The organism is Erwinia sp. 9145 (genome assembly GCF_000745075.1).
Taxonomy (GTDB): domain Bacteria; phylum Pseudomonadota; class Gammaproteobacteria; order Enterobacterales; family Enterobacteriaceae; genus Erwinia; species Erwinia oleae.
Genome location: NZ_JQNE01000001.1, coordinates 3,965,260 through 4,022,930 on the forward strand (window position 1 = coordinate 3,965,260; position 57,671 = coordinate 4,022,930).

The 57,671-nt window shown below is 54.8% G+C and carries 44 protein-coding genes, 1 tRNA gene and 3 rRNA genes (2 of these 48 only partly in view); 22 read left to right on the forward strand and 26 right to left on the reverse strand.

The window, feature by feature from the left end:
* The 17 genes from FA91_RS18660 to ravA all read right to left on the reverse strand — a co-directional run.
* On the reverse strand, positions 1–418 hold the 5' portion of the coding sequence (locus FA91_RS18660; protein WP_034918211.1) for a F0F1 ATP synthase subunit epsilon. The gene continues 2 nt to the left of window position 1, outside the view; the window shows 418 of its 420 coding nt (coding positions 1–418); it begins with the start codon at positions 416–418; only part of the stop codon is in view: it crosses the left edge, with 1 base visible at position 1.
* A 24-nt stretch (positions 419–442) separates the two neighbouring features.
* On the reverse strand, positions 443–1,825 hold the full coding sequence (gene atpD, locus FA91_RS18665; protein WP_034918214.1) for a F0F1 ATP synthase subunit beta: 1,383 nt from the start codon (positions 1,823–1,825) through the stop codon (positions 443–445).
* Positions 1,826–1,899: 74 nt separating this feature from the next.
* A complete protein-coding gene (gene atpG, locus FA91_RS18670) occupies positions 1,900–2,766 on the reverse strand; it encodes a F0F1 ATP synthase subunit gamma (RefSeq protein WP_034918215.1) in 867 nt (288 codons plus the stop codon).
* A gap of 52 nt (positions 2,767–2,818) precedes the next feature.
* Entirely contained in the window at positions 2,819–4,360 is a 1,542-nt protein-coding gene (gene atpA, locus FA91_RS18675; RefSeq protein WP_034918217.1) for a F0F1 ATP synthase subunit alpha, read from the reverse strand.
* A gap of 14 nt (positions 4,361–4,374) precedes the next feature.
* Positions 4,375–4,908: a F0F1 ATP synthase subunit delta gene (gene atpH, locus FA91_RS18680; RefSeq protein ID WP_034918219.1), complete on the reverse strand. Its 534-nt coding sequence runs from the start codon at positions 4,906–4,908 to the stop codon at positions 4,375–4,377.
* A gap of 14 nt (positions 4,909–4,922) precedes the next feature.
* A complete protein-coding gene (atpF, locus tag FA91_RS18685) occupies positions 4,923–5,393 on the reverse strand; it encodes a F0F1 ATP synthase subunit B (RefSeq protein WP_034918222.1) in 471 nt (156 codons plus the stop codon).
* A gap of 96 nt (positions 5,394–5,489) precedes the next feature.
* On the reverse strand, positions 5,490–5,729 hold the full coding sequence (gene atpE / locus FA91_RS18690; protein WP_003849523.1) for a F0F1 ATP synthase subunit C: 240 nt from the start codon (positions 5,727–5,729) through the stop codon (positions 5,490–5,492).
* 51 nt (positions 5,730–5,780) lie between these two features.
* Positions 5,781–6,599, reverse strand: coding sequence for a F0F1 ATP synthase subunit A (atpB, locus tag FA91_RS18695; protein ID WP_034918225.1), 819 nt, complete (start codon positions 6,597–6,599; stop codon positions 5,781–5,783).
* A gap of 8 nt (positions 6,600–6,607) precedes the next feature.
* Entirely contained in the window at positions 6,608–6,988 is a 381-nt protein-coding gene (gene atpI / locus FA91_RS18700; RefSeq protein WP_034918228.1) for a F0F1 ATP synthase subunit I, read from the reverse strand.
* Positions 6,989–7,646: 658 nt separating this feature from the next.
* Positions 7,647–8,285, reverse strand: a complete 639-nt coding sequence (gene rsmG / locus FA91_RS18705) for a 16S rRNA (guanine(527)-N(7))-methyltransferase RsmG (protein WP_034918230.1) — start codon at positions 8,283–8,285, stop codon at positions 7,647–7,649.
* Between the two features lie 56 nt (positions 8,286–8,341).
* Entirely contained in the window at positions 8,342–10,231 is a 1,890-nt protein-coding gene (gene mnmG / locus FA91_RS18710; RefSeq protein WP_034918231.1) for a tRNA uridine-5-carboxymethylaminomethyl(34) synthesis enzyme MnmG, read from the reverse strand.
* A 434-nt stretch (positions 10,232–10,665) separates the two neighbouring features.
* A complete protein-coding gene (mioC, locus tag FA91_RS18715; RefSeq protein ID WP_034918233.1) occupies positions 10,666–11,109 on the reverse strand; it encodes an FMN-binding protein MioC in 444 nt (147 codons plus the stop codon).
* A gap of 168 nt (positions 11,110–11,277) precedes the next feature.
* Positions 11,278–11,739: a transcriptional regulator AsnC gene (gene asnC / locus FA91_RS18720; RefSeq protein ID WP_034918236.1), complete on the reverse strand. Its 462-nt coding sequence runs from the start codon at positions 11,737–11,739 to the stop codon at positions 11,278–11,280.
* Positions 11,740–11,838: 99 nt separating this feature from the next.
* On the reverse strand, positions 11,839–13,962 hold the full coding sequence (ovoA, locus tag FA91_RS18725) for a 5-histidylcysteine sulfoxide synthase (RefSeq protein ID WP_034918238.1): 2,124 nt from the start codon (positions 13,960–13,962) through the stop codon (positions 11,839–11,841).
* Between the two features lie 74 nt (positions 13,963–14,036).
* Complete coding sequence (locus FA91_RS18730; protein ID WP_034918241.1) at positions 14,037–17,336, reverse strand: autotransporter outer membrane beta-barrel domain-containing protein; 3,300 nt, start codon at positions 17,334–17,336, stop codon at positions 14,037–14,039.
* 207 nt (positions 17,337–17,543) lie between these two features.
* Entirely contained in the window at positions 17,544–19,007 is a 1,464-nt protein-coding gene (gene viaA / locus FA91_RS18735; protein WP_034918243.1) for an ATPase RavA stimulator ViaA, read from the reverse strand.
* Positions 19,004–20,494: an ATPase RavA gene (ravA, locus tag FA91_RS18740; RefSeq protein ID WP_034918246.1), complete on the reverse strand. Its 1,491-nt coding sequence runs from the start codon at positions 20,492–20,494 to the stop codon at positions 19,004–19,006. The genes viaA and ravA overlap by 4 nt, the downstream gene beginning before the upstream one ends.
* Before the next feature lie 253 nt (positions 20,495–20,747).
* Here ravA and kup point away from each other — a divergent pair, with 253 nt between their 5' ends.
* Positions 20,748–22,616 (forward strand): low affinity potassium transporter Kup, encoded by a 1,869-nt coding sequence (gene kup / locus FA91_RS18745; RefSeq protein ID WP_034918248.1) that lies wholly within the window; start codon positions 20,748–20,750, stop codon positions 22,614–22,616.
* Positions 22,617–22,633: 17 nt separating this feature from the next.
* Here the strand turns inward: kup and qseC are convergent, their stop codons facing one another.
* Both qseC and qseB read right to left on the reverse strand, forming a co-directional pair.
* Positions 22,634–23,971 carry a quorum sensing histidine kinase QseC gene (gene qseC, locus FA91_RS18750; RefSeq protein ID WP_034918251.1) on the reverse strand — a complete coding sequence of 446 codons (1,338 nt, stop codon included), beginning with the start codon at positions 23,969–23,971 and terminating at the stop codon, positions 22,634–22,636.
* Positions 23,968–24,630 carry a quorum sensing response regulator transcription factor QseB gene (gene qseB / locus FA91_RS18755; RefSeq protein ID WP_034918254.1) on the reverse strand — a complete coding sequence of 221 codons (663 nt, stop codon included), beginning with the start codon at positions 24,628–24,630 and terminating at the stop codon, positions 23,968–23,970. The genes qseC and qseB overlap by 4 nt, the downstream gene beginning before the upstream one ends.
* 182 nt (positions 24,631–24,812) lie before the next feature.
* Between qseB and FA91_RS18760 the strand changes: the two genes are divergently transcribed.
* Entirely contained in the window at positions 24,813–25,211 is a 399-nt protein-coding gene (locus tag FA91_RS18760; RefSeq protein ID WP_034918257.1) for a YgiW/YdeI family stress tolerance OB fold protein, read from the forward strand.
* Between the two features lie 17 nt (positions 25,212–25,228).
* Here FA91_RS18760 and FA91_RS18765 read toward each other — a convergent pair whose 3' ends face one another.
* On the reverse strand, positions 25,229–26,122 hold the full coding sequence (locus tag FA91_RS18765; RefSeq protein ID WP_034918260.1) for a LysR family transcriptional regulator: 894 nt from the start codon (positions 26,120–26,122) through the stop codon (positions 25,229–25,231).
* A gap of 103 nt (positions 26,123–26,225) precedes the next feature.
* Here FA91_RS18765 and budA point away from each other — a divergent pair, with 103 nt between their 5' ends.
* The 9 genes from budA to rbsR all read left to right on the forward strand — a co-directional run bounded on the left by budA (position 26,226) and on the right by rbsR (position 35,487).
* The gene (budA, locus tag FA91_RS18770; RefSeq protein ID WP_034918262.1) at positions 26,226–27,008 is read left to right on the forward strand and encodes an acetolactate decarboxylase; all 783 of its coding nucleotides are present in this window, start codon (positions 26,226–26,228) and stop codon (positions 27,006–27,008) included.
* A 17-nt stretch (positions 27,009–27,025) separates the two neighbouring features.
* A complete protein-coding gene (alsS, locus tag FA91_RS18775; protein ID WP_034918265.1) occupies positions 27,026–28,705 on the forward strand; it encodes an acetolactate synthase AlsS in 1,680 nt (559 codons plus the stop codon).
* A gap of 19 nt (positions 28,706–28,724) precedes the next feature.
* Positions 28,725–29,498: a (S)-acetoin forming diacetyl reductase gene (locus FA91_RS18780; protein WP_034918267.1), complete on the forward strand. Its 774-nt coding sequence runs from the start codon at positions 28,725–28,727 to the stop codon at positions 29,496–29,498.
* A 193-nt stretch (positions 29,499–29,691) separates the two neighbouring features.
* Positions 29,692–30,111 carry a D-ribose pyranase gene (gene rbsD, locus FA91_RS18785; RefSeq protein WP_034918270.1) on the forward strand — a complete coding sequence of 140 codons (420 nt, stop codon included), beginning with the start codon at positions 29,692–29,694 and terminating at the stop codon, positions 30,109–30,111.
* Positions 30,112–30,118: 7 nt separating this feature from the next.
* Entirely contained in the window at positions 30,119–31,627 is a 1,509-nt protein-coding gene (rbsA, locus tag FA91_RS18790; protein WP_034918273.1) for a ribose ABC transporter ATP-binding protein RbsA, read from the forward strand.
* Positions 31,627–32,595: a ribose ABC transporter permease gene (gene rbsC, locus FA91_RS18795; protein ID WP_034918276.1), complete on the forward strand. Its 969-nt coding sequence runs from the start codon at positions 31,627–31,629 to the stop codon at positions 32,593–32,595. The genes rbsA and rbsC overlap by 1 nt, the downstream gene beginning before the upstream one ends.
* Before the next feature lie 27 nt (positions 32,596–32,622).
* The gene (rbsB, locus tag FA91_RS18800) at positions 32,623–33,498 is read left to right on the forward strand and encodes a ribose ABC transporter substrate-binding protein RbsB (protein ID WP_034919575.1); all 876 of its coding nucleotides are present in this window, start codon (positions 32,623–32,625) and stop codon (positions 33,496–33,498) included.
* A gap of 54 nt (positions 33,499–33,552) precedes the next feature.
* Positions 33,553–34,482 carry a ribokinase gene (rbsK, locus tag FA91_RS18805; protein ID WP_034918278.1) on the forward strand — a complete coding sequence of 310 codons (930 nt, stop codon included), beginning with the start codon at positions 33,553–33,555 and terminating at the stop codon, positions 34,480–34,482.
* 3 nt (positions 34,483–34,485) lie between these two features.
* A complete protein-coding gene (rbsR, locus tag FA91_RS18810) occupies positions 34,486–35,487 on the forward strand; it encodes a ribose operon transcriptional repressor RbsR (RefSeq protein WP_034918281.1) in 1,002 nt (333 codons plus the stop codon).
* Here the strand turns inward: rbsR and mdtD are convergent.
* Positions 35,484–36,890 carry a multidrug transporter subunit MdtD gene (gene mdtD, locus FA91_RS18815; RefSeq protein ID WP_034918283.1) on the reverse strand — a complete coding sequence of 469 codons (1,407 nt, stop codon included), beginning with the start codon at positions 36,888–36,890 and terminating at the stop codon, positions 35,484–35,486. The two genes, rbsR and mdtD, sit on opposite strands and share 4 nt — an antisense overlap.
* Before the next feature lie 511 nt (positions 36,891–37,401).
* Here mdtD and FA91_RS18820 point away from each other — a divergent pair.
* The 4 genes from FA91_RS18820 (at position 37,402) to rrf (ending at position 42,424) form a co-directional block, all read left to right on the forward strand.
* A 16S ribosomal RNA gene (locus FA91_RS18820) occupies positions 37,402–38,943 on the forward strand.
* An 88-nt stretch (positions 38,944–39,031) separates the two neighbouring features.
* Positions 39,032–39,106, forward strand: a tRNA-Glu gene (locus tag FA91_RS18825).
* Positions 39,107–39,325: 219 nt separating this feature from the next.
* A 23S ribosomal RNA gene (locus tag FA91_RS18830) occupies positions 39,326–42,232 on the forward strand.
* Positions 42,233–42,308: 76 nt separating this feature from the next.
* Positions 42,309–42,424, forward strand: a 5S ribosomal RNA gene (rrf, locus tag FA91_RS18835).
* The 16S, 23S and 5S rRNA genes sit together here with 1 tRNA gene alongside, the layout of an rRNA operon.
* A gap of 144 nt (positions 42,425–42,568) precedes the next feature.
* Here the strand turns inward: rrf and mobA are convergent.
* A complete protein-coding gene (gene mobA / locus FA91_RS18840; RefSeq protein WP_034918286.1) occupies positions 42,569–43,147 on the reverse strand; it encodes a molybdenum cofactor guanylyltransferase MobA in 579 nt (192 codons plus the stop codon).
* Between the two features lie 74 nt (positions 43,148–43,221).
* Between mobA and FA91_RS18845 the strand changes: the two genes are divergently transcribed.
* The 4 genes from FA91_RS18845 to polA all read left to right on the forward strand — a co-directional run bounded on the left by FA91_RS18845 (position 43,222) and on the right by polA (position 48,441).
* Complete coding sequence (locus FA91_RS18845) at positions 43,222–43,491, forward strand: YihD family protein (RefSeq protein ID WP_034918288.1); 270 nt, start codon at positions 43,222–43,224, stop codon at positions 43,489–43,491.
* A 69-nt stretch (positions 43,492–43,560) separates the two neighbouring features.
* Positions 43,561–44,553: a serine/threonine protein kinase gene (locus FA91_RS18850; RefSeq protein WP_034918289.1), complete on the forward strand. Its 993-nt coding sequence runs from the start codon at positions 43,561–43,563 to the stop codon at positions 44,551–44,553.
* Positions 44,554–44,600: 47 nt separating this feature from the next.
* A complete protein-coding gene (gene dsbA, locus FA91_RS18855) occupies positions 44,601–45,230 on the forward strand; it encodes a thiol:disulfide interchange protein DsbA (protein ID WP_034918290.1) in 630 nt (209 codons plus the stop codon).
* A 418-nt stretch (positions 45,231–45,648) separates the two neighbouring features.
* Positions 45,649–48,441, forward strand: a complete 2,793-nt coding sequence (polA, locus tag FA91_RS18860; protein WP_034918291.1) for a DNA polymerase I — start codon at positions 45,649–45,651, stop codon at positions 48,439–48,441.
* A 385-nt stretch (positions 48,442–48,826) separates the two neighbouring features.
* On the opposite strand, the gene yihA is transcribed toward polA, so the two are convergent.
* Positions 48,827–49,462: a ribosome biogenesis GTP-binding protein YihA/YsxC gene (gene yihA / locus FA91_RS18865; protein WP_034918292.1), complete on the reverse strand. Its 636-nt coding sequence runs from the start codon at positions 49,460–49,462 to the stop codon at positions 48,827–48,829.
* Positions 49,463–50,018: 556 nt separating this feature from the next.
* Between yihA and yihI the strand changes: the two genes are divergently transcribed.
* Both yihI and hemN read left to right on the forward strand, forming a co-directional pair.
* Positions 50,019–50,552 (forward strand): Der GTPase-activating protein YihI, encoded by a 534-nt coding sequence (yihI, locus tag FA91_RS18870; protein WP_034918293.1) that lies wholly within the window; start codon positions 50,019–50,021, stop codon positions 50,550–50,552.
* Between the two features lie 200 nt (positions 50,553–50,752).
* Positions 50,753–52,120 (forward strand): oxygen-independent coproporphyrinogen III oxidase, encoded by a 1,368-nt coding sequence (hemN, locus tag FA91_RS18875; protein ID WP_034918295.1) that lies wholly within the window; start codon positions 50,753–50,755, stop codon positions 52,118–52,120.
* A gap of 28 nt (positions 52,121–52,148) precedes the next feature.
* On the opposite strand, the gene glnG is transcribed toward hemN, so the two are convergent.
* From glnG to glnA, 3 genes are all read right to left on the reverse strand, one after another.
* Entirely contained in the window at positions 52,149–53,558 is a 1,410-nt protein-coding gene (gene glnG / locus FA91_RS18880; protein WP_034918298.1) for a nitrogen regulation protein NR(I), read from the reverse strand.
* 8 nt (positions 53,559–53,566) lie between these two features.
* A complete protein-coding gene (gene glnL, locus FA91_RS18885; RefSeq protein WP_034918299.1) occupies positions 53,567–54,616 on the reverse strand; it encodes a nitrogen regulation protein NR(II) in 1,050 nt (349 codons plus the stop codon).
* 153 nt (positions 54,617–54,769) lie between these two features.
* The gene (glnA, locus tag FA91_RS18890) at positions 54,770–56,179 is read right to left on the reverse strand and encodes a glutamate--ammonia ligase (RefSeq protein WP_034918301.1); all 1,410 of its coding nucleotides are present in this window, start codon (positions 56,177–56,179) and stop codon (positions 54,770–54,772) included.
* Between the two features lie 401 nt (positions 56,180–56,580).
* Between glnA and typA the strand changes: the two genes are divergently transcribed.
* Positions 56,581–57,671 carry the 5' portion of a ribosome-dependent GTPase TypA gene (gene typA, locus FA91_RS18895; RefSeq protein ID WP_034918304.1) on the forward strand. 733 nt of this gene lie beyond the right edge of the window, so 1,091 of the gene's 1,824 nt are visible here — the first part of the coding sequence; its start codon is at positions 56,581–56,583; the stop codon falls past the right edge of the window.

Consider the following 57,671-nt stretch of genomic DNA (forward strand, 5'->3'; position numbering starts at 1 on the left):
ACATCGCTTTTTTGGTTAACTCGATTACGCGCAGTTTGGCAATCGCTTTAGCCAGTTCAGCCGACGCGGTGACGAAGTCCACATCGCCATGCGAGCTGTTCATATGCTCTTCGGCTTTGCGTTTCGCTTCCAGCGCGCGCGCTTCGTCAAGGTCAGCACCGCGGATCGCCGTATCAGCCAACACGGTAACCGAACCCGGCTGTACTTCGAGCAGGCCGCCGGAGAGATAAATGTACTCTTCCTCGCCTTTCTCTTTAACGATGCGAACCATACCCGGTTTAATGGCGGTCAGCAGCGGGGCATGGCCGGGGAAAATACCCAGTTCACCTTCGCTACCTGACACCTGAATTTTCTGCACCGCGCCGGTGAACATCTGCTGTTCTGCGCTGACAACGTCCAGGTGATATGTCGTGGCCATAATTAACCTCCCGTGAAACCGTAATTACAGCTTCTTCGCTCTTTCCACGGCTTCGTCGATAGAACCCACCATGTAGAAAGCCTGCTCTGGCAGATGGTCGAATTCACCTTCCATGATGCCTTTGAAGCCGCGGATGGTGTCTTTCAGCGTCACGTACTTGCCCGGAGAACCGGTGAAGACTTCTGCCACGAAGAAAGGCTGTGACAGGAAGCGCTGAATTTTACGTGCGCGGGCCACCAGCAGTTTGTCTTCTTCAGAAAGCTCATCCATACCCAGAATGGCGATGATGTCCTTCAGCTCCTGGTAACGTTGCAGAATAGACTGCACGCCACGTGCGGTATCGTAGTGCTCCTGGCCCACAACCAGCGGATCCAGCTGACGGCTGGTTGAGTCCAGCGGATCAACGGCCGGGTAGATACCCAGTGAGGCAATCTGACGGCTCAGGGTAACGGTGGAGTCAAGGTGGGCGAAGGTGGTCGCCGGAGACGGATCGGTAAGGTCATCCGCAGGAACGTAAACGGCCTGTACGGAAGTGATCGAACCGGTTTTGGTGGAGGTAATACGCTCCTGCAACACACCCATCTCCTCTGCCAGCGTTGGCTGGTAGCCTACCGCTGAAGGCATACGACCGAGCAGCGCGGAGACTTCCGTACCGGCCAGGGTATAACGATAGATGTTGTCGATGAACAGCAGAACGTCACGGCCTTCATCACGGAATTTTTCCGCCATGGTCAGACCGGTCAGCGCCACGCGCAGGCGGTTTCCTGGCGGCTCGTTCATCTGGCCATACACCAGGGAAACTTTATCGATAACGTTCGAGTCGGTCATTTCGTGGTAGAAGTCGTTACCCTCACGAGTACGCTCACCCACGCCGGCGAAAACGGAGAAACCTGAGTGCTCGGCCGCGATGTTACGGATAAGCTCCATCATGTTTACGGTTTTACCCACGCCCGCACCACCGAACAGACCCACTTTACCGCCCTTAGCGAACGGACAGATCAGGTCGATAACTTTGATGCCGGTTTCCAGCAGTTCCTGGGAGTTAGACTGATCTTCGTATGAAGGTGCTTCGCGGTGGATCGCCCAGCGCTCTTCTTCGCCGATGTCGCCTTTCATGTCGATCGGCTCGCCCAGCACGTTCATGATGCGGCCAAGGGTTGCCGTTCCAACAGGAACTTCAATCGGGTGCTCAAGGTCAACCGTATCCAGACCGCGTTTCAGGCCGTCGGAAGAACCCATGGCGATGGTACGAACCACGCCGCCACCCAGCTGCTGCTGAACTTCCAGCACCAGACGTTCATCACCATTTTTCACCTCAAGCGCGCTGTATACCTGCGGTACCGCATCCTGAGGGAATTCGACGTCTACTACGGCGCCGATAATCTGGACAATCTTTCCAGTTGCCATCTTGAATCCTCTACCTAATTCGTTTATATCCAGCGCCGCGCCGATGCTGCTCACCGCTGCCGGATATACCTGGTTTAAACCGCGGAGGCCCCCGAGACGATCTCGGTAAGTTCCTGGGTGATGCTGGCCTGACGAGCTTTGTTGTATACCAACTGAAGCTCTTTGATCAGGTTGCCGCCGTTGTCGGTTGCGGCTTTCATCGCCACCATACGCGCGGCCTGCTCGCTGGCCAGGTTTTCCACAACACCCTGATAAACCTGAGACTCGACGTAGCGGCGCAGTAAGGTATCCAGCAACGCTTTCGGATCGGGTTCATACAGATAATCCCAGGTTTTTCTCTCCAGCTCTTCTTCGCCTTCTGCTGGCGGTAACGGCAGCAGCTGGGTGATAGTTGGAGTCTGAGACATGGTGTTATTAAATTTGTTGCTGACGATATACAGCTTGTCGAGGCGACCTTCGTCGTAAGCCTGCAACATCACTTTCACCGGACCAATCAAATCAGACAGGGAAGGTTTATCTCCCATGCCGGTAGACTGAGCCACGATGTTGCCGCCCACGGAACCGAAGAAGGCCAGACCTTTCGAGCCGATGATCGCCAAATCGCTTTCAACGCCTTTATCGGACCAGGCTTTCATATCCGCCAGCAGTTTTTTGAACAGGTTAATGTTCAAACCACCACAAAGCCCGCGGTCAGTCGAAACGACCAGGTAGCCGACGCGCTTGACGTCGCGCTCCTCAAGGTAAGGGTGCTTGTATTCCAGATTACCCAACGCAATGTGACCAATCACTTTGCGCATGGTATCGGCATACGGACGGCTGGCCGCCATGCGTTCCTGCGTTTTACGCATTTTGGAGGCGGCGACCATTTCCATCGCTTTGGTGATCTTCTGCGTATTTTTAACGCTGCCGATCTTGTTACGTATCTCTTTTGCGCCGGCCATCAGCTTCTCCTCAAAGCCTTGCGGCCTGCCTTTTCAGACAGGCCGCCAGACATTACCAGGACTGGGTTTTCTTAAACGCGTCGAGGAGAGCTTTCAGCTTCTCTTCGATATCGTTGTTGTAGTTACCAGACTGGTTGATATCAGCCATCAGCTCAGCGTGATCGCGGTCGGCGTAGGCCAACAGCGCTGCTTCAAAGCTGCCGATTTTTGCCAGCTCAACGTCGGTCAGATAACCACGCTCGGCTGCAAACAGCACCAGACCCTGCTGCGCAACGGACATCGGCGCATACTGTTTCTGTTTCAGAAGTTCGGTCACTTTCTGACCGTGGCTCAGCTGTTTACGGGTGGCTTCGTCCAGATCGGATGCAAACTGCGAGAACGCCGCCAGTTCACGATACTGCGCCAGCGCGGTACGAATGCCGCCGGACAGTTTCTTGATGATCTTAGTCTGAGCTGCACCGCCTACGCGGGAAACCGAAATACCAGGGTTAACTGCCGGACGAATACCGGAGTTGAACAGGTTGGTTTCCAGGAAGATCTGACCGTCAGTGATCGAAATCACGTTGGTTGGAACGAACGCGGAAACGTCGCCAGCCTGCGTTTCGATAATCGGCAGCGCGGTCAGCGACCCCGTTTTACCGGTTACGGCGCCGTTGGTGAAGCGCTCAACGTAGTCTGCGCTCACGCGAGATGCGCGTTCCAGCAGGCGAGAGTGGAGATAGAACACGTCGCCAGGGAACGCTTCACGTCCTGGTGGACGACGCAGCAGCAGAGAAACCTGACGGTAAGCAACGGCCTGTTTAGACAGGTCATCGTAAACGATCAGTGCATCTTCGCCGCGATCGCGGAAGTATTCGCCCATGGCGCAACCGGCATATGGCGCCAGGTATTGCAGCGCCGCAGATTCGGAAGCGGTCGCCACCACCACGATGGTGTTAGCCAGCGCGTTGTGCTCTTCCAGTTTGCGTACCACGTTAGCGATGGTTGACGCTTTCTGGCCGATGGCCACGTACACGCACTTGATGCCGGAATCGCGCTGGTTGATGATGGCATCGATAGCCATGGCGCTCTTACCGGTCTGACGGTCACCGATGATCAGCTCACGCTGACCACGGCCGATTGGGATCATCGCATCGACGGACTTGTAGCCCGTCTGTACAGGCTGGTCAACGGACTGCCTGTCGATAACGCCAGGCGCGATGACTTCGATTGGCGAGAAGCCATCGTTTTCGATAGCGCCTTTACCGTCGATAGGTGCGCCCAGCGTGTTGACCACGCGGCCCAGCAGGCCACGGCCAACCGGCACTTCGAGGATACGACCGGTACACTTAACCTTCATGCCTTCGGCAAGGTCAGCGTATGGGCCCATCACCACGGCGCCTACGGAGTCGCGTTCCAGGTTCAATGCGATAGCAAAACGGTTGCCCGGCAGTGAGATCATCTCACCCTGCATAACATCGGCCAGGCCGTTTACGCGGATGATGCCGTCACTGACGGAAACGATAGTACCTTCATTGTGAGCTTCGCTCACGACATTGAACTGAGCAATGCGCTGCTTGATCAGTTCGCTGATTTCGGTGGAATTCAGTTGCATATGCTCCAGTCCCCTTAAGACTGCAAGACGTCTGCAAGACGCTCAAGACGGCCGCGTACGCTGCCGTCAATGACCATATCACCCGCTCGGATGATTACGCCTGCCATTACAGACTTATCAATTTTGCAATTCAGCTTAACTTTGCGTGACAGACGTTTTTCCATAGCGGCGCTGATTTTCGTCAGCTGTTCGTCACTCAGTGCAGAAGAAGAGATTACCTCAACGTCGGTGGTCGCATCATAAGCGGCACGCAGTTGAATAAACTGTTCAAATACACCTGGAAGTGCTGGTAAACGTTTGTTTTCAGCCATGACCTTAATCAGGTTCTGACCGGCTTCGTCCAGTTCTGAGCCGCAGATAGCAATAAACCGCTCAGACAACGCTTCCGGCGCAAGCGCGCCGGAGAGAAGTTCTGCAACCTGTTCATTGCTGGCTACCTGGGCAGCGAACGCCAGCATCTGCTGCCAACGATCGATACGTTGATGCTCAACAGCAAAGTCAAACGCTGCTTTGGCGTAGGGGCGAGCTACAGTAGTAAATTCAGACATCAGCCCCTCCCTCCTTACAGTTCAGCGACCAGTTTATCAACGATGTCGCTGTTAGCAGCTTCATCCACGGAACGTTCAATGATTTTCTCGGCGCCGGCAACCGCCAGCATTGCCACCTGCTTACGCAACTCTTCACGTGCACGTTTGCGTTCGGCGTCGATTTCTGCCTGCGCCTGGGTGACGATCTTGTTACGTTCCTGCTCAGCTTCAGCTTTCGCTTCGTCCAGGATCTGGGAACGGCGTTTGTTAGCCTGTTCGATGATTACCTGAGCTTCTTCTTTCGCTTTTTTCAGCTGATCGGTCGCATTAGCCTGTGCGAGATCCAAATCTTTTTTGGCACGTTCGGCGGAAGCAAGGCCTTCGGCAACTTCTTTCTGGCGCTTTTCGATGGCAGCCATCAGCGGCGGCCATACGTACTTCATGCAGAACAGGACAAACAGGATAAACGCGATGGCCTGGCCGAGGATTGTTGCATTAATGTTCACAGCACAATGCCTCTTGTTAAGTTAACTTTTTTCTGCGGTCGTAATGACGAACAGAAGCCGTTCATCGTCAGGCGAACCTGACGATGAACATTCGGTTTACGCGACGGCGAACATCACGTACAGGCCCAGACCAACGGCAATCATTGGGATTGCATCCACCAGCCCCATGACAACAAAGAACTGCGTACGCAGCAGAGGGATCAGATCCGGTTGACGCGCGGCGCCTTCCAGGAATTTACCTCCGAGGATGCCGATACCGATCGCAGCACCGATTGCCGCTAAGCCCATCATCACAGCGGCAGCCATGTACAGCAGATCCATATTCAGGTTTTCCATGACAGTCTCCAGTTTGTTTCAGTTAAAACGCAGTTTGTGTTGAGATAAAAATCAATGTTCTTCAGACGCCATCGACAGATAGACAATCGTTAAGACCATGAAAATGAATGCCTGTAGCGAAATGATCAGGATGTGGAAAATGGCCCATGGCACATTCAGAATCCACTGTGACCACCACGGCAGCAGGCCGGCAATCAGGATAAAAATCAATTCACCCGCGTACATGTTGCCGAACAGTCGCAGACCAAGAGAAACCGGTTTGGACAGCAGGCTGACGCCTTCAAGGATCAGGTTGATCGGAATGAAGATGGGGTGATTGAAAGGTTGCAGAGTCAGCTCTTTCGTAAAGCCGCCAATGCCTTTCATCTTGATGCTGTAGAACAGAATCAAAATAAATACGCCCAGCGCCATTGAGAGCGTAATGTTTACGTCGGCGGAGGGAACAACGCGCAGTGCTGGCAGGCCCAGAACATGCTCACCGATGAACGGCAGCAGATCGATAGGCAGCAGATCCATAAAGTTCATCAGGAAAACCCAGACGAAAATGGTCAGCGCCAGCGGAGCGATAACTTTGCTTTTTCCGTGGTACATATCGCGCACGTTGTCGTCAACAAAGCCGACGACGAGTTCAATGGCAGCCTGAAGCTTGCCCGGTACGCCGCTGGTGGCGGATTTTGCCACTTTACGGAACAGCACCAAGAATATCACTCCCAGCAACACAGAGAAGAACATGGAGTCGATATTCAGTAACCAGAACGTCGCCGGAGCGTCGTGCGGATTCACCAGCTCGAAGGTACGCAGGTCAATCTGAAGGTTGTTCAGATGGTGCCCTATGTATTCCTGCGGCGTAGAGATTTCTCCTGCTGCCATGATGCCTCTTACCCTTTATTGTTAATTACAGTCGGCGCGACGATTTGCACAATCACCACCGATAACCAGGCCAGTCCGAGCGGTTTAAATACCGCCCCGAACACCGCCAGCGCCACGATAAGCAGAAGGATGGTGGTCAGCACTTTAAGCACTTCTCCCAGTGCAAAGCTCCAGGCCATGCGCCCCTTAACGGGTTCTCCTGCCTGATGGCGCCAGGCAAAATTCATAAATACTATGTTCGGCAGCCAGGCTGCCAGTCCGCCAGCTAACGCAGACAAGCCCCAGGTCAGATCATAAAGTGCGAACAGCGCGCCGATTACGACAAACGTCACCAGCTGAATCAGCAGCACGGTTCGGGCAAATTTGACTCTGTACAATGACACTGACATGACGCTCTCCCGCCCCACAAGGGGTATGTCGCGTGTCGTATAAAACTGCCTTTACTCTTTTGAGTCAAGCAGCAAAAAACGAGCAAATTATACGGTGCGCCCCTGCAATTTCAATGCATAAGTAGCGAAAAGGTGAACAATTATTTAAATTTCTTTCTATCGCCCTGTTTTTTGAAATTTTGACCAACCGCGATTCGGATATGATTAATCTTAAAAGCAGGGCTTGTGCGCTTATAAAGCGTGCTAAGGATCACACTTCAAAAAATTAATGGTTAAAAATTCATCGCACACCCGAATGCTGAATGGGAAAAAAATAATTAAAAACCATTTAAAAACAATAATTTGAATTTAGTAACTTTAAAAACAGAGAACAAACCACAAAAAATCCACTTATTGACATCTTCAACAATTATTCATTGTCAATGAGCCGTTGCCTTTAACGATTTATACAACAGATATATTTTCAATCGTGACTATCAGGCGTCGGATTATATCGCCGACTCGTGACGATACTGATAAATCCATGTAAATAATTAGTTAAATATGACAAAGCGTATCCGATAATTTCAGCGTGCTTTTTTAACGATTGTGAAACGTACTTTCTGGAAAGCAGATTTGAAAAAAAGTGCACAACTGATGTTTTTGCAAACAATTCTCGCTATGACGCGCGATCGGTAACCACCCTGTCATTGATAATAATCAGATGGCGCTCGCCTTCCAGTTCCGGTACTGACAGTTTCACGACCCGATCGCAGAAAAATCCCGCCGGTAACGCAGCCAGTTCCTGTTCAGGAACTACTCCTTTCAGAGCATAAAACTGACCCCGTTCGCCGGGTAAATGATGACACCAGTTGAGCATATCCGTCAGGGAGGCAAATGCGCGGCTGATAACACCATCAAACGGCGGCTCTGCCGGAAAATCCTCTACGCGGCTCTGTACAGGATGAATATTATCAAGTTGGAGTTCATGCTGAACCTGCTTCATAAAGCGGACGCGCTTACCCAGGCTGTCCAGCAGCGTAAACTGCGAGGCCGGTCGCACAATCGCCAGCGGAATGCCCGGCAGGCCCGGTCCGGTTCCCACATCGATAAAGCGTTCTCCGCGCAGGTAAGGTTCGACGACGATGCTGTCCATAATATGCCGCACCAGCATCTGCTGCGGATCGCGCACCGAGGTGAGGTTATATGCTTTATTCCATTTGTGCAGCATGTCTACATAGCCGACCAGCTGCTGTTTTTGCCGATCGGTCAGGGAAATATCAGCCGCTTTCAGCAGTGAAGAAAGTTTGTTAATCACAAAGAGATCCAGAAAAAGGGGCGAGAAACCCGCCCTGATTTAACGCGGCAATACGGTCATGCGCTTTTACGCAGCAGCCCCTGTTTTTTCAGCCAGATGAGCAGAATTGATATCGCAGCAGGTGTAATCCCGGAGATGCGCGACGCCTGACCAATCGAAACCGGTTTATGATCGTTCAGCTTAGCGATGACTTCATTGGAAAGCCCGCTCACCTGGCGATAGTCAAGTTCAACTGGCAGCAGCGTGTTTTCATTGCGCAGATGGCGGTCGATCTCCTCCTGCTGACGCGCGATATAGCCTTCGTACTTCACCTGAATTTCAACCTGCTCAGCGGCCTGGGCATCCTCCAGCGCGGGTGCGTACTGGCTGACGGTCATCAGTTTCGCGTAGTCCATTTCAGGACGGCGCAACAGATCTTCACCGTTGGCCTCTTTGGTCAGCGGTGCGCTGAGCACGCCGTTGACCTCTGCCACGTGCTCTGACTTTGGATGCACCCAGATATCACGCAGACGCTGGCGCTCCTGCTCGATGCGCTCCAGCTTCTCGCAGAAGCGGGCCCAGCGTGCATCATCCACCAGTCCCAGTTCGCGTCCGGCTTCCGTGAGGCGCAGATCGGCATTGTCTTCACGCAGCAGCAGGCGGTATTCCGCGCGCGAGGTGAACATGCGGTAGGGTTCTTTGGTGCCCAGGGTGCAGAGATCGTCCACCAGCACCCCCAGATACGCCTGATCGCGACGTGGTGCCCAGCTCTCTTTATCAGCAGAAAGACGTCCGGCATTGAGACCGGCAAGCAGTCCCTGGGCCGCTGCTTCTTCATAACCGGTGGTGCCGTTGATCTGTCCGGCAAAGAACAGGCCCTGAATATATTTGCTCTCCAGCGTCGGTTTCAGATCGCGCGGGTCGAAAAAGTCGTATTCGATAGCGTAACCGGGACGCACGATCTTCGCGTTTTCCATCCCCGGCATTGAACGCACGATCTGCATCTGTACGTCAAACGGCAGGCTGGTGGAGATGCCGTTCGGGTAGATTTCATTGCTGGTCAGGCCTTCCGGCTCCAGGAAGATCTGATGGCTGTTGCGATCGGCAAAGCGCATCACTTTGTCTTCGATCGACGGACAGTAGCGCGGCCCGATCCCTTCGATCACGCCCGCGTACATTGGACTGCGATCGAGGTTTTTGCGGATCACATCATGCGTGCGATCGTTGGTGCTGGTTATCCAGCACGGAACCTGCTGTGGATGTTGATCCACATGGCCCATGAATGAGAAAACCGGCAGCGGCGTGTCGCCATGCTGCGGCGTCAGCACGCTGAAGTCGATAGTGCGTGCATCGATACGTGGCGGCGTGCCGGTTTTCAGGCGGTTAACGCGAAGCGGAAGCTCACGAAGCCGACGCGCCAGCGGAATGGAAGGCGGATCGCCAGCGCGGCCGCCGCTGTAATTATCCATCCCGATATTAATTTTGCCGTCGAGGAAGGTGCCAACGGTCAGCACCACCGTTTTCGCCCGGAACTTCAGTCCCATCTGGGTGACCGCGCCGGTTACGCGATCGTTCTCAACGATAAGATCCTCAACCGCCTGCTGGAAGATCATCAGGTTAGGTTGATTTTCCAGCGCGGTACGAACGGCCTGCCGATAAAGCACGCGATCCGCCTGAGCGCGGGTTGCCCGAACGGCAGGGCCTTTGCTGGCGTTTAATATCCTGAACTGAATACCGGCCTGGTCAATCGCGTGGGCCATCAGCCCGCCAAGTGCATCCACTTCTTTAACCAGGTGTCCTTTCCCAATGCCACCGATCGCCGGATTGCAGGACATTTGTCCAAGCGTATCAATGTTGTGGGTCAATAACAGGGTTTGCTGACCCATTCGGGCAGCGGCCATCGCGGCTTCTGTGCCCGCATGACCACCACCAATTACGATGACGTCAAAAGGATCCGGATAGAACATGGTACTGCACCTCACGGTTGAGCGAATCAGGGATTGCTGGTCGGGGCGTGGATTCTACTCAACTTTAGACGATGGTGAAAGCGCAGGCCCGAAGCGTAATTAAAAAGAAGATCTTTTTTATTTAAAGATCTCTTTGTTAGATCTTCTATTAGGATCGACGATCCCTGTGGATAAGCGTAATTAGCCAAGAAGGATCAAGGCATTATGCGGGATCGTTTGCTGTGAAAGATCGGTGATCCTGTTCCGTATAAGCTGGGATCAAAAAGCAGAGTTATACACAGGGCCAGTTCGGTATGCGCGTTGTCCTTTGGATAACAACCGGTTATTACCCGGTAATAAGCCTACTTATCCACAAATGAACGCTGTTTTTATCAGCAAAAAAGGGCATTCTTTACAAAACCCGCTTCAGAAAAGCACTTTTTGAACGACGATCTTTACCCCAGGTGCGTCTTCCACTCTTCCAGCCAGACGCCGGCGGGATCTTCGGGGATCTCATGTTCCAGCACGTCAATTTCCAGACGATCGCCCAGCCGTTTTGCACCACAGGCGGTGAGCGCGCTATCCATTTTTACAATCGCACCGCAGAAAAGGTCATACTCTTTATTACCAATGCCAATGGCGCCATAGCGAACCTGACTTAAATCCGGCTTGTTCTCTTCAAGCTCATCAAACAGTGGCTGAAGGTTATCCGGTATGTCTCCGGCGCCGTGCGTTGATGTGACCACCAGCCAGATGCCGTGCTGGCTTAACTCATCCAGGCCGGGGCCATGAAGCACTTCTGTAGAAAAGCCGGCTTCATCTAACTTCTCGGCCAGATCCTCAGCGACATATTCTGCGCTGCCCAGGGTGCTGCCAGTGATAAAGGTTACGTCGGCCATAAAGGGATCTCTGTCTCTCAAAGGCCGCTATTGTACGCTGTGATCAATCTGGGATCTACCTGTGGGTAAGTAAGGTTAATCAGGAAGGTGCGCGGCACTGGCTGCCTGTTAATACAGGCAGTCCGCGTAAAAAGCGGGGATCGCGGTGTGGATAATTGTGTGCACCGATCAGGGCTTAATGCCGCGCATGATCGGGTTCTGAAGGGAGATCAGCGTTTCGGTGGACTGAATTTCATCAATGGTCTGGATCTTGTTGATCAGCACCTGCTGGAGCGCATCAATCGATCGGCACATCACCTTAATAAAGATGCTGTAGTGCCCGGTGGTGTAATACGCTTCGACCACCTCATCAAGGCTCTCAAGGCGGGCCAGCGCGGAAGGATAATCTTTTGCGCTTTTCAGAATGATGCCGATAAAACAGCAGACATCATAACCAAGGTGTTTGGGATCGATCTCCACGCGCGTGCCTTTGATAATGCCGGCCTGTTTCATCTTCTCCACGCGCACGTGGATGGTGCCGGGGCTGACGTTAAACTGTTTGGCAAGTTCAGCGTAGGCGGTGCGGGCGTTCGCCATCAGGGCGTTGAGGATGCCGCGATCCAGGTTATCGATTTGCAGCGATTCAGACACGTTAACTCCGCTATTCACATTTACGCGGCTTACTGTGCAGCAAAGTGTGGAAAGTGGCAATCACCGGCATCGCGGGTGCCTGCCACACCCGCGACACGTTCAGCGCTTACGCCATACTGTAACCTGCGCCACGCTGTGCTGATATTTGCGTGCCGTTTCGCGTATCACGAAAGGGACATCCTGCGGGACGGCAAGCTCTTCAAAATCCGCCGCCAGCAGTCGCTGAAGCGCCTGATAAGTGGTCAGCGCCTCGCCATTTTCGCGAATGCCGCCCAGCCAGTTCTCTTTTGGCGTGTATGCTTCCAGCCAGGTGTAAGGGGAAGAGAGCAGCAGGATGCCGTCAGAGCGGAGCATGTGCGTCACATCGTTTAAAAAGCGCGTCGGCTCTCGCAGGCGATCGATCAGGTTAGACGCCAGCACCAGATCGAAAAGATTGGCCTGCGGCTTCAGGTTACAGGCGTCGCCCTGAACAAAGCGGATACGGCGGGCCTGCGCTTCGCCCAAGCCGAAATCCTTCAGCCGAACCTGACGATAGTCCACCAGATCGCCCTCTTGCTGAACCACATAGCGGAAGTCTTCGCCATGCGTTAACTGAAGCGCCACGTCAATAAAGCGCGCCGAGTAGTCCATCCCTGTGACCTGATCAAAATGGCGAGCCAGTTCGAAGCTGGCGCGGCCGGTCGCGCAGCCAATATCAAGCGCCGCGCCGCGTTTTTCGGTCAACCCGCAGGCAATCTCAACCAGCGCGCTGGCGTAGTTCCGCGTGCCGAAATAGTCGGGGCCGTACTGGAAATCAAGATATTGCGACACCATTTCGTCTGTTTCATAGGGATTGAGTGACATCTTTTCCTGATGCGCAGAGACAACATAGCGAAAACCGGCGTGCTGGAAAAAGTGCCGACGGAAAGCGTAGCGGGCAGATTTCAGCGCCTCGTTGCCGGTTGAGATCCAACTGCCGCCCTTGATCAGCGCATGCTTGCCGTCGAACGTCGGCGTGGAGAAATCATCATAGAGCGGATGCACCCTGAAGCCTTCCAGGCCGTTGGTTGGCGTGGTGGTCCACTGCCAGACGTTGCCGATCAGATCGAAAAATTCGCCCTGCCTGAAGCGATCGACCGGGCAGGATGACGCCCACCAGTCGAGATTGATATTGCCCGGCGCCTGCTGCCAGTCAGGCTGATCGCCCTCTACCTGTTCCCGCAGCAGCAGCCATTCGGCCTCGGAGGGCAACTGGACGGATTGGCCTGTCTGGCTGGCTTTCCAGCGGCAGAAGGCGGCGGCTTCCAGCTGATTAACCTCAACCGGCCAGTCCCACGGCATCGGCACCTCCTGCGCCATCAGACGCAGGCGCGGCGCATCGGGCGAACCCACCCAGAACGTTGGCATCGTCGCCTGCGCGAAGCTGCGCCAGCCCAGCCCCTCTTCATCCCACCAGCGGTCGTCCTGATAGCCGCCAGCGGAGATAAATTCAAAGAATTCTGCGTTGCTGGTCAGCATCTGGCTGGCTTTAAACGGTTTGACTTCGGTGGTCAGCGTGCCGTATTCGTTATCCCAGCCGTAGGTATCATCGGTTTTCCCCTGCGTGACCGTGCCGCCCGCCACCGGCAGCAGCGCGTTCGACGGCACGCTGGCGCGATCGTGTCGCGCGTCAGGGCAAACCGGCCAGTGCGGCTGCGGTTTTACCCACGCCAGCGGTAGCTGGCGGATCAGCACGCTGGAGGTTTCCAGATGGATGCGTTCGTGCTCAATGCCCATCAGGATCACCCAGGCGGGGCTTTGCCAGTCGATGGGTAAGGTCAGCGGCATCCGTTGGATAACGGCTTCAACCTGCGCGCGTACGCGGCCGCGGTAGTCACGCAGCTCTGCCACGCCCGGCCAGGCATAATGGCTGTTGTCGAGGTCATCCCAGCTCATCTCGTCCACGCCTATCGCCATCATCGCTTCAATATGTGGATCGACGCGGCTGTCAATCAGACCGCCCGCGATCAGCTTATTAATATAAAAGGTGGCGGTATGGCCGAAATAGAAAATCAGCGGATGCCGTAGCGAAATCGCTTTGGTGTAATACGCCTGCTCGTCGGCCAGGCAGTCAAACAAGCTTTCGTACAGCGTCCAGGTTTCTCTGAAATAGCCGAGCAGTTCCTGACGTTTCAGTTCTGCGTCGCCGCCGCTCAGCAGCGGCGTACGGGTGGAGGCGGGAAGTCCCGCTTGCGGTAATGACACGTTTGCTCCCGGTATGAATAGCGTTGTTTTTTACTAAAACTATAGCAGGCGCTCTGCCGGGAGCGAGGTACCGCTTAAAAACGCCAGGTTGCCGAGAGGTTGCCGGAGACGGAATCGTAACCGGAGCGGAAAAGATCGCTGGCGATAGCCGCGCCCAGTTCGACCTCTTTGCCCATCAGATAATACAACCCTGCCTGCGCACCCAGCGAATCACGCCCGACGACGCGGTTTTTGCTGTTGAAACGGCTGTTGTTGTAATCAACAAAGCGGGCGTTTTGTACCAGTTCGGTATCAAGCAGCTCGTGATCCCAGGTCAGTTGCAGATTGGCTTTCAACGCATCAGCCGATGAAAGCGACTGATCCCAGTCGCCGCTTACGCCAACGCGTGAGCGCAATGCGTCAAACGTGGTTGAATCAAGCGTTAGCCGGCTGCCGTTGTCGCCGCTTTCGTTGAGCCCACGACGAGAAAGCGCAGTGTAGTTCAGTGCTGCCAGCGGCCCGGCGCTCAGGTTATCACTGAGTGCCCAGCGATAGCCGCCGCCCGCCGTTACCGCGCCGCTGAAGCCGGTCCAGGTAGCGTTAGTGCGTGCCCGATAATCATCGACATTGATAGTACGATCCATCTCGCCGTCTTCGATACCTGCGCGGCCGCTGCCAAAGAGGTAAGCGCCCGCCAGCGGATCGGGGGCATAGCGTGCCTGCACACCCAGATCGAAAGCCGTGGTTTTGCCCTCTCCCGTCTCCGGTGAGTTCACCTTGACCGACTGGCCGCTTACCGCGCCGTGAAAGCCCAGCGTCAGGTTATCTGTACGCTGTTTTTCCGCACCAAACACGACGCCGTAGCTGGAGGCGTCATAACCCACGCTGCCGTGCTGGCGGTCTTGCCAGAAGCCACCGCCGAAAGGTATGGCGAAACTGCGCCACTCGTCGGTGGTGACTTGCGGATCAAGCGCGCGGTCTGCGCTGATGATGTCGTCGATCTGATGCTCGCGGTTAAGCGAACTGGCGAACATGGCGCTGTAGCCAGCAGGTGAAAGCTGGTTTAACGCGCGGGCGACGGTGCTGCCGTCCACGGCCGAGAAATCCAGCGTGCGAAACAGCGGCTGCATGTCTTCACGCGCGTTGGTTACAATGCGGTCCAGCGCCTGGCCTGCCTGCCGGGCGTTCCGCTCCTGTCCGTACTGGCTGTAGGCGTTTTCGGCGCGCAGCAAACTGAACTGATACCCGTTTTCTCCCTGCGGCGTCACCTGCACTTGCAGCGTCGGCGAGCTTAACTGACCATTAACCTCGTTGAAAACGCCGCTGAGGGTATCGGCCTGTATCAGGCTGGCCGAATTGATTTGCCAACCGCTGGCGTACCAGTCGCGTAGCGGAACAACGGTCAGCTGGCCCGCCAGCGCGGCGTTGCCGTTGACGATAAAGGTATCGTGTCCGCCGCTGCCGTCCACTTCCAGCCGCAGTTGTCCGCTCGTACCCTGTTGATAGTCGCCGTTCACGGTTATCTGCCCCAGAGAGTTGCCCGGCGAAACGGTGCCGTTATTCACAAAAAGCTGGTCGGCATTCAGCGTGTATTCGCTGTTGCCGCCCAGCGTGGCGCCGGGCGCGATGGTCATACTGTAAATCTGGTGGGTGCCGTTCAGGGACGTGATGCCGCCCAGCGCGGTCAGCGCAAGGTTGATGCCCGTGATATTCCCCTCGTAGCGTAGCCGGAAATCGGGATCGGTTTGAGCGGTCGCACGACCCTGCGCATCGGCCAGACGACCAAAGGTGAGCTGCGTCAGACGCTGTTCACCGTCGGGCGTCTTCTGATCGTAAAAGGAGTAGATATCACCCTGCAATTGGGCGCCGTTGAGCACGTTAATGGTATTGACCAACGCGTTTTCAGAAATGGAAATGGCGGCGTAAGTCCCGGCCAGTCGCCCGCTGATATCGACATTGTCTGCCAGCGCGCCTTCCAGTTCCGAGCGGTAAGGCAGGAAGTATTCATAGTTGTCATAAATCCACGAACCGCGATATTCCGTCTCGTCGCCCAGCAGGTTATGGCCAAAATTAAAATCGACGGCAATACCGCTGTCGCCCAGCGCCTGAATATCGCCTCGCTGGATGAAGTTGTGATCCTTGCCATAGGCAAACAGCACGCCGCGCCCGTTGAGGCCGTCGGCGTAAATCCGCGTGCCCGGATTGACGATTAAGGTGTTGCCCTGGCCGTCAATACGCACCCCTGCGCCGCCGTCGCCGCGCGTCAGCAGATCCGCCTGCTGGAAAATAGTGTTATTGCTGCCGTAAACGTGCAGCCCCAGACCGAGCGTGGCGGTGTTGTAGGTGCCGGGAAGATAGGCCGTGCCCGCCGCGTTGCGCTGAAAGTAGCCGTGCTGGTTAACCAGCGTCTGGCCGTTGCCATACACTGAAAAACCGAAGAAATTGCGCCGGTCGATCTGATAACCCATATCCTGCATCAGCGCCAGTTCTGCTTCCATAAAGGTGGTGTAGTTGCGATAGTTCTGATGGCTCATCATGCTGTTTTTGAGCTCGCTGTGGCTCATAAAATCGGTATCGATTGAGCCATCAACGCCCAGAATTTTAACCGGCACGCCGCGCATTGCCCCCGCCAGCACCTCGGTGACGTGCTCGCCGGTGAAATAACCTTGATCGCGGCGTACGTCGAACGCCGCAGGATCGTAAGCATTGTCGCAGCCTTGACAGAGAATGGCCTGTTCATACTGCGCCGGGTTGCCGTTGTCGTCGCGCAGATGCTCCGTCCAGGTGCCGAACGTGTCCTCGTAAAACGGGCTGATGGTGGTGCCCGCCTCGTTGGTGAAATAGCCAACGCTGTTAGTGATCCCCAGCCCGTGCGCCAGTTCGTGCCTGACGGTCGCCACCAGATCGAAATCTGTGGCGCGGGGCTGCTGCGAGGGCACATAGGTAATTTTATCGAAATTGAGCCTGCCGAGCACAAACTGACCGTGAGAGCCGTAGGTCAACGCGCCGGGATTATTGCCCGTCATAACGGCCTGAAGTTTGGTCAGACTGAAGCTGTCATCAGAGACGTTATCGCTGAAGCCGGCAGCATTTTCGTCATTGAAGGTACCGACGTTGATAATGGCAGGAAGATATCCCTGCGGTGGCCTGATGATTTCCGCCCAGTATTGCGCCGCCGCCAGAATTTTCGCTTTGTGCTCCGCAGAGATATTTCGCGTTGATTCATAACCTGTGTCGTCATCATTGGGCATAAAGGGCCCATCACCAACGTCAAAAAAGCGCACCTGGAAAACAGCGTTGCCCTGAGGGTTATAAACAAGGTGATTTTCGATAGCAGCTGTTGGAAAAGCGAACGCCACAGACAGTAGCGAAAGCGCTGGCAGGCATTTCATCATTTTAACGTCCTTACGCGAATAAAAAATTCAGGCACAGAAGCACCGTACTGATTACCCGGCGTTTTTTAATTAAAAATGAGGAAATACCGCTAATGACCAACCACTCTCTGTTTTATGGTTTGAAATTATAGGTCATATATTGCAATAACTAATAACGAAAAAATAACGTTTTCCTGACGCGATTTCGGAGTCGGGGGAGAAAAGGAGTCAGGCTTTCTGCCAGCGCCGCAGCAAACGGCTTTTCAGGCCGGTGTCAAAGCGCCAGATATGGTCAAAGATACGCATGATGGCTGGTTTTCCATGATCGGACAGCGCAACCGCGTGGAAGCGCTGCTGCTGCTGGCGCTGATGCTGCTTGATTCGCTGCACCAGCGCATCGGGCAGGCGCTGAGCGATAAAATCAGAGAGGATCACCGCGTCGGCGTCGCGCCAGTCGGGTGAACCCAGCCGCTGGAGAACCGCATCCAGGCAGGCCGCCAGATCGGTGCCGCCGCGAAAACGCTGGCTGAGAAAGCGAATCGCCTGGCTGATGCCGTCAGCGGCGGTCAGCTCATAAGCCACTACGTCATGGGCAAACAGCATGATGTAGCAGCGTCGGTTGTCGGCCAGCGCGACCTTTAACAGCGCCAGGCAAAAAGCTTTGGCGCAACGCTCATTAAAGCCGCCCATTGAGCCGGACGTGTCCACGCAGACGATGAACGGGCCGCGCGGCTGCTCATCGTGCTGCTGATGGGTAACGGGGCGCCGGACGACTTTATCGTGCCAGGCGTCGCCCTGAAGCCGGTAAGTAAGCAGCCGCTTCTCTACCAGGCGGCGATAAAATTCCAGCTCAAGCTCGCCGATGCCCAGCGTCGCCAGTTCCGGCGGCAGCAGCCGCAGAATGTCATCGCTCTGATGCAGACCGCTCACCTCTTCGGGCACGTTATCCGGTTCGCGAACCCACTGATGAAATGCCGCCAGCGGCGCGTCCTGCGACGGGACGGCTTTCGCTTCACGGCTCCGACCCAGCTGCTCTGCGATTTTTTTTAAGGCAGGCTGGTCGGCAAGAAAATCGCCGTAATCAACGATGAGCTGATAGTCATCGTGCTGAAGCGCGCCGCGTGAAAGATCCCACAGCCGGCCCGCCGCCGCCTCGTCGTCATCTGAGAGCACCGGTGAGAGCTGGCCGCTCATCGCCATGCGCTGCTGAAGTTCTTCCAGCAGCTTTTCCCGCTCCCGATCGAGCAATTGCTGATTCAGCGCCAGCGTTTGCAGCGTCAGGCTCAGCCGCCAGCGCTGAAGAAACAGGGTTTGCTGCGGGGGACTGAGATCGCATGACCCGGCGGCATCCACCAGCGCGCAGGCTTTTTCAGCGAAAGGCGACGCGTGTTGGGTAAGATGCGCAACCAGCGCAGGAAGCTGGCGGCAAAAATCCCTGTGGCTCAGGAGCTGAAAATGGCGGAAGCGGCTGAACTCATCGGCCAGCGCCTCCGGCACGGCGCTCACCTTTAGCTGTTCGTGGACCGCCGCCTTCCAGCGCGGCAGATCCTTCAACAGCGCTTTTTTCAACGCGGGGAATTTTTCGAAAAACAGCACCAGCTGCGGGCTGGCGAGAAGGGCGAGCACCACGTCCTCGATCAGCTCATTTTCACTGACGGCGAGGAACAGGCTCAGCGTTTCTAATGAGATCAATGACGCGCCTGCTTAAGCGCGTCCGCCACCTGTTGCAGGCTCTCCTCAATACGCGCCAGCCAGTCGTCGCTGATAAACAGGCAACGGTGCTGCTGGCTGAACCGCGTGCGCTGGGCGTGAAGCCGCGCTTCCACTTCGTCCAGAGCCTGCACGATCTCTTCCGGCAGCGTGCTGCTCTGTGCGCTGCCCGGCAGCGTCAGGCGCGAGGCTTGCAGGCTGACGTCGCGCAACGTCAGGCAGCCGCTGCTGTCGACGTGCAGATCCAGCGACTGCGCGAAGCCGATGCCGTTCAGCTTGCCGCGCGCCTCGCCGCCTTTTTGCAGCCAGTGATCCAGCGCCTCACGGGCCAGGGTGATGTGCGTCACCTGCATATCGTGCAGCTTCAGTGGTTTTTGCAGCATCAGCGTCAGCGTTTCCGCCGCCAGCGCGTCAGGCAGATCGTAATGTGGCCTGCGGCTGAACATACCGCTGTGTTTTTCCAGCCGGATTGCCCTCTGCTCGCTCTTTTCCTGCTCCAGCGCGAGGCGGCGCGAAGCGATCTGCTGCAACGTCATCAGCATTGCCTGCTGCTGCCAGCCCTGCTGGGTGATCAGCGCATCGATTTCACTGTCGAGCAGCTTCATTGACGTCACGTCGTGCCACAGACAGTCTTTCAACAGGATCAAATCGACCGGCGCAATGCTCTGCCGTCCGCTGTAAAACGCGCTGGCCTGAAGCAGATGAATCGCTTTTTTCCAGCGGCGATCGGAGATGTAAGGGGCGTCGGGTTGGTTTTCCAACTGCTGGCGCAGCGTAAAGATCAGTTCAAATACCTCATCAGGCAGCGTGACCTGCGCAATCCCTTTCAGCCACTGGCTATACTCTTCATCAGTGATGCAAAGCGATTCCGCCACCGGATTGTCGTTTTCGTCCTGATGGTGCGTCAGCATACTGCGAAAGTTCTGCTTCTCATGCACGTTGTCCAGCCACAGACGAATGAGCATGCGGTCGTAGAGCGCTTCCAGCCCGCTGTCGGCTTCGGGCAGCTCGTTGGACGCGGTGACCAGCAGACGCATCGGAATGGTTTCTTCACCATCGCCATTGCGGAAACGGCGTTCGTTAATGGCGGTCAGCAAGGTATTGAGAATGGCCGGGCCGGCTTTCCAGATCTCATCAAGGAAGACGATTTCTGCTTCCGGGAGATAGCCTTTGGTCAGCCGCTGATAGCGGCCTTCGTCCTTCAGCGCCTGAATAGAGAGCGGGCCGAAAACCTCTTCCGGCGTGGAGAAACGCGTCATCAGGTATTCAAACGCGCGGGCATGGCGGAACGCGTATTTCAGGCGTCGGGCAATCAGGCTTTTGGCAATGCCGGGCGGGCCGAGCAAAAAGACGCTCTCGCCGCACAGCGCAGCCAGCAGGCAAAGGCGGATCGCATGATGGCGCTCGTAAAGACCTTTTTCCAGCGCGTTGCTCAGGCGTGAGATTCTTTCTGCGATCGGGTAAGGCATAATTAAGCAATCATCCTTCTCTGGCTAACCAGCGTCTTACTGGCAAGCGTAAACACTACTGGTTATGATGCTTGAAAGCGTTGATACGAGTCAGCTTTTTTCTTTACAAAGGGTGACACAGACCATTGAAATTCTTTTCTTCATGAAATCCGGGGTGGGTATTAATAATGAATCGTGCATACTGTGCGCTTTTTGATGGCCTTAAACGGCGTGCGCAATCCCGCGTCTGCCGACTCCCATACAAGATTAGTCTATGAGTAGTGAAAAGAAACAGTCCCTTAGCGCCGTGACGCTGGCGGCAATCGGCGTTGTCTATGGCGATATTGGTACCAGTCCCCTCTATACACTCCGCGAATGCCTGTCCGGCCAGTTTGGTTTCGGCGTTGAACATGACGCGGTGTTCGGCTTTCTCTCACTGATTTTCTGGCTGCTGGTGCTGGTGGTTTCGCTGAAATATCTCAGCTACGTAATGCGCGCCGACAACGCAGGCGAGGGCGGCATTTTAACGCTGATGTCGCTTGCAGGCCGCAATACAGGCGCAAAAGCCACCGCGGCGCTGGTGATCATGGGACTGATCGGCGGCAGCTTTTTCTATGGCGAGGTGGTCATAACGCCGGCGGTATCGGTGCTGTCGGCAATGGAAGGGCTGGAAATTATCGCCCCCAACCTCGATAGCTGGATCGTGCCGCTGGCTATTGGCGTGCTGACGCTGCTTTTTGTGATTCAGAAACACGGCACCGGCATGGTCGGCAAGCTCTTCGCGCCGGTGATGCTGCTGTGGTTCCTGGTGCTGGCCGTGCTCGGCGCGCGCGGCATTATGGCTAACCCCGACGTGCTGCACGCGCTGAATCCGTACTGGGCGATGCACTTCTTTGTTGAATACAAAGAGGTTTCATTCTTCGCGCTGGGCGCGGTGGTGCTGGCGATAACCGGCGTGGAGGCGCTCTATGCCGACATGGGCCACTTCGGGAAGCTGCCGATTCGTCTGGCCTGGTTTACGGTGGTGCTGCCGTCGCTGGTGCTGAACTACTTCGGCCAGGGCGCGCTGCTGCTGAAAAATCCGCAGGCGATCAAAAACCCGTTCTTCCTGCTGGCGCCGGACTGGGCGCTGATCCCGATGCTGATCCTGGCGACGCTGGCGACCGTTATCGCCTCGCAGGCGGTGATTTCCGGCGTGTTCTCGCTGACCCGCCAGGCGGTGCGGCTTGGCTATTTGCCGCCGATGCGCATCGTGCACACCTCGGAAGAAGAGTCCGGGCAGATCTACATTCCGGTGATTAACTGGATACTCTTTTTTGCCGTAGTGATTGTGATCGTTGCTTTCGAGCACTCCAGCAATCTGGCGGCGGCCTATGGCATTGCGGTCACCGGCACGATGGTGCTCACCGCCATTCTCTGCTCCACCGTGGCAATCAAAAACTGGCACTGGAACCGCTATCTGGTGCTGGCGATGCTGGTCGCGATGCTCTGTATCGACCTGTCGCTGTTCTCCGCCAACCTGGTCAAAGTGTTCTCCGGCGGCTGGCTGCCGCTCTGTCTGGCTATCGTGATGTTTATTATCATGACCACGTGGAAGAGCGAGCGTTTCCGCCTGTTGCGCCGCATGCACGAGCACGGCAATTCGCTTGAGGCGATGATTGCTTCGTTAGAGAAATCGCCGCCGGTGCGCGTGTCCGGCACCGCCGTGTATATGTCGCGCGCGCTCAACGTCATTCCGTTCGCGATGCTGCATAATCTCAAGCACAACAAGGTGTTGCACGAGCGCGTGGTGCTGTTGACGCTGCGCACGGAAGATGCGCCTTATGTGCATAACATCCGACGCGTGGCGATTGAGCAGCTTTCACCCACCTTCTGGCGCGTGGTGGCCAGCTACGGCTGGCGCGAAACGCCCAATATGGAAGAGATTTTCCACCGCTGCGGGCTGGAAGGCCTGAACTGTCGGATGATGGAGACGTCGTTTTTTATGTCGCACGAGTCGCTGATTATTGGCAAGCGTCCGTGGTATCTGCGCCTGCGCGGCAAGCTGTTCCTGATGCTACAGAAAAACGCTCTGCGCGCGCCGGATCAGTTCAAAATCCCTCCAAACCGGGTGATCGAACTGGGCACGCAGGTGGAAATTTAAAGGGCCGAAAGGCCTTTTTACCCGCTGAGCGTGACAACAAAGCCGCCCGTCGGCGCATTGTCAAAGCTGACGCGCATGCCGTGCAGCTGCGCGATGCGGCCGACAATCGACAGCCCCAGGCCGCTGCCGGAAAGTTCCTGACCGGGCGGACGATAAAACCGCTCGCCGATGCGGGCCATCGCCTCATCACTGACGCCTGCGCCATTATCACGCACCTCAATGGCGTTCTGTTTCAGCGTCACGCTGACCAGACTGCCCGGTGGACTGTAGCGAATGGCGTTATTCAGCAGGTTTCGTATCATTAACGTCAGCAACAGCGGTTCGCCCTGGCGCAAAACCGCTGTTGGCGGCGCGTGCAGCGAAATCTCCACGTTTTTTTCCTGTGCCTGCGCGTAGTGATCGACAATCGACTGCTGTAGCAATGCAGTAAGATCAACGCGTTGCGTGTCCAGCTCGCTTTCGCTCTCCAGCCGTGAGAGCGTTAACAGCTGATCCACCAGCCGGGTGGCGCGATCGATCCCGACGTCCAGATTGCTCAGCGCATGGCGGCGCATCGCGTCATCATTTTCCGCCAGCTGCGCCACTTCGGCCTGCACCTTCAGCGCGGCCAGCGGGCTTCTCAGTTCATGCGCGGCATCCGAGGTGAAGCGCCGTTCGCGGTTGAGCATGTCGCCGGTGCGGGCAAACAGCGCGTTCAGCTCTGCCAGCAGCGGACGCACCTCCTGCGGAATACGCTGTTCGATCAGCGGTGAAGCATCATCAGCGGCGCGTGTGCGAAGTTGGCGGGCGATGCGTTTCAGCGGGGCCAGCTCGCGGGTGACCAGCCACAGCAGCAGCAGCAGCATCAGCGGCAGGGCGATCAGCCACGGCAGCAGGTTAGTTTGCACGATGTCGCGGGTCATATCATCGCGATACTCCCACTCCTGGCCCACCACCACTACGTAGCGATCGTCCGGCGTGGTCAGCCAGACCATGCGCCATAAATCGTTGTCGCCTTTGAGTTTGCCGTCAATAAAGCCGTTGCGGCTGTAATGAAAAAGAAAGTCTTTGCCGTTATCGCCGTCGTTCATCACCATTTCACCCGCTTTGGTGAAGACCGCGAACGCCAGCGCGTCATCTTCCTGATCGCCGCGATGATGGCGAAGCAGTTTTTTCGTTTTCGGCAACGTAAGCGGATCGTGGCTTAGCTGCTCCGGATTGATAGTCGCCAGCCGTTTCGCAAACAGCATCTGCTGCGTATCGAACAGCTCATTGATTTTATCGCGCGTCTGCCACCAGGCGCCGACGCCGGCCGCGCCCCAGCAGATCAGCGTCAGCACGATAAAACCGGCCATCAGGCGCAGGCGCAGGCTCATCCGACGTCTCCCAGCGTATAACCCACGCCATGAATGGTGCGAATAAAGGTGCTGCCAAGCTTTTTACGCAGATGATGAATATGCACCTCAACCGCATTGCTGGAGACGTCATCGTCCCAGCCGTAAAGTTTCTCTTCAAGCTGCGCACGCGTCAGCACGCGGCCCGCGCTCATCAGAAACAGCTCCAGCAGCGCCAGTTCGCGTGCCTTCAGCGTCAGCGGTTCGCCGTCGAGCGTCACCGTGTGCGAGCGGGTTTCCATTGTTACCGGGCCGTGAGTGAGGGTTGGCTGAAGCTGACCGTGGCGGCGGCGGATCAGCGCCTGAAGCCGCGCGGCCACTTCGCTGAGCGCAAACGGTTTGCACAGGTAGTCGTCCGCGCCCGTATCCAGGCCCGCGATTCTCTGCGCCAGCGCGTCTCTGGCCGTGAGGATCAGCACCGGCACGTCTTCCTTTTGCTGCCGCCATGCGCGCAGGATAGCCAGGCCGTCAACGCCCGGCAGCGTGAGATCTAACACCACGGCGTCATAAGGCGCGCTGCTCAATGCCGCCTGGCCGGTTTTGCCGTCGGTGAACCAGTCCACGCTGAAGCCCATTTTCCCCAGACCAGCGCGAATGCCGTCGCCAATCAATCGATCGTCTTCAATGACCAAGATACGCATTGCCCTGTCCTCATCTCATTTCCTCGGGCTGTTTTACCCTGTGAAGGCTGACATTTCACGGCTTTTCGCCACGTTTCGCGAAATAGTTTTGCCTTAAGATCCTGTTAAGAACCCTGTGGTGTAATCAGCATCGAACGCAACGAAAATGCGGTAAATGCCGCCGAACGCATTGAGGTAAAACGATGAAAAAACATGCTGCTTTATTGGCTATCGCTGCCCTGGTTTCCACACCGGTTCTTGCCGCACAGAGCGGCGGATTTGTCGATCCGAACGCGCCCGCCGCTGCTGTACAAAAGGGGGGCTTCAGCGGCCCGAATGGCACGCAGGCAACGATCAAACAGGCGCAGGATCTGAAAGACGACGACTGGGTGACGATGCGTGGCAATCTTGAAAAGCGCGTGGGCGATGAGGAATATCTTTTCCGTGACGCCACCGGCACGATGACGGTGGAGATCGACGATAAGCGCTGGGAAGGACAAACCGTTTCGCCCGGCGATAAAGTCGAACTACAGGGCAAGCTGGACAAGGATTTCAACTCGCTTGAGCTGGATGTGAAACACATTAAGAAGATTCAGGGCTAATCGGCACAGGCAGGGGATCATGTCTCCTGCCTGTCGTCGTCCAGCAAGGCAACCAGATGCAATACCGCCGGTGAGCGATCTAACCTGCGCCATGCCAGCGCGATATCACTGTGTAACGTGACGTCATTAATGCGATGAAACGTCACGCCAGGATGGCGGATACAGTTCAGCGATTCCGGCACAATGGTAAAACCAAACCCATTCGCCACCATGCCAATAGCTGGCGCGATCTGTGGCGCCTGCTGCCCGGCATGCGGCTGAAACCCTGCTCGCAGGCAGGCGCTGACGATCAGTTCATACAGGCTGGGCGACACCTCCTGAGGAAAGAGAATTAGCGTCTCGTTCCTCAATTGCTCCAGCGATACGCTTGATTTCCCGGCCAGCGCATGTCCCGGCGGCAGCACAGCCACCATTTTCTCACTGGCAATCACCTTGAGATTACAGGCATTGCTGCTCTCACAGGGCAAGCGAATAAACGCCGCATCCAGCACCCCTTCATGCAGATCATGCATCAGCGCAGCCATATTTTGTTCACGGGTATCCATCGCCATCTGCGGATACCTGGCCTGAAAATCCCGCAGCAAGCGATATACCGACGCATGAAACGTCACCGAACTGGCAAAGCCCAACGAGAGTTTGCCGATAACGCCCCGCGCGATGCCCTTCGCCTTCTCTAACGCGTGGCCGCTCAGTTCCAGGATCTGGCAGGCATCCTGATAAAAGGCTTCACCTGCCTGCGTCAGTTCAACGCTGCGGGTAAGCCTTTTCAATAACGGTAAGCCGATCTCCCGTTCGAGACGCAGGATTTGCTGGCTCAGCGGAGGCTGAGAGATCCCAAGCATTTCAGCGGCTCGGGTGAAGTTGTGGGTCTCAGCGACGGCCACAAAATAGCGCAGGTGTCGAAGCTCCATATTAAAAACGTCTCAAGGTTGTGCCTTTTCTATATTGGTATCAGCGGCTGAATCGAGTCAACATTCTATTAATTATTCTTACCTTTTCAATAGCGAGGTTGACATGAAACATTCTGTAACTGATTGTTTATGTGAGCAACAACTGGCGACAACCCTGAGTGGGCTTCAGCAGAAACATCCAGAAAACGTAATTTATCAGACATCGTTAATGAGCGCGCTGTTGAGCGGCGTTTACGAAGGCAGCACCACGGTTGCTGACCTGTTGAAAAAAGGCGACTTTGGCCTGGGCACCTTCAATCAGCTGGATGGCGAGCTGATTGCGTTTGATAACGGCGTCTATCAATTACGTGCCGACGGCAGCGCCCGTGAGGCCGGAAAAGATCAAAAAACGCCGTTCGCGGTGATGACTTTTTTCCGGCCGCAGTACCGTCACTCTTTCAGCCAGCCCGCCAGTCGACAGGCCATTCATGATGTTATCGACAGCCAGGTCACATCAGATAACCAGTTCTGCGCGTTGCGCATTGACGGCCATTTTTCATCAGCGCAGACACGCACAGTTCCCTGCCAGCACCGCCCTTATCGCTCGATGCCGGAAGTGCTGGATCAGCAACCCGTCTTTCACTTTAACCAGCGCAACGGCGTGCTGATTGGTTTTCGCACGCCGCAATACATGCAGGGCATTAACGTTGCAGGCTATCACGAACACTTTATTACCGATGATCGGCAGGGCGGCGGACACCTGCTTGACTATCAGCTGGAGCAGGGCGTCCTGACCTTTGGCGAAATCAGCAAACTGATCGTCGACCTGCCGCAAGACAGCGATTTTTTGCGGGCAAATTTGAATCCTGACGATCTGGATGCTGCCATCCGTTCCGTTGAAAGCTAACGTCTTAAGGAGTCGTAATGAAAAACCCAACTGATGTTCAGATCTGGCAGCATGGCGCTGATTTAGTGGTGGCGCAGCTGGAAGCGCAGGGCGTGAAGCAGGTTTTTGGCATTCCTGGCGCGAAAATCGATAAGGTATTCGATTCGCTGGTGGACTCCTCTATCCAGACCATTCCGGTACGTCATGAAGCCAATGCCGCGTTTATGGCGGCGGCGGTGGGACGACTGACCGGAAACGCGGGCGTGGCGCTGGTCACCTCAGGCCCAGGCTGTTCAAACCTGATTACCGGTATGGCAACCGCCACCAGCGAGGGCGATCCGGTGGTGGCGCTGGGCGGGGCGGTGAAGCGCGCCGACAGCGCAAAACAGGTGCATCAGAGTATGGACACGGTTGCCATGTTTCGTCCGGTCACCAAATATGCGGTGGAAGTCACGGATGCTAACGCGCTCTCTGAAATCCTTTCCAATGCCTTTCGTCATGCGGAATATGGTCGCGGTGGCGGCGCCTTTGTCAGCCTGCCACAGGATATTGTTGACCAACCGGCGCGGGGCAACATGCTTGTCAGCAAAGGGCATATGCTGGCTGGCCCGGCGCCGGATGTGGCGATTGAGGCGGTGGCCGCACAAATCGCTCAGGCGAAAAATCCCGTTTTATTGCTCGGCCTGATGGCCAGCCAGCCGGAAAACAGCGAAGCGCTCCATCGCCTGTTAGAACGCAGCCATATTCCGGTTACCAGTACCTATCAGGCTGCCGGTGCCGTACGGCAGGAGCATTTCTCGCGGTTTGCCGGTCGGGTTGGCCTGTTTAATAACCAGGCGGGGGATCGTCTTCTTCGCCAGGCCGATCTGATTGTTACCATCGGCTACAGTCCGGTCGAGTATGAGCCCACCCTGTGGAATAGCGGAACCGCGACCCTGGTTCATATTGATGTGCTGCCGGCGGATGTGGATAACAACTATATGCCGGATGCCGAACTGATAGGAAATATCGCCGCCACGCTGGAGAAACTGGCAGCGCGTATCCCTTCACCTTTGCAACTCAGCGCGCAGGCTGCCTCAATTTTGCAGGATCGCCAGCAACAGCGGAAATTGCTGTCGCTTCAGGGGCAGAGCCTTAATCAGTTTGCTCTGCACCCGTTGCGTATCGTGCGGGCGATGCAGGACATCATCAATAGCGACGTCACCCTGACGGTAGACATGGGCAGTTTCCATATCTGGATCGCCCGATACCTTTACAGCTTCCGCGCCCGCCAGATCATGATCTCTAACGGTCAACAAACGATGGGTGTCGCGCTGCCGTGGGCAATTGGCGCCTGGCTGGTGGATCCCAGCCGTAAAGTGGTCTCCGTTTCGGGTGATGGCGGCTTCCTTCAGTCGAGCATGGAACTGGAGACGGCGGTCAGGCTGAAAGCCAACGTGCTGCACATCATCTGGGTGGACGAGGAATACAACATGGTGGCGATGCAGGAGCAGAAAAAATATCAGCGCGTATCCGGGGTGAAATTCGGGCCGGTAGATTTTAAAGCCTATGCCGAAGCATTTGGCGCCGCGGGTTTTGCCGTGGAAAGCGCCAGCGCGCTGGAGCCTGTGTTGCGTAAGGCAATGGATGTACCGGGCCCCGCCGTAGTGGCGATACCGGTGGATTATAGCGATAACCCGATGCTTATGGGTCAGTTGCATCTGAGTCAGATTCTTTAAATACGGTTAAGGAGCAGACATGAAAAACAAAGTAGCATTCGTCACCGGCAGCGGTCAGGGAATTGGCAAAGCCATTGCGTTACGACTGGCGAAAGACGGCTTTTCCGTGGCGGTGGCGGACTTTAACAGTCAGACCGCCCGCCAGGTTGCCGATGAAATCATCCAGGCAGGCGGCAAAGCCGTGGCGGTGACGGTGGACGTTTCAAAACGCGATCGGGTGTTTGCCGCCGTTGAAGAGGCGCGCAACGCGCTGGGCGGCTTTGATGTCATTGTTAACAACGCGGGCGTGGCGCCGACCACGCCCATTGAGGAGATCAGCGCTGAAATTGTGGATAAAGTCTACGATATCAACGTTAAAGGCGTGATCTGGGGAATTCAGGCGGCCGTGGCGGCTTTCAAAGCGGAAGGCCACGGCGGCAAGATCATCAATGCCTGTTCCCAGGCCGGGCATGTGGGCAACCCTGAACTGGCTGTTTACAGCTCCAGTAAATTTGCCGTTCGCGGCCTGACACAAACCGCAGCGCGCGATCTGGCCCCGGCGGGCATTACCGTTAATGGCTACTGTCCGGGCATAGTTAAAACGCCTATGTGGGACGAGATCGATCGTCAGGTATCCCGCCAGGCGGGACAGCCCGCTGGCTACGGCACGGCCGAATTTGCTAAACGTATTACGCTTGGCCGTCTTTCTGAACCCGAAGACGTTGCCGCCTGCGTCTCCTTCCTGGCGGGCCCCGATTCAAATTATATGACTGGCCAGTCATTACTGATTGATGGCGGCATGGTCTTCAATTAAGTCTCTCAGCGCATGGCCGGTTTACGCCGGCTATTTTCGCGCGGCATGAACTCAAAGACCCTCCCTGACAACGTTTTTAACCTGGTCAGCGAAACGTTTCGATAGCGATCACATTTCCATAACTTTCCCGTTGAATTCTTAAACGCCTCTTTTACACTCATCGGCAGCGAAACGTTTCGCTCTGGAGTGAATGATGAAAAAAGGCGCCTTACTACATTCTGAAATCTCTTATCTTGTCTCCCGTCTGGGCCACACCGACAGCCTGACGATCGGCGATGCGGGCCTGCCCATTCCGACCGGCCCGCAGCGCATTGACCTGGCGGTAACGCAGGGCGTGCCCACTTTTATGCAGGTGGTGGAAGCGGTAACGCAGGAGATGCAGGTCGAGAGCGCTGTCATCGCGGAAGAGATCCACTCGCATAATCCACAGCTCCATAGCGAACTGCTCGCCCTGCTCGATTTGCTGCAAAAGCACCAGGGAAACCGCATTAATATTCAGTACGTCAGCCACCAGCAGTTTAAACAGCAAACGCAGCGCAGCAGGGCGGTCATTCGCAGCGGAGAGTGTTCTCCCTATGCGAATATCATCCTCTGCGCCGGCGTCACTTTCTGAGGTCGCGATGCAACCTTTATTGCAACTCAAGGGTATTGATAAATCGTTTCCCGGCGTGAAGGCGCTCTCCGGCGCCGCACTGAATGTATGGCCGGGCCGCGTGATGGCGCTGGTCGGTGAAAACGGCGCGGGCAAATCCACCATGATGAAGGTGATGACCGGTATTTATCCACGCGACGCCGGATCGGTGTTGTGGCTGGGTAACGAAACCACGTTCAATGGGCCGAAAGCCTCGCAGGAAGCAGGTATTGGCATTATTCATCAGGAGCTGAACCTGATCCCGCAGCTCAGCATTGCGGAAAATATCTTTCTTGGCCGCGAGTTCGTTAACGGCTTTGGCTGCATCAACTGGAAAAAGATGCACGCCGAGGCGGATGTGCTGCTGAAGCGGTTGAACCTGCGCTTTAACAGTCACCGGCTGGTGGGCGAGCTGTCGATTGGCGATCAGCAGATGGTCGAAATCGCTAAAGTACTGAGCTACGAGTCAAAAGTCATCGTGATGGACGAGCCGACGGATGCGCTGACCGATACGGAAACCGTGTCGCTGTTTCGCGTTATTCGTGAGCTGAAGGCGCAGGGTTGCGGCATTGTTTATATCTCGCACCGCATGAAAGAGATTTTTGAAATTTGCGACGACGTGACTATTTTCCGCGACGGTCAGTTTATCGCTGAGCGCCCGGTTAACGGCCTCGATGAAGCCTCGCTGATTGAGATGATGGTCGGGCGCAAGCTGGAAGAGCAGTATCCACGGCTGGATAAAGCGCCGGGTGACGTTCGCCTGCGGGTGGAAAACCTGAGCGGGCCCGGCGTCGATAACGTCAGCTTTTCGCTGCGTAAAGGCGAAATTCTTGGCGTGGCCGGGCTGATGGGCGCGGGCCGCACCGAACTGATGAAAGTACTGTATGGCGCTTTTCCGCGCACCAGCGGCAGCGTGACGCTTGACGGTAAAAAGGTCATCACGCAGACGCCGGAAGACGGACTGCGCCACGGCATCGTTTATATCTCTGAGGATCGCAAGCGCGACGGGCTGGTGCTGGGCATGTCGGTAAAAGAGAACATGTCGCTCACCGCACTGGACTATTTCAGCCATCGCGGCGGACGCCTGAAGCACGCGGAAGAGCAGATGGCGGTCGGCGATTTCATCGAACTGTTTAATGTGAAAACGCCGTCAATGGAGCAGCCTGTTGGCCTGCTTTCCGGCGGCAATCAGCAGAAAATTGCCATTGCGCGCGGGCTGATGACGCGGCCAAAAGTGCTGATCCTTGATGAACCCACGCGCGGCGTTGATGTGGGCGCGAAGAAAGAAATTTACCAGTTAATCAATCAGTTCAAAGACGAGGGGCTGAGTATCATCCTGATCTCCTCGGAAATGCCGGAGGTGCTTGGCATGAGCGATCGCGTACTGGTGATGCATGAAGGCCGCCTGAGCGGCGATTTCCCCATTGAACAGGCCACGCAGGAAGTGCTGATGGCGGCGGCAGTAGGTAAGCAAAATAGCGCGGAGCTGGCAATATAATGAACACCCAAACTCTTCAGGCCAATCGTATTTTCAGTAAAGCCTGGCTGCTGGAGCAGAAATCGCTGATCGCGCTGCTTGTGCTGATTGCGATTGTTTCCAGCATGAGCCCGAACTTTTTCACCGTGAACAACATGTTCAACATCCTGCAACAGACCTCGGTCAACGCCATTATGGCCGTCGGGATGACGCTGGTGATCCTGACATCAGGTATCGATCTCTCGGTCGGTTCGCTACTGGCGCTGACCGGCGCGGTAGGCGCGTCGCTGGTCGGCATGGAGGTGAACGCGCTGGTGGCCGTTGCGGCTTCGCTGGCGCTCGGCACCGTTATTGGTGCGGTAACCGGCAGCATTATCGCGAAAGGCAAGGTGCAGGCGTTTATCGCCACGCTGGTAATGATGCTGCTGTTGCGCGGCGTTACCATGGTTTATACCGACGGCAGCCCGATCAATACCGGCTTTAACGACAACGCCGACCTGCTCGGCTGGTTTGGCATCGGTCGTCCGCTGGGCATCCCGACGCCGATATGGCTGATGGCGATTGTCTTCCTGCTGGCGTGGTACATGCTGCATCACACCCGTCTGGGACGCTACATCTATGCGCTGGGCGGCAACGAGGCGGCAACCCGTCTCTCCGGCATCAGCGTCAGCCGCATCAAGATCGTTGTTTATGCCCTCAGCGGCATGCTGGCCGCGCTGGCCAGCACCATCGAAGTGGCGCGTCTCTCCTCGGCGCAGCCAACGGCGGGGACGGGGTATGAACTGGATGCGATTGCGGCGGTGGTGCTTGGCGGCACCAGTCTGGCGGGCGGCAAGGGCCGGATAATGGGTACGCTGATTGGTGCACTGATCCTCGGATTTTTGAACAACGGGCTGAACCTGCTCGGCGTGTCGTCTTACTACCAAATGATCGTCAAAGCTGTCGTCATTTTGCTGGCGGTGCTGGTAGATAACAAAAGCAGTAAATAACTCTCCCTACAGGAACTGATGATGAAAATGACTAAACTGACTGCACTTGCTGTTCTGCTCGGCGCCACGCTGAGCGCTAATGCGATGGCGAAAGAGACTATCGCGCTGGTGGTATCCACCCTTAACAATCCGTTTTTCGTTTCATTGAAAGACGGCGCGCAGAAAGAAGCCGATAAGCTGGGCTACAACCTGGTGGTGCTGGATTCGCAAAACAACCCGGCGAAAGAGCTGGCCAACGTGCAGGATCTGACCGTGCGCGGCACTAAACTGCTGCTGATTAACCCGACTGATTCTGATGCGGTGGGCAACGCGGTGAAAATGGCTAATCAGTCTAAAATCCCGGTGATCACCCTTGACCGTGTGGCATCCCAGGGCGTCGTCGTCAGCCACGTAGCTTCTGACAACCGCTTTGGTGGTAAAATGGCCGGCGACTTTATCGCGAAGAAAGTTGGCGAGAACGCCAAAATCATTGAGCTTGCCGGCATTGCGGGCACCTCTGCCGCACGCGAGCGCGGCGAAGGCTTTAAGACCGCCGCTGACGCGCACAAATTCAACATTCTTGCCAGCCAGCCAGCGGATTTCGATCGCACTAAAGGGCTGAACGTGATGCAGAACCTGCTGACCGCGCATCCTGACGTGCAGGCGGTGTTTGCGCAAAACGACGAAATGGCGCTGGGTGCAATGCGTGCGTTGCAGACGGCCGGTAAATCAGACGTTGTGGTGGTGGGTTTTGACGGCACCGCCGATGGCGTAAAAGCCGTTGAGGGCGGCAAACTGGCTGCTACCGTGGCGCAGCAGCCGGAGCAGATCGGCGTTATTGGCGTGCAGACCGCTGATAAAGTGTTGAAGGGCCAGAAAGTTCAGGCGATTAACCCGGTTGATCTGAAGCTGGTAACGAAATAACAGACGTCATGCGTCGCCTTTTAACGGCGGCGCCTTTTTCAGGACGATACCTTGATGAAAAAAACCGGCAGGCTGGCCGTGCTTGGCAGCATCAACGCAGATCATATCCTCAATCTTGCTCAGTTTCCGCGGCCAGGTGAAACGGTGATCGGGAAGCAGTATCAGGTGGCATTTGGCGGGAAAGGCGCCAACCAGGCGGTGGCCGCCGGGCGCAGCGGCGCAGACATCGCTTTTATTGCCTGCGTGGGCGATGATGATATCGGGCAGCGTATTCGCACTCAGCTTGCTGATGACCACATCGATACCGCGTCCGTTGACGCAGTGGCGAATGAATCCACCGGCGTGGCGCTGATTTTTGTTAACGGTGCGGGTGAGAACTGTATTGCCATTCACGCGGGCGCTAACGCGGCACTGACCACGGCGCGTATCGGGAAGCATCAGCAGGTAATTGCCGATGCCGACGCGCTACTGATGCAGCTTGAGTCGCCGCTTGACAGCGTACTCGCCGCCGCGAAGCTCGCGCATCAGCACAACACGCGAGTGATCCTCAACCCGGCACCGGCCGTTAAGCTTTCCGATGAGATGCTGGCGCTGGTGGATATGATCACCCCAAACGAAACGGAAGCGGAAATCCTTACCGGCGTGCATATCGACTCTGACGAATCCGCAGCCCGCGCGGCGACGGTTTTGCATGACAAAGGCATCGCCAGCGTGCTGATTACGCTTGGCCGCCGCGGTGTCTGGCTGAGCGAGAATGGCAGCGGTCAGCGAATTGCTGGCTTCAACGTTCAGGCGGTGGATACCATCGCGGCGGGCGATACCTTCAACGGCGCGTTGATTACCGCTTTGCTGGAAAAGAAACCGATGATTGACGCGGTGCGTTTCGCGCATGCCGCCGCCGCTATCGCAGTAACGCGACATGGCGCGCAGCCTTCAGTACCGTGGCGCACTGAAATCGACCAGTTTTTACAACAACAGGGGTAGCGCTTGGCTACGATGAAGGACGTTGCACGACGCGCGGGCGTATCCACGTCCACCGTTTCTCACGTCATTAATAACAATCGCTTCGTCAGTGAAGCGGTACGGGAAAAGATCACCGCCGCCATTGCGGAGCTGAACTACGCGCCCTCCGCGCTGGCCCGCAGTTTGAAAATCAATCAAACGCGCACCATCGGTATGCTTCTGACGGCCAGCAGCAACCCGTTCTATTCAGAAGTGGTGCGCGGCGTGGAGCGTAGCTGCTACGAGCGCGGCTACAGCCTGATATTATGCAACACCGAAGGCGATGAGGATCGCATGAATCGCAGTCTGGAAACGCTGCTGCAAAAGCGCGTCGACGGTCTGCTGATTATGTGTAACGAAAGCCATATTCCCTCCGCGGCTCTTCTCCATCGTTATCCTTCGATTCCTTCGGTGATGATGGACTGGTCGCCTTTTGATGGCGGCAGCGACATCATTCAGGACAACTCGCTGCTGGGCGGCGAGATGGCAACGCAGTTTCTGATCGCGCGCGGCTACCGGCGCATTGCCTGCATTGCCGGGCCGCAGGATAAAACGCCTGCACGACTGCGTCTGGAAGGCTTTCGCAAAGCGATGGCACTGGCCGGTCTGCCGGTGTCATCCGACTATATTGTTAGCGGCGATCTGGAGTTCCAGGGCGGTTTTCATGCCATGACGGAATTGCTGACGCGTCGTCCCCTGCCCGAGGCGGTATTCACCAGCAATGACGCAATGGCGGTAGGGGTTTATCACGCGCTCTATCAGGCGGGACTATCAGTACCGCAGGATATCGCGGTGATTGGCTATGATGATATTGAACTGGCGCGCTATATGTCGCCGCCGCTGACCACCATTCATCAACCTAAAGATGAACTGGGCGAGCTGGCCATTGATACGCTTATTCATCGCATGGCCAGCCCTGACGCCAGCCAGCAACTGCTGGTGCTGACGCCTGAGCTGATTGAGCGTGGCTCGGTCAGCCAGCGTTAAACAGCGCTTTTTTTGCGTTTTTCCCGATTGCTGATCAGATGGCGACCGTCGCCAGGTTTAAGCATCCTGAACACCAGGCCTGAGATCACCGTCAATAGTCCCATCGTCAGGAAGGTGGCGTGGAAATGCTGTTCGGTACTGCCGTCGAAATTTTCATAGAATCGCAGCACCGCCGCGCTCACCGCCACGCCAAAACCGATGGCGATCTGCTGAGTGACCGCCAGCATGCTGTTGCCGCTGCTGGCGTTGGCGTCATTCAAATCGGCCAGGGTAATGGTGTTCATCGCGGTAAACTGTGTGGACATGGCCATGCCAAGAACGAAAAGCGGCAGCAGCAGCAGTGCCAGACCCATCGCCGGCGTCTGTAAGGCGAAAGAAGCAATCAGCGCGCCGATAATAACGCTAATCCACACCAGCGTGTTGCGGTATCCGAACCAGCGCAACACCTGCGTCACCATCGACTTGGCAAGCAGCGATCCTAACGCCGTCGGCGCCATCATGCAGCCCGCCAGCAGCGCCGAATAGCCAAAACCGACCTGAAGCATCAGCGGCATCAGAAAGGGCACACAGCCGGTTCCAAGGCGCGACGCGACATTACCGAGAATCCCCACCGAAAAGGTACGCGTCCTGAACATCGGCAGTGGAATAAGCGGGGTGGAAGCGCGGCGCGCGTGGAAGATATAAAGAAGCAGCAACAGTACGCCGCCGAACGTTACCGCCACGGCGATGCTGGTGGCGACAATCCTCTCGCCGAACAGCTCAATGCCGCTGGAGAGCAGCACCAGGCCAAAGCCGAAGAGGATAAAACCGATTAAGTCGAAGCGGCGTTTTGGCGTGGTGAAATCAGGCATATATTTTCTGGCATAGATAATACCCAGCACGCCCATGGGAATATTAATCAGAAAGATCCAGTGCCAGGTGGCCCAGGTGACCAGAATGCCGCCCAGCATCGGGCCCAGAACCGGACCAATCAGGCCGGGCATGGTAACAAAGTTCAGCACAGGCAGCAGTTCGCTGCGCGGATAGGCTCTCAACAGCGCCAGCCTGGCAACCGGCATCATCATTGCGCCGCCAATGCCCTGCATCACCCTGAAGCTGACCAGCATCGTCAGGGAGTTCGACAGCGCGCAGGCCAGCGAACCCAGTGTAAAAAGCGAAACCGCAATAATGAACACCTTACGCGTGCCGAAACGATCCGCCAGCCAGCCGCTCACCGGGATCAGCATGGCAACAGTTAGGGTGTAGCTGATAACGGCAGATTGCATAGCCAGCGGCGAGCGGTTCAGGCTTCGGGCAATAGCGGGAAGGGCGGTGTTCAGTATCGTGGCATCCAGCGCCTGCATAAAAAAGGCCATGGCGGCGATCCACGGAAGTCCGGCCATACTGCGCGCGGATTTTATCATTGGGCGTCCTTTTTCGATTATTTTGCGGCTGCGCCGTAATAAGTAGAAGAAAGAATAGCATCCCGAAGAGAGAGTCTGTGGCGATGAAAAGTGTGGAATAGCGTCAGGCTGATAGAAAATGAGCGAAAAACGCTGCTTTTTTTACCTTTTGGTGAAAAAAAAGACGGTCAGACATTTTTTTGCAAATTGCGCTTGTCTGCCGCAGGGAAGTCCCTATAATGCGCCACCACTGACACGGAACAACGGCCTGACGGTCGCCGGTTCAGGAAGAGAAAAGAGAAAAAACTCTTGACTCTTCAGCGGGAAAGCGTATTATCTGCACCCCGCGCCACACGAGATATGTGGCACTGCTCTTTAACAATTTATCAGACAATCTGTGTGGGCACTCGCAGGATTGATATCACAGCCTTCGGGCAGATGAACTATCAAGTCTTTGTTGAGTGAACACGTAATTCATTACGACGTTTTAATTCACAGAGCATCGCCATCCACGTGATGGCAAATCAGACTTTAATTGAAGAGTTTGATCATGGCTCAGATTGAACGCTGGCGGCAGGCCTAACACATGCAAGTCGAACGGTAGCACAGAGGAGCTTGCTCCTCGGGTGACGAGTGGCGGACGGGTGAGTAATGTCTGGGGATCTGCCCGGTAGAGGGGGATAACCACTGGAAACGGTGGCTAATACCGCATAATCTCGCAAGAGCAAAGTGGGGGACCTTCGGGCCTCACACTACCGGATGAACCCAGATGGGATTAGCCAGCTGGTGAGGTAACGGCTCACCAGGGCGACGATCCCTAGCTGGTCTGAGAGGATGACCAGCCACACTGGAACTGAGACACGGTCCAGACTCCTACGGGAGGCAGCAGTGGGGAATATTGCACAATGGGCGCAAGCCTGATGCAGCCATGCCGCGTGTATGAAGAAGGCCTTCGGGTTGTAAAGTACTTTCAGCGGGGAGGAAGGGTGAAGAGCGAATAACTTTTCACATTGACGTTACCCGCAGAAGAAGCACCGGCTAACTCCGTGCCAGCAGCCGCGGTAATACGGAGGGTGCAAGCGTTAATCGGAATTACTGGGCGTAAAGCGCACGCAGGCGGTCTGTTAAGTCAGATGTGAAATCCCCGGGCTCAACCCGGGAACTGCATTTGAAACTGGCAGGCTTGAGTCTCGTAGAGGGGGGTGGAATTCCAGGTGTAGCGGTGAAATGCGTAGAGATCTGGAGGAATACCGGTGGCGAAGGCGGCCCCCTGGACGAAGACTGACGCTCAGGTGCGAAAGCGTGGGGAGCAAACAGGATTAGATACCCTGGTAGTCCACGCCGTAAACGATGTCGATTTGGAGGCTGTGAGCTTGACTCGTGGCTTCCGTAGCTAACGCGTTAAATCGACCGCCTGGGGAGTACGGCCGCAAGGTTAAAACTCAAATGAATTGACGGGGGCCCGCACAAGCGGTGGAGCATGTGGTTTAATTCGATGCAACGCGAAGAACCTTACCTGGTCTTGACATCCACGGAATCGGGCAGAGATGCCTGAGTGCCTTCGGGAACCGTGAGACAGGTGCTGCATGGCTGTCGTCAGCTCGTGTTGTGAAATGTTGGGTTAAGTCCCGCAACGAGCGCAACCCTTATCCTTTGTTGCCAGCGATTCGGTCGGGAACTCAAAGGAGACTGCCGGTGATAAACCGGAGGAAGGTGGGGATGACGTCAAGTCATCATGGCCCTTACGACCAGGGCTACACACGTGCTACAATGGCGCATACAAAGAGAAGCGACCTCGCGAGAGCAAGCGGACCTCATAAAGTGCGTCGTAGTCCGGATCGGAGTCTGCAACCCGACTCCGTGAAGTCGGAATCGCTAGTAATCGTGGATCAGAATGCCACGGTGAATACGTTCCCGGGCCTTGTACACACCGCCCGTCACACCATGGGAGTGGGTTGCAAAAGAAGTAGGTAGCTTAACCTTCGGGAGGGCGCTTACCACTTTGTGATTCATGACTGGGGTGAAGTCGTAACAAGGTAACCGTAGGGGAACCTGCGGTTGGATCACCTCCTTACCAGAAGATACTTTTTTGCGCAGTGTCCACAACAGATTGTCTGATAGATGTGAATGAGCAAGACGGCTGCGAAGTCGAGACACGCTGTGTCCCCTTCGTCTAGCGGTTAGGACTCCGCCCTTTCACGGCGGCAACAGGGGTTCGAATCCCCTAGGGGACGCCACTTGCCGGCTGTGGGTGAAAGACACAACCAACCGTATCCCAAAACTGACTTAATCAAGTCGGCTTTGTGATATTTGCTCTTTAACAATCCGGAACAAGCTGAAAATTTGAAAACGACATAGTGGGTCACTCTGCGTATAAAGAGTGGCACAAACACTATGGTCGGGTCTCTCAAATGCCTGCAACAGCATGTGTCCTCCGGGACGCTTGTGGGTTGTGAGGTTAAGTGACGAAGCGTACACGGTGGATGCCCTGGCAGTCAGAGGCGATGAAGGGCGTGCTAATCTGCGATAAGCGTCGGTAAGGTGATATGAACCGTTATACCCGACGATACCCGAATGGGGAAACCCGGTGCAATCCGTTGCATCATCGCAACATGAATACATAGTGTTGCGAGGCGAACCGGGGGAACTGAAACATCTAAGTACCCCGAGGAAAAGAAATCAACCGAGATTCCCCCAGTAGCGGCGAGCGAACGGGGAGGAGCCCGGAACCATCATCAGCGGTTGCGTCAGTGGAAGCGTCTGGAAAGTCGCACGATACAGGGTGAAAGTCCCGTACACGAAGATGCAGCCGTTGTGAGTTCGAAGAGTAGGGCGGGACACGTGGTATCCTGTCTGAATATGGGGGGACCATCCTCCAAGGCTAAATACTCCTGACTGACCGATAGTGAACCAGTACCGTGAGGGAAAGGCGAAAAGAACCCCGGCGAGGGGAGTGAAACAGAACCTGAAACCGTGTACGTACAAGCAGTGGGAGCCTCATTTATGGGGTGACTGCGTACCTTTTGTATAATGGGTCAGCGACTTGTATTCTGTAGCAAGGTTAACCGTATAGGGGAGCCGAAGGGAAACCGAGTCTTAACCGGGCGTTAAGTTGCAGGGTACAGACCCGAAACCCGGTGATCTAGCCATGGGCAGGTTGAAGGTTGGGTAACACTAACTGGAGGACCGAACCGACTGATGTTGAAAAATCAGCGGATGACCTGTGGCTGGGGGTGAAAGGCCAATCAAACCGGGAGATAGCTGGTTCTCCCCGAAAGCTATTTAGGTAGCGCCTCGTGAATTCATCTCCGGGGGTAGAGCACTGTTTCGGCTAGGGGGCCATCCCGGCTTACCAACCCGATGCAAACTGCGAATACCGGAGAATGTTATCACGGGAGACACACGGCGGGTGCTAACGTCCGTCGTGAAGAGGGAAACAACCCAGACCGCCAGCTAAGGTCCCAAAGTCATGGTTAAGTGGGAAACGATGTGGGAAGGCCCAGACAGCCAGGATGTTGGCTTAGAAGCAGCCATCATTTAAAGAAAGCGTAATAGCTCACTGGTCGAGTCGGCCTGCGCGGAAGATGTAACGGGGCTAAACCATGCACCGAAGCTGCGGCAGCGACGTGAATGCGTTGTTGGGTAGGGGAGCGTTCTGTAAGCCGTCGAAGGTGGACTGTGAGGTCTGCTGGAGGTATCAGAAGTGCGAATGCTGACATAAGTAACGATAAAGCGGGTGAAAAGCCCGCTCGCCGGAAGACCAAGGGTTCCTGTCCAACGTTAATCGGGGCAGGGTGAGTCGACCCCTAAGGCGAGGCCGAAAGGCGTAGTCGATGGGAAACAGGTTAATATTCCTGTACTCGGTGTTACTGCGAAGGGGGGACGGAGAAGGCTATGTTGGCCGGGCGACGGTAGTCCCGGTTTAAGCGTGTAGGTGTGTGTTCCAGGCAAATCCGGTTCACTTTACACTGAGGCGTGATGACGAGGCACCACGGTGCTGAAGCAACAAATGCCCTGCTTCCAGGAAAAGCCTCTAAGCATCAGGTAACACAGAATCGTACCCCAAACCGACACAGGTGGTCAGGTAGAGAATACCAAGGCGCTTGAGAGAACCCGGGTGAAGGAACTAGGCAAAATGGTGCCGTAACTTCGGGAGAAGGCACGCTGGTGCGTAGGTGAAGTCACTTGCTGACGGAGCTGAAGCCAGTCGAAGATACCAGCTGGCTGCAACTGTTTATTAAAAACACAGCACTGTGCAAACACGAAAGTGGACGTATACGGTGTGACGCCTGCCCGGTGCCGGAAGGTTAATTGATGAGGTTATCCGTAAGGAGAAGCTTTTGATCGAAGCCCCGGTAAACGGCGGCCGTAACTATAACGGTCCTAAGGTAGCGAAATTCCTTGTCGGGTAAGTTCCGACCTGCACGAATGGCGTAATGATGGCCAGGCTGTCTCCACCCGGGACTCAGTGAAATTGAACTCGCTGTGAAGATGCAGTGTACCCGCGGCAAGACGGAAAGACCCCGTGAACCTTTACTACAGCTTGACACTGAACACTGAGCCTTGATGTGCAGGATAGGTGGGAGGCTTTGAAGCGTGGACGCCAGTCTGCGCGGAGCCATCCTTGAAATACCACCCTTTAATGTTTGGTGTTCTAACCTTGCGCCGTGATCCGGCGCGGGGACAGTGTCTGGTGGGTAGTTTGACTGGGGCGGTCTCCTCCCAAAGCGTAACGGAGGAGCACGAAGATTGGCTAATCACGGTCGGACATCGTGAGGTTAGTGCAAAGGCATAAGCCAGTTTGACTGCGAGAGTGACGGCTCGAGCAGGTGCGAAAGCAGGTCTTAGTGATCCGGTGGTTCTGAATGGAAGGGCCATCGCTCAACGGATAAAAGGTACTCCGGGGATAACAGGCTGATACCGCCCAAGAGTTCATATCGACGGCGGTGTTTGGCACCTCGATGTCGGCTCATCACATCCTGGGGCTGTAGCAGGTCCCAAGGGTACGGCTGTTCGCCGTTTAAAGTGGTACGCGAGCTGGGTTTAGAACGTCGTGAGACAGTTCGGTCCCTATCTGCCGTGGGCGCTGGAGAATTGAGAGGGTTTGCTCCCAGTACGAGAGGACCGGAGTGAACGCACCACTGGTGTACGGGTTGTCATGCCAATGGCACTGCCCGGTAGCTAAGTGCGGAACGGATAAGCGCTGAAAGCATCTAAGCGCGAAACCAGCCTCGAGATGAGTTCTCCCTGAGTCCTTGCGACTCCTGAAGGGACGTTGAAGACGACGACGTTGATAGGCCGGATGTGTAAGCGCAGCGATGCGTTGAGCTGACCGGTACTAATGACCCGAGAGGCTTAACCTTACAACGCCAGAAGCGTTCTGGTGGTATTGAGAGACGAAGACGAATTTTCAGCGGATGTTCCGGATAACAGAATTTGCCTGGCGGCTTTAGCGCGGTGGTCCCACCTGACCCCATGCCGAACTCAGAAGTGAAACGCCGTAGCGCCGATGGTAGTGTGGGGTCTCCCCATGTGAGAGTAGGGAACTGCCAGGCATCATACAGACGGAAAAGCCTCATGCGAAAGCATGAGGCTTTTTTCGTTTATGCATCGCCAGGACATATTACACCGGTTCAACTTTTCAGCGTCTCAAGCAGTGCACTACTTCGCGATAACAGCGAAAGCGGACGGTTTATCCTTCATGATAAAAGATCTTCGGGAAGGTTAATGTTAGCGAATGCTTCAGCGCAACGATCAAAGGGCACTGAATGGCCGCCCGCTTGCCTCAGAAACACCATCACTCTGCGCTCTCCGCATGCCAGATAATTAGCGAGATCATCGGCAAGGCTGGCATGCATCAGCGCGATGGCTGGGTGATCGCGACCCTCCGCACAGGCCCAAACCGCGCGTGAGTTTCTTTTCTCTTCCCATAATCGGGAAACAACATTAGCAGGTAAAGCGGGCGTATCGCAGGGAGAAAAAAACAGCCATTCGGCATTAATACTTTGCATGGCTGTCAGCATTCCCGCCAGCGGCCCAGGGAAATCCGGTAGCTTATCCATTAAAACAGGCAGACCACTTTGCTGATAACGCGTCAGATTGCGATTAGCGCTGATATAAATGCGCGCCACCTGAGGCGTCAGACGCGTGACGACATGTTGATAAAGCGGCTTCCCCTGATAAAGTATCAGGCCCTTATCTTTACCTCCCATACGGCTTCCTTTACCGCCAGCCAGAATGACACCGGAAACGGAAGCAATAGTTTGCTGTAAACGCATTGCACAAACACTCTCTTTTAATGTGGTTTTAACCCTGCTACCGTAACAGAATCGTATATAACAGGAGTTAGCGTATGAAATGCCATCGTTTAAATGAACTGATTTCACTTTTACAACCGGCCTGGCAGCAGGAGCCCGATCTCAACCTTGTGCAATTCTTACAGAAACTTGCCACGGAAGCGGGTTTTAAAGAGCCGATTGATGCATTAACGGACGACGTCTTGATCTATCATCTCAAAATGCGCGGGTCGGATAAAAATGAAGAAATTCCCGGACTAAAAAAAGACTATGAGGAAGATTTTAAAACCGCTCTTCTACGTGCGCGAGGCGTGATTAAGGATTAAATCTGCCTGGTTCAGACCTATAATGGTATCCTTCACCGCTCTCTTTCCGATTACCTGTGAGTATATCAGATGCACGATCCCGCCTTTAACTTTCAGAATCTTAATCCCGACACCATCCTTGATGCGCTTTGGGATACGGGGATCCGCGTCGAATCAGGCTTAACGGCGCTGAACAGCTATGAAAATCGGGTATATCAGTTTTCTGATGAGGACAGAAAGCGGTACGTGGTGAAATTTTACCGTCCACAGCGGTGGTCGGATGGTCAAATCATCGAAGAACACGATTTTACGCGTGAGCTTATGGATGACGAGGTGCCGGTTGCCGCGCCGTTATTGCTACAGGGAAAGACGCTTCATCACTATGAAGGTTATCGTTATGCCATTTTCCCAAGCCTGGGAGGCAGACAGTACGAAACCGATAATTACGATCATCTGGAGTGGGTGGGCCGCTTCCTTGGGCGCATCCATCAAACTGGACGGAAAAAGACGTTTCACCAGCGGCCGGATATGGGATTAAGCGAATATATTGATTTGCCGCTCCAGGTGCTTGAAGCATGCACCCTGATACCGCGCAGGCTGAAAGAAAATTTAACAGACAGCGTGCGGCTTATCGGCACAACTTTACAAAAATACTGGCATACTCAGTGGCAGCCGCTGCGTCTGCATGGCGACTGCCATCCGGGCAATATTTTATGGCGTGACGGCCCGCTATTCGTCGACCTGGATGATGCGCGTAACGGGCCTGCCGTACAGGACTTATGGATGCTGGTTAACGGAGATACGCAGGAACAGCGGATCCAGTGGGATATCCTGCTGGAAGCCTACGGCGAATTCAGTGAGTTCGATACGCGTGAACTTGCGCTAATTGAGCCTCTCCGCGCCATGCGGATGGTCTATTATCTGGCGTGGGTCGTTCGTCGCTGGGACGATCCGGCTTTTCCGGCCAGCTTTCCGTGGATGACGGATGAAGATTTCTGGCGCAGGCAGATAACGATTTTTAACGAGCAGGCAAGGTTATTGCAGGATCCGCCTCTGCAACTGATGTCTGCATTTCAGGGCTGATCGCTTTTTCCGGTCTGCCTCTTTCGCTGTTAGGAGAAAATTCGGTAATGAAAAAGATTTGGTTTGCGTTGGTTGGTATGGTTCTGGCTTTCAGCGCGTCCGCCGCCCAGTTCACAGAGGGCAAAGAGTTCGTGACGATACCGAAAGCTGCCACCGGCGAGCCGCAGGTGATGGAGTTCTTCTCCTTCTATTGCCCTCACTGTTATGAATTTGAACGTGTGTGGCACATCAGCGACACCGTGAAGAAAAACCTGCCGGCTGATACTAAAGTCACCAAATATCACGTTGAGTTTCTCGGCGGCGACATGGGTAAAACCGTAACGCAGGCATGGGCCGTCGCGATGGCGCTGGGCGTGGAAGAGAAAGTGACCGCGCCAATCTTTGAGGGTATTCAGAAAACCCAGACGATTACCGATCCGGCCAGCCTGAAAGCGGCTTTCGTCAAAGCGGCGGAAATCAAACCGGAAGAGTACGATGCGGCCTGGAACAGCTTCGTGGTGAAATCTCTTGTGGCGCAGCAGGAGAAAGCGGCTGCCGATGTCGATCTACGCGGTGTGCCAGCGATGTTTGTTAACGGCAAATATATGGTCAACAACGGTGGTCTCGACACCAGTTCAATGGAAAATTACGTCCAGCAGTACGCGAATGTCGTAAAATTCCTGCTGACTAAAAAATAAACGACTATGCTTATAACGCCAGCCCGCCGCTGGCGTTATAAGCTTTAAGATAGCCGCTATGACCTTAGCGGTATAATTGTTCACGCTTTGGCAAAATTGTCAGGACGAAATTCTGTAAAAGCTTGCTTCATAATAATAAATATCCACATAATCCCAATCAAATTCACTCCAGATTAAAACCAGCGATACTTTTATAACATATTGTAATTTATATAATTTTGTTACCGCGGCGATATCATATCCTGTTTGTAAAATTATCTTAGCAAATTTACGCACAAACTTATCCACAGGTTTTGTTGCGCGCTTTTACGCAAATTTCGCTTGTAAGATAAGTAAATCCCGAGAGTTATTTCATCTTTTATAGCCAGCTGTGGCATCCTTACGTTATTGAATAAACCACTGAAGAATGTGAAGACCTATGGCTCAAATCGCAGAAAATCCGTTGATCCTTGTAGACGGTTCCTCCTATTTGTATCGCGCTTATCATGCTTTCCCGCCTCTGACTAACAGCGCAGGGGAACCCACAGGCGCGATGTACGGCGTGCTGAATATGCTTCGCAGCCTGCTTTTACAATACAAGCCGACTCACGTGGCGGTGGTTTTCGATGCCAAAGGCAAAACGTTCCGCGATACGCTTTTTGAACACTACAAATCTCATCGTCCTCCGATGCCTGACGATCTGCGCCAGCAGATTGAGCCGCTGCATAAGATGGTTCAGGCGATGGGCCTGCCCTTGCTGGCAGTATCAGGCGTAGAAGCCGATGACGTCATCGGTACGCTTGCGCAGGAAGCTGAGAAGAGCGGCAGATCTGTGCTGATCAGCACCGGTGATAAAGACATGGCGCAATTGGTTACGCCTGAGATTACGCTGATCAACACCATGAACAATACGGTCCTTGGGCCGGAAGAAGTGGCGGTGAAATACGGCATTCCACCATCGCTTATCATTGATTTTTTGGCGCTGATGGGCGATTCATCGGATAATATTCCCGGCGTGCCCGGCGTTGGCGAAAAAACCGCACAGGCTCTGCTCCAGGGAATGGGCGGCCTGAAAGAGATCTATCAGAACCTGGAAAAAGTGGCCGATTTGTCGTTCCGCGGCGCAAAAACGATGGCCGCGAAGCTTGAACAAAACAAAGACGTTGCCTTCCTTTCCTATCAACTGGCGACGATCAAAACAGACGTTGAACTGGAGCTCACCTGCGAACAGCTAACGGTCAACGAGCCTGATGTTGAATCGCTGCTTACTCTGTTCCGCCATTATGAATTTAAGCGCTGGCTGTCCGATCTTGAAGAAGGGAAATGGCTTCAGGGGAAAAAGAACAATCCCGCCGCTCAGCAGGCACTGGCGAAAAGCATCGACACGGAACCGGCAAGTGAAGCAACCAGCATTCTTTCTTCAGATGGATACGTGACTATCCTTGATGAGAAGACATTTGAAGACTGGCTGGCGAAACTGAAAAAAAGTCCGCTCTTTGCTTTTGATCTTGAAACGGATTCGCTGGATACGCTTAGCGCCAATATTGTTGGAATTTCGTTTGCCATCAAACCCGGCGAAGCGGCCTATCTGCCGGTGGCGCATGATTACCTCGATGCACCTGAGCAGCTCGATCGCGCCAGCGTGCTGTCACGCCTTAAACCGCTGCTGGAAGACGCCAGCCTGTACAAAGTGGGACAGAATCTCAAATACGATCGCGGCGTGCTGAAAAACTACGATATTGAGCTGGAAGGCATCAAGTTTGACACCATGCTTGAATCTTACGCCCTGAATACCGTGGTCGGACGGCACGATATGGACACGCTCGCCTTACGCTGGCTGAATCACAAAACGGTGTCATTTGAGGAGATTGCCGGCAAAGGTAAAAAACAGCTTACCTTTAATCAAATTGCGATGGAGCAGGCCGCGCACTACGCGGCGGAAGATGCTGACGTTACGCTCCAGCTGCATGAGAAAATGTGGCCGACCCTGGAGAAAGAGCAGGGGCCAAAGCAGGTTTTCGAAAATATTGAAATGCCGCTGGTGAAGGTGATTTCGCGGATTGAACGCAATGGCGTATTAATCGATCAGGGCATTCTGGCAACCCACTCAAAAGAGTTAACATCACGTCTGGCGGAATTAGAATTAAAAGCGCATGAGCTTGCCGGTGAGCCTTTTAATCTCTCGTCCACCAAACAGCTGCAAAATATTCTGTTTGAGAAGCAGGGAATAAAGCCCACCAAAAAAACGCCGGGCGGCGCGCCTTCCACCAGTGAGGAGGTTCTTGCCGAGCTGGCGCTGGATTATCCGTTGCCGAAGGTCATTTTAGAACATCGCGGCTTGTCGAAGCTGAAATCCACCTACACCGACAAGCTGCCGCTGATGATAAATCCAATAAGCGGGCGCGTGCATACTTCTTATCATCAGGCCGTTACCGCAACCGGACGCCTTTCTTCAACCGATCCGAACCTGCAAAACATCCCGGTACGTAACGACGAAGGCCGGCGTATCCGCCAGGCTTTTGTCGCTTCAAAAGCGTGCAAAATTGTTGCGGCGGACTACTCGCAGATCGAATTGCGCATTATGGCGCATCTGTCACAGGACAAGGGCTTGCTGAACGCCTTTGCTGAAGGGCAGGACATCCACCGGGCGACAGCCGCAGAGGTGTTTGGCATGTCGCTTGAGAAAGTGACTGGCGAACAACGCCGCAGTGCTAAGGCGATAAACTTTGGCCTGATATACGGCATGAGCGCATTCGGGCTTTCTCGCCAGCTCAATATCGGTGCTGGCGAAGCAAGAAAATATATGGATCTCTATTTTGAGCGTTATCCGGGCGTATTGCAGTACATGGAGAATACGCGTCAGCAGGCGGCGGAAAAGGGTTATGTCTCTACGCTGGATGGGCGTCGTCTCTATCTGCCGGACATCAACGCCAGCAACGCAATGCGTCGAAAAGCCGCCGAGCGCGCCGCAATCAATGCGCCGATGCAGGGTACTGCCGCCGATATCATTAAAAAAGCGATGATCGCCGTTGATGGCTGGCTGGAGGGTGAAATGGCATCTGAAGTCAAAATGATCATGCAGGTGCACGATGAACTTGTATTCGAAGTCAAATCATCGGCTGTGGAAGCGGCTTCGGCGAAAATCCGTCAGCTGATGGAATCCAGTATGCAACTGGATGTACCGCTTCATGTCGATGTCGGCGTGGGTAACAATTGGGATGAAGCACACTGATTATCGAAAATTCGCTAACGAGGCGGGTACCCGCCTCAATACGCATTCATAAGTAAATCGTAGGGTTAACCGATTCAGCAGCCTGACATTATGGCATTTTTCCTAAGCGGTTCACTGCAAAGCATTTTTTTTGTAATTATGCTACAGATAAAGCCGTTTTATGTGACGTGCGTGGGATAAAAAGCCTGATTTTGTGAAAACTAACTACAAAAAACCCTTTTGAGCGCCCGTAAAATCATGTAGAGTTTGTCTCGTAGGGTACAGAGGTAAGATGTTCTATCTTTCAGACCGTTTACTTTATGTAATCGGAACTGGCTAAATATTAGCCGCCCCAGTCGTTATGACTGGGGCGTTTTTTATTGGGCTTCATAAAGAACGGAAGGGCTCAGGAGAGGACGTCGGCTTCGCTTTCAGCCGGTGGGATTTCGCTAAACCAGCTGTCCAGTTTCTGACTCAACTTCTCAACGCCAATTTTTTTCAGTGAAGAAAACATCTCCACCTGAATATCGCCCGCAAAGGTTTTCGCCATTTCCCGCACCTTATTCAACTGCGTTTTACGCGCGCCGGAAGCAAGCTTGTCCGCCTTGGTCAACAGCACCAGCACCGGGATCGCACTCTGAACGGCCCACTGAATCATCTGCTGATCCAAATCTTTCATGGGATGACGGATATCCATTAACACGACCAGGCCTTTCAGGCATTGTCGCATCTGAAGGTATTCTCCCAATGCGCGCTGCCATTTTAGCTTTACCTCTTCCGGTACCTCCGCATAGCCATAGCCGGGTAAATCGACCACGCGATAGCCTTCGGCAATCTGAAAAAGGTTAATGAGCTGGGTACGGCCAGGGGTTTTACTGGTGCGCGCCAGCGATTTCTGGTTAGTCAGCGTATTAAGCGCGCTGGATTTGCCAGCGTTTGAACGTCCGGCAAACGCCACTTCAATTCCGGTATCAGAAGGAAGATGACGGATATCAGGTGCGCTGGTAACAAAATGAGTAACGTGGTAATTCCAGCCAGACAAAATAAAAACTCCAGATAAAAGGGCAACTGCGACGAGTATACCCTGTCTGGAATGAAAGCGCGCCACCGACTCTTAAGGCGCCTCAGGCTTGTGAGACATTGACCATTTTTCGTGCCAGTAGTTTCTGTATTTTATGCGTGTTCTTTAAATAAAAAACCCTATAAAACAATATATTAAATAATAGGGCTATCTTTATAATGAAATATTTCTCCCGCTTACCTTGTGAGATTCATTATTTCATCTACATTAGTTGTCAGAACATGGAATGTTTGCTTCAGGATGAAGCGCTCAAGGGCATCAGGACGATGCGGAGCAGGGACGGAGCGGCGTTACGGATGACCCCACCTAAATGGAAGGGATAGCGTTCAGGCATGAACGAAACGGCAAAGGAAAACCGGGATGTTGTGTGCTAAAAGGGATGCTTATTAAGACAGACCCTTCTGTCGAAGGGATGAAAAAAGGCGCCAGGGCAACCTGGCGTCTTTTTTCTTTGTCTGCTTTCTGCTAGATTCCGCCGCAATTCTATACTGAATATACATTCCCTGAGATCAATATCATGAAGCAGCCCGCACGTAAGCCCCTGGATAAAAAACCGGCGGCAAAAGCCAAACGTAAACCCTCGCGTGAAGAGATAAATGTCGCCGCGCGTGAGCAGAAACGCGACAAAAAGCACCGTGGTCATCCTTCTGGCAGCAGAGCGAACCCGAAAGCGGCGGCGCAGAAGGGCGGTGGCGAGGCGAAAGTTGCCGATCCGCGCATTGGCAGCAAAAAACCTGTCGCGCTGGGCCCGGTCAGTGCGGAAAGCAAGCCATTAAAGCCAAAGAAAGAGGCAAAACCGGCAAAACCTGTTCTGTCGGCCGAGGAAGAACTGGCGATGCTTGAAAATGACGAGCGGTTGGACACGCTCCTCGATCGGCTTGAAAATGGCGATACGTTGTCGGCAGACGATCAGGCCTGGCTCGATCAATCACTCGATCGCATTGATGTACTGATGGAGCAACTCGGTATTGCGCTTGATGACGACATGGAAGACGAAGAAGCGGAAGAAGATATGTATCGCTTACTGAAAGGCGGCTCTGCCGGGAAGTAAAAGATGCGGCAGCGCAAACGCCGCTTTTTCCCGGAAAAAGGTTTCTCTGCTAATGAATTGGTCTGGATCAATTTTTGCGCGAATTCTAATCCAGAGCCCCGGCGGGCTATTCGTTACACTACGTCGTCTGACGCGACCCTGCCGCGCAGAATGACCGTTCATCCACCAGACGGTCGGTAACCAGACGAGGAGCGACTACCGTGACGCAGACGATTGAATGGGATTTGAGCCTGATCCAGAAATATAATATCTCTGGCCCGCGCTATACCTCATATCCCACCGCTCTGGAATTTCATCAGGATTACAGCGAACCGGACTTTTTACAGGCGGCACAGCGCTATCCTGACCGTCCGCTTTCGCTCTATATTCACATTCCTTTCTGCCATCGTCTGTGCTACTTCTGCGGATGCAACAAGGTGGTGACCCGACAGCACCACAAAGCGGATGCATATCTGGACGCCCTGGAAAATGAAATCAAAGCTCGTGCGCCGCTGTTTCGCCATCGCAGCGTCAGCCAGATGCACTGGGGCGGCGGTACGCCAACCTACCTTAGCAAGACGCAAATCACCCGTTTAATTACGCTGCTGCGGACACAGTTCGATTTTAGCGATAACGCTGAACTGTCGATTGAGGTTGATCCGCGTGAAATAGAGCTGGACGTGCTCGACCATTTACGTGCGGCGGGTTTTAATCGCCTGAGTATGGGCGTGCAGGATTTCAACAAGGCGGTGCAGGAAAAAGTGAATCGCGTGCAGGACGAGGAGACGATATTTGCCCTTGTAGATCGTGCCCGTGCGCTGGGATTCACCTCTACCAATCTGGATTTGATCTACGGCTTGCCGCTGCAAACGCCTGAAAGCTTCGCCTTCACGCTTGAAAAAGTCATTGGGCTCAGGCCGGATCGGCTCAGCGTATTTAACTATGCGCACATGCCTGCGCTGTTTGCCGCACAGAGGAAAATCAAAGAAGCTGACCTGCCGAACGCGCAGCAAAAGCTTGATATCCTTCAGCAATCCATTGCCACGCTGACGCACGGCGGCTATCAGTTCATCGGCATGGATCATTTTGCTCATCCGAACGACGAGCTGGCCATCGCCCAACGCGAAGGCAAACTTCATCGCAACTTCCAGGGCTATACCACGCAGGGCGACAGCGATCTGCTCGGTATGGGTGTATCGGCCATCAGCATGCTGGGCGACAGCTATGCGCAGAATCAGAAAGAGCTGAAGGCATACTATGCGGATATCGCCGACCATCGCACGGCGCTGTGGCGAGGCGTAAAACTCTCTGAAGACGACTGCCTGCGTCGCGATGTGATAAAAACGTTAATCTGCAATTTTTCACTCAATTTTGCCGATTTTAGCCTGCCTGAAGGCGGTTTTACTGACTATTTCGCCGACGATCTGGCGCTGCTTGCTCCCCTGATTAGTGACGGGCTGGTGAAACGTGATGACAAAGGGCTTCAGGTTACCCCTAAAGGCCGCCTCCTTATCAGGAATATCTGCATGTGTTTTGACGTCTATCTGCGGCAAAAGGCGCGTCTGCAAAAGTTCTCACGCGTCATATAAAAAGGCCGGCTTGCGCCGGCCTTAACGATCACTCCATTCCTAACTCTTTCAGCTTGCGGGTCAGCGTGTTGCGCCCCCAGCCAAGCAGGCGCGCCGCCTCCTGCTTGTGTCCCTGCGTGTGCCGAAGCGCCGTCGTTAACAGCGTACGCTCCATTTCCGGCTGCGCTTCCGATAACAGGTTTTGATGACCGGAACGCAGCGCGCGATCGGCCCACTGCGCCAGCAGCGTTGCCCAACTATCCGGCAGCGACTGCACCGGGCTGTCAGGCGTCGACGTTTCAAACAGCTCTGGCGGCAGATCCTGAATCAGCACCTCCTGCCCGGCGGCCATCACCGTCAGCCAGCGGCAGGTATTTTCCAGCTGGCGAACGTTACCCGACCAGTGCAGACGCGTGAGCGCCTTTTCGGTTTCGGGATGCAGAATTTTTGCTTCCACGCCCAGTTCGCGTGCGGCAACCTGAAGAAAATAGCGCGCCAGGCGCGGGATATCTTCTCGGCGTTCGCGCAGCGGAGGCAGGTGAACGCGTATCACGTTCAGACGGTGAAAGAGATCCTCGCGGAATTTACCTTCCTGCACCCGCAGTTCAAGATTCTGGTGCGTCGCAGCAATAATACGCACATCCACTTTAACCGGCGCATAGCCGCCAACGCGATAGAACTGACCGTCAGCCAGCACGCGCAGCAGTCGTGTTTGCACATCGAGCGGCATATCGCCAATTTCATCAAGGAACAGCGTGCCGCCATCGGCCTGCTCAAAGCGACCCTGACGAATTTGATTCGCACCGGTGAACGCGCCTTTTTCATGGCCGAACAGCTCAGATTCAATTAAATCTTTCGGGATCGCGGCCATATTCAGCGCGATAAAGGGCGCCTTGCCGCGCGGACTGTGACGATGCAGCGCATGCGCCACCAGCTCCTTACCGGTGCCTGATTCGCCGTTAATCAGCACGCTGATGGAGGAGCGGGAAAGGCGGCCGATGATACGAAATACGTCCTGCATCGCCGGTGCTTCGCCAATGATGTCGGCGGTCGGGCCGCTGACCGGCTGGTTACGCGGCTGCTGCTGCTCCTGATAATGGCTGATCGCGCGTTCGACCAGCGCCACCGCTTCGTCAATATCAAAGGGTTTAGGCAGATAATCAAACGCCCCTTGTTGATAGGCGCTGACTGCCGCATCAAGATCGGAGTGCGCGGTCATAATGATGACCGGGAGCATCGGGTGCCGCTGCTTGATCTGTTTGAGTAGCGCCAGTCCGTCCATGCCGGGCATACGAATATCTGAAAGTAAAACGTCTGGGGTTTTGGTGGTGAGGGCTTCCAGCACCTCGTTACCGCTGTCAAACGTAACACAGCTTAAACCGGCTCCTGTGAGCGCACGCTCGAGCACCCAGCGAATGGAGCTATCGTCATCGACGATCCAAACTATCCCTCGTTGCATAGAAACCTCTATTTACGAATAGGCAGATAAACCGAAAATTCGGTATGGCCAGGCCAACTGTTAAATTCTATTTTTCCCGAGTGCTGATCGATCAGGCTACGCGCGATCGACAGACCCAGGCCGGTTCCGCCTTCGCGTCCGCTTACCATTGGATAAAACAACGTATCCTGAAGCTGCGAAGGAATGCCCGGCCCGTTGTCTTCAATATCAATGCGGGCAACCAGTCGATAACGCGTGCCGTGCAGCGTGAGCTGAAAAGCGGTGCGGGTGCGCAACGTAATGGTTCCTCCGTTTTCCCCGAGCGCCTGAAGCGCATTACGCACCATATTCAACAGCACCTGCTCAATCTGATCGGGATCGTGCGGCAGTTCGGGAAGGCTGGGATCGTAATCACGAATTAACGTGACGTTATCAGGCAGCTCCATTGAAACCAGATTGACCACGCGCTCGGCGGCCTGATGAATGCTTTGGGTAATGTGCATGCCCGGCTGCTGCGGTCCCAACAGGCGATCGACCAGGTTACGCAAGCGGTCGGCCTGTTCAATGATCACTTTGGTGTATTCCGTCAGCGAAGGATCGGGCAGCGCTTTCGCCAGAAGCTGCGCCGCGCCGCGTAAGCCGCCCAATGGATTTTTAATTTCATGCGCCAGGCCGCGAACCAGATCGCGCGCCGCGACCTGCTGCGCATGCTGAAGCTGCTCCTGACTGAGTCGACGCTGATTATCCATCGGCGCCATCTCCAGCAGAATAAAGCCGTCAGCAAGGCGTTGAGCGGTAAGTGACATGATGTGCGCCCGGCTGTCGACCACCAGCGTCACTTCGCTGTCGGTAAAGCCCTGCCCGGCGTTGAGACTTTCGCGCATGACCTCAATATTCAGCGAAAAGTAGCCCACCAGCTCCGGCAGCGGCGTACCAAACAGCTTGCGTGAGCTTTGTGACAGTAACTGCTGCGCCGCAGGATTGGCGAAGTGAACCACCAGTTCGCTGTCAACCAGCAGCACGCTATTAATCAGAGAGTTGAGGATCTGCCCAGCATCGGGCAGCTTGCCTGTTGCCATACAGCGTTCCCCTGCACTTTTTTAGTGCATTATAGTCCCAAAGTCGTTCCGGGACGGCGGATGCGTGGAGAAAAAAGCCCATCCGAAGATGGGCTGCAATTTCCACGGCAACAATTCCCGGCACGTTGATATCAGGAAGCCGGGTGAGAGCGGTTAAACGCTGTAGTAGAGTTCGAATTCAACCGGATGTGGCGTCATACGCACGCGATCCATCTCGGCCTTACGCAGATCGATATAGGCGTCGATAGCGTCATCGGTGAATACGCCGCCGCGCGTCAGGAATTCACGGTCTTCGTTCAGCGCATTCAACGCTTCTTCCAGCGAACCCGCTACTTTTGGAATTTCTGCTTCTTCTTCCGGCGGCAGGTCATACAGGTTTTTGTCCATCGCATCGCCAGGGTGGATCTTGTTGATGATGCCGTCCAGGCCAGCCATCAGCAGTGCAGAGAACGCCAGGTATGGGTTAGCCGCCGGGTCAGGGAAACGCGCTTCGATACGGCGCGCTTTCGGGCTGGCAACCACAGGAATACGGATTGACGCAGAACGGTTACGGGCGGAGTAAGCCAGCATGACCGGGGCTTCGTATCCAGGCACCAGACGCTTGTAGGAGTTAGTGGTTGGGTTAGCCAGCGCGTTGATGGCTTTAGCATGTTTGATCACGCCGCCGATATAGAACAGCGCCGTTTCTGACAGGCCGCCGTATTTATCGCCTGCGAACAGGTTGTTGCCATCTTTAGAAAGTGACATATGGCAGTGCATGCCGGAACCGTTATCACCAAAAATAGGTTTTGGCATAAAGGTGGCCGTTTTGCCCCAGGCGTGCGCAACGTTGTGAACAACGTATTTGTAGATCTGAATTTCGTCCGCTTTTTTGGTCATAGTGTTGAAGCGGGTAGCCACTTCGTTCTGACCTGCCGTTGCCACTTCGTGGTGATGCGCTTCAACCACCAGACCCATCTGTTCCATGATTAGACACATGGCTGAACGGATATCCTGAGAAGAGTCGACCGGTGGTACCGGGAAGTAGCCGCCTTTCAGGCCAGGACGGTGACCTTTGTTGCCGCCTTCATACGTTTTACCGGTGTTCCAGGCTGCTTCGATATCGTCGATAGCCACGTGCGAACCCGACGTCGTTGCGCCGAAGCGGACGTCGTCAAACAGGAAGAATTCAGGCTCTGGTCCAAAAAGAACGGTATCTGCAATGCCTGATGAGCGCAGGAAATCTTCTGCGCGCTTGGCGATTGAGCGCGGATCGCGGTCATAACCCTGCATGGTGCCAGGCTCAAGGATGTCGCAGCGAATGATAAGCGTAGCGTCTTCGAAGAACGGATCGATAACCGCAGTGGACGCATCAGGCATCAGAACCATGTCTGATTCGTTAATGCCTTTCCAGCCGCCAATTGAGGAGCCGTCAAACATTTTGCCTTCTTCGAAGAAGTCAGCGTTAACCTGGTGTGCAGGAATGGTCACATGCTGCTCTTTACCTTTAGTGTCGGTAAAACGCAGGTCAACAAACTTGACTTCATGCTCGTTCATCATCGACAGAACGTGTTCAGCGGACATACTTAACTCTCCTGGATTTTGTCAGTGTCGTGTTGCTCAGAGAGCCTCATGGCGGAGATCTCTGCTACGTCATCAACCGTTGTAGAAACTTGCATTTCTGGCTTAAGAATATAAAAGCGAAATCTATGCCAACTTTCTCATTTGCCCGGAAAAGCGCTATGATGCGCGCTCTTGTTAAAGAAGAGCTGCACCACGATGGATGGCGCGCACCATTATGGTGCTTTGCGGTAGGGTGTTGGCACCATAATGGTGCAAATTATCATTAAGGTGCATTTTTTGCACCGTTATTGGCATAAAAAGCAACCCTGAGAGTTATCTTTAATTGAAATCTGTGATCCTGTTCAGTCCTTCGATTAATCCGTGTACAATAGCGCGCTATTTCTAATGCCTGAGGCAAAGCTGTGATCGAAAATTTGCGTAACATCGCCATTATTGCCCACGTTGACCATGGTAAAACCACCTTGGTTGATAAGTTGCTGCAACAGTCCGGCACGTTTGATGCCCGCGCTGAAGCAACCGAACGCGTAATGGACTCCAACGATTTGGAGAAAGAGCGTGGGATTACCATCCTCGCAAAAAACACCGCCATTAATTGGAAAGACTACCGCATCAATATCGTGGATACCCCCGGACACGCCGACTTCGGCGGCGAGGTGGAGCGCGTGATGTCGATGGTTGACTCGGTGCTGCTGGTTGTGGATGCAATGGATGGCCCTATGCCGCAAACCCGTTTCGTGACCAAAAAAGCGTTCGCTAATGGTCTGAAGCCGATCGTGGTAATTAACAAAGTCGACCGTCCTGGCGCACGTCCGGACTGGGTTGTCGATCAGGTATTCGACCTGTTTGTAAACCTTGACGCGACCGACGAGCAGCTCGACTTCCCGGTAATCTATGCCTCTGCCCTGAACGGTATCGCGGGTCTGGATCATAATGATATGGCCGATGATATGACCCCGCTGTATGAGGCGATCATTGAGCACGTTTCACCGCCGCAGGTTGAAATGGATGCGCCGTTCCAGATGCAGATTTCCCAGCTTGATTACAACAACTACGTTGGCGTAATCGGCATTGGTCGCATTAAGCGTGGTAAAGTTAAGCCGAATCAGCAGGTTACTGTTGTAGACAGCGAAGGCAAAACCCGTAATGGTAAAGTCGGTAAAGTGCTGACTCACCTCGGCCTGGAGCGCATTGACGCCACCGAAGCCGAAGCGGGCGATATCATCGCTATCACCGGTCTGGGCGAACTGAACATCTCCGATACGATCTGTGATCCACAGAACGTTGAGGCGCTGCCAGCGCTGAGCGTTGATGAGCCTACCGTCACCATGTTCTTTAACGTCAACACCTCACCTTTCTGTGGTAAAGAAGGTAAGTACGTGACGTCGCGTCAGATCCTTGACCGTCTGAACAAAGAGCTGGTGCATAACGTGGCGCTGCGCGTGGAAGAAACGTCAGATGCTGACGCGTTCCGCGTATCAGGTCGCGGCGAGCT

Coding starts and splice junctions, on each gene's coding strand:
- atpD (WP_034918214.1), bottom strand. CDS start 1,825: ATGGCAACTGGAAAGATTGTCCAGATTATCGGCGCCGTAGTAGACGTC.
- atpG (WP_034918215.1), bottom strand. CDS start 2,766: ATGGCCGGCGCAAAAGAGATACGTAACAAGATCGGCAGCGTTAAAAAT.
- atpA (WP_034918217.1), bottom strand. CDS start 4,360: ATGCAACTGAATTCCACCGAAATCAGCGAACTGATCAAGCAGCGCATT.
- atpH (WP_034918219.1), bottom strand. CDS start 4,908: ATGTCTGAATTTACTACTGTAGCTCGCCCCTACGCCAAAGCAGCGTTT.
- atpE (WP_003849523.1), bottom strand. CDS start 5,729: ATGGAAAACCTGAATATGGATCTGCTGTACATGGCTGCCGCTGTGATG.
- atpB (WP_034918225.1), bottom strand. CDS start 6,599: ATGGCAGCAGGAGAAATCTCTACGCCGCAGGAATACATAGGGCACCAT.
- atpI (WP_034918228.1), bottom strand. CDS start 6,988: ATGTCAGTGTCATTGTACAGAGTCAAATTTGCCCGAACCGTGCTGCTG.
- mnmG (WP_034918231.1), bottom strand. CDS start 10,231: ATGTTCTATCCGGATCCTTTTGACGTCATCGTAATTGGTGGTGGTCAT.
- mioC (WP_034918233.1), bottom strand. CDS start 11,109: ATGGCCGACGTAACCTTTATCACTGGCAGCACCCTGGGCAGCGCAGAA.
- FA91_RS18730 (WP_034918241.1), bottom strand. CDS start 17,336: ATGATGAAATGCCTGCCAGCGCTTTCGCTACTGTCTGTGGCGTTCGCT.
- ravA (WP_034918246.1), bottom strand. CDS start 20,494: ATGCCTTACCCGATCGCAGAAAGAATCTCACGCCTGAGCAACGCGCTG.
- kup (WP_034918248.1), top strand. CDS start 20,748: ATGAGTAGTGAAAAGAAACAGTCCCTTAGCGCCGTGACGCTGGCGGCA.
- qseC (WP_034918251.1), bottom strand. CDS start 23,971: ATGAGCCTGCGCCTGCGCCTGATGGCCGGTTTTATCGTGCTGACGCTG.
- qseB (WP_034918254.1), bottom strand. CDS start 24,630: ATGCGTATCTTGGTCATTGAAGACGATCGATTGATTGGCGACGGCATT.
- FA91_RS18760 (WP_034918257.1), top strand. CDS start 24,813: ATGAAAAAACATGCTGCTTTATTGGCTATCGCTGCCCTGGTTTCCACA.
- FA91_RS18765 (WP_034918260.1), bottom strand. CDS start 26,122: ATGGAGCTTCGACACCTGCGCTATTTTGTGGCCGTCGCTGAGACCCAC.
- budA (WP_034918262.1), top strand. CDS start 26,226: ATGAAACATTCTGTAACTGATTGTTTATGTGAGCAACAACTGGCGACA.
- alsS (WP_034918265.1), top strand. CDS start 27,026: ATGAAAAACCCAACTGATGTTCAGATCTGGCAGCATGGCGCTGATTTA.
- FA91_RS18780 (WP_034918267.1), top strand. CDS start 28,725: ATGAAAAACAAAGTAGCATTCGTCACCGGCAGCGGTCAGGGAATTGGC.
- rbsD (WP_034918270.1), top strand. CDS start 29,692: ATGAAAAAAGGCGCCTTACTACATTCTGAAATCTCTTATCTTGTCTCC.
- rbsA (WP_034918273.1), top strand. CDS start 30,119: ATGCAACCTTTATTGCAACTCAAGGGTATTGATAAATCGTTTCCCGGC.
- rbsC (WP_034918276.1), top strand. CDS start 31,627: ATGAACACCCAAACTCTTCAGGCCAATCGTATTTTCAGTAAAGCCTGG.
- rbsB (WP_034919575.1), top strand. CDS start 32,623: ATGACTAAACTGACTGCACTTGCTGTTCTGCTCGGCGCCACGCTGAGC.
- rbsK (WP_034918278.1), top strand. CDS start 33,553: ATGAAAAAAACCGGCAGGCTGGCCGTGCTTGGCAGCATCAACGCAGAT.
- mdtD (WP_034918283.1), bottom strand. CDS start 36,890: ATGATAAAATCCGCGCGCAGTATGGCCGGACTTCCGTGGATCGCCGCC.
- mobA (WP_034918286.1), bottom strand. CDS start 43,147: ATGCGTTTACAGCAAACTATTGCTTCCGTTTCCGGTGTCATTCTGGCT.
- FA91_RS18845 (WP_034918288.1), top strand. CDS start 43,222: ATGAAATGCCATCGTTTAAATGAACTGATTTCACTTTTACAACCGGCC.
- FA91_RS18850 (WP_034918289.1), top strand. CDS start 43,561: ATGCACGATCCCGCCTTTAACTTTCAGAATCTTAATCCCGACACCATC.
- dsbA (WP_034918290.1), top strand. CDS start 44,601: ATGAAAAAGATTTGGTTTGCGTTGGTTGGTATGGTTCTGGCTTTCAGC.
- polA (WP_034918291.1), top strand. CDS start 45,649: ATGGCTCAAATCGCAGAAAATCCGTTGATCCTTGTAGACGGTTCCTCC.
- yihI (WP_034918293.1), top strand. CDS start 50,019: ATGAAGCAGCCCGCACGTAAGCCCCTGGATAAAAAACCGGCGGCAAAA.
- glnG (WP_034918298.1), bottom strand. CDS start 53,558: ATGCAACGAGGGATAGTTTGGATCGTCGATGACGATAGCTCCATTCGC.
- glnL (WP_034918299.1), bottom strand. CDS start 54,616: ATGGCAACAGGCAAGCTGCCCGATGCTGGGCAGATCCTCAACTCTCTG.
- glnA (WP_034918301.1), bottom strand. CDS start 56,179: ATGTCCGCTGAACACGTTCTGTCGATGATGAACGAGCATGAAGTCAAG.